The sequence below is a fragment of the Streptomyces shinuiensis genome, from assembly GCF_043660855.1.
Classification (GTDB): domain Bacteria; phylum Actinomycetota; class Actinomycetes; order Streptomycetales; family Streptomycetaceae; genus Streptomyces.
In genome coordinates this window covers 1-55,985 of the sequence record NZ_JBIHML010000002.1, presented here as the reverse complement: position 1 = coordinate 55,985, position 55,985 = coordinate 1, and the positions used below count along the sequence as shown (strand labels likewise).

Here is a 55,985-nt window from a genome sequence, read left to right as displayed (position 1 = left end):
ACTGGGCCGCCAGTACCCGATCATCCTCACCGACTCCGGCACTGGCCTGCTCTACAGCGCCATGCGCGGTGTCCTGGACCTGGCCGACCAGCTGATCGTCGTCGCCACCCCGTCGGTCGACGGAGCCTCCAGCGCCAGCACCACCCTGGACTGGCTCAACGCTCACGGCTACAACGACCTGGTCAGCAGGGGCCTGACGGTGGTCTCCGGCGTACGGGAGAAGGGCCGGATGATCAAGGTGGAGGACATCGTCGCCCACTTCTCATCCCGGTGCCGCGGGGTCGTCTCGGTTCCCTTCGACGAGCACCTGGCGGTTGGCGCCGACGTGGACCTGGACCTGATGCGGCCCAAGACCCGCGAGGCCTACCTGAACCTGTGCGCCCTCGTCGCCGAGGGCTTCGCCATCCGCAGAACCTCAGCACCTGCCGCCGCCCCTGCCCTGGTGGCCGATCCCTTCCCCACCCAGCAGGCAGAGCACCACGGCTACCACATGACGCCCGAGTACCCGCAGCACAGCTTTTTCCCCCCACAACCACGCTGACCGCCCTGCACACAGGCCACGGCCAGAGACGGAAGGCGTCCAAGCCGTCTCCCGCCTCACGGAAAAGCCCGGCGATTCGCGGCCAGCAGGCCCTTGTGGGGGCGCAGGCTGCTCGGAGCCACCGTCACTCCTGAGGAGTACCCGCTTGCCCCCACCACCGCACCCCGCCTCTGCGTAGCACGAGCTTCAGCCGCTGTCCTCGGGCTGGCCGCCTCCTGAGTCTGGCCGCCTGCGCGAGCGACGCCTTCCGGAACGACCGCGCACCGGACTCCCACAAGCCTTTCGCCACTGCGAGCCCCGTCCCTCGGGGCGTTGTCACGGTCAGCGAGGCCAACAAGATCCTTGACAACTACCAGCACGTAAACAACCGTGCGAACGCGACCCGCGACGCCAAGCTCTTGGCCACTGTGGAAGAAGGTCATCTCTGTCTTTCCGAACAAGGCCCTGCCTTCGGTGCAGACCTCCGGCGGCGTTGCCCGCACCGCACCAGTGAACCGTTTTCATCCTGTCCTGTAGGGATGATGCTGCAATTCAGCAGGGTGGTGTGACGAGGCGAGGCTCTTGGTCGTTGCGATGGTGCTCTCTACGCACCACGCTTTGTCCGAGGAGCCTCGCTTGGTCCCCTATCGAGCCACGCTCCACGTCCCGCATGAGCTGGTCGAGCACGTCTCATGGCTGATCCATGCCCGAAGGCGTGAACGCGGCACGCGGTGGCGCAAACTGGGCTGTTTCCACCAGGCTCTGCCGGCGCTGGTGCACCTGCGCAAGAACGAGACGCTGCCCCAGCTCGCGGCGGGGTTCGGGATCTCCACCGCAACCGCCCGGCGGTACGTGGACGAGACTCTCGAGGTCTTGGCCTCCTGGGCGCCCGGCCTGCAGGAGGCACTCGTCGGCCTGGGCGAAGGAGACGTCGTCATCGTCGACGGCACGCTCATCCCCATCGACCGCATCGCCGCGGACGAGCCGCACTACTCCCACAAACACCGCAAGCACGACCTGACCGCGGCCCGCGCTCACTGGGGGTCGCCCCCTCTGGGGATATCGTCCAAGCCTGCCTCACCCGGCAAATCCTCGTCCTCGCGGACCGCGCCTACCAGGGCGCCGGCGCCACCTTCCGCACGCCGTACTACCACTACAGCGAACAACCGCAGCGGTACCAGCGGTTCAACCGCGACTACGCCCGACTCCGAGCCCCCGGCGAACGCGCCTTCGCTCAACTCAAGGCGTAGCGGCTACTGCGGCGATCCCGCTGTTCCACCCGCCGCATCGGCACAGCCGTCCAAGCCGTCCATGCCCTGCTGACCTGCACATATTCAGGATGAAAACGGTTCAATCAGCGCTGTGCGCTTTGCCACTCATCTGCGCGCAGAGGCGGGGCATCGAGGTGCGGCTTCTTGCGGCCGACCAGCATGGGCCAGAGCATGTCTACCGAGAACAGGCGAGTGGGGGGCCTCCGCAGGCTCATCACGTCCAGGAGGGCACCCAAAGCGCGAGGGTTCCTCGAGCCGGTTACCACGCAGCGATCGACGTATCGGGCCAGAAAGCGTTGTACAGGGGTGGGCGGATTGTCGGTGGCTCCCGGGTAAAAGGCGTCTTGCCCCACGGCCAATTCCCAGGCCGCGGCAACGGGGCGGGCGGCGGCCTTCTGGAGGCGTTGAGCGGTGCCGCGTGTGGTGACGGGATGAGAGCGCAGGACATTTCGGATGGCCACGGCGCACTGGGCCGCGACGGTCAGGCCGTGTCCGTAGACAGGGTTGTAGCCGGCTATCGCGTCGCCGACGACGATGAATCCGTCAGGCCAGGGCTTCACCTTCTCGTAGTAACGGCGTTGGTTGGTTGTGCTGCGGGTGGTGACGACGTCACTGACAGGCTCGGCGTTCTTCAGTAGATCACCGATGACGGGATCGCCGAGGTTGAGGGCGAAATCGACGAAGGCGTCGGGGTCGCCGGTCGGCTCGCCTCCTCGGGTGCCGGACAGGGTGACGATCCAGCGGCCGTTTTCGATGGGCAGGATGATGCCGCCCTGACCCGGAGATTTGGCCGGGTTGGCTTGGATATTGACGAGAGGGAAGGAACCCGTAACCGCGCGGGGTGCTTCGTACAGGCGGGTGGCGTAGGCGACGCCAGCGTTGACTTCCCGCTCGGTGACCTTGGGCAGGCCAAGGTCCTGGAGCCACTGGGGGGCGTGCGAGCCTCGACCGGACGCGTCGACGACAAGGTCGGCGGTCAGGGTCTCCTCATGGTCGCCCTTTCGAACGCAGAGGCCAGTCACACCTTCGGCGGTGCCCTCCAGACGGACAGCAGTGGTGTCCTGGAGAAGCGTGATCCTGTGGTCGGCCAGGACGCGGTCGCGCAGGGCAGCGTCGAGTAGGGCTCGGGAGCAGACCAGATTGGAGTGGTCGGTGCTGGTGAAGCGTCGGAACCACACCTCGTTGGGAGCCCTGCTGACCATGTCGCCCATGATGCGGACGAGACGGCCTCCCCGGGCCACCACGTCATCGACGACTCCGGGGAGGAGGTCGTTGAAGGCCTCGACCCCTCCGCTCCAGACAAGGTGTGCGTGGCGGGCCTGGGGGACACCGCGGCGGACCTCGGGGCCCTCCGGGAGAATGTCTCGGTCGATGACGAGGACGTCAGCCTGCTCGGTGAGCGATGAGGCGGCGAGGAAGCCGGCCGCGCTCGCACCTATGACGACAGCGGTCGGGCGCCGCCGGGTGAATCTGTCAGGCATGTGAGATCACGCTTCTTTTGCTGGGCGCAACTTGTTGGCGGATGCTGTCGACGATGTGAGGGCGGTACAGCGCTCGTGAGATGGCGGGGAGGTGGCCGGTGATCTCCTCGCCGATCTGGGCGGGTTCGTCCCTGGATGTGCGCGGACTGCTGTCCTGGTACGCGCTGAGGGCTTCACGAATGGCGACGGCGCCGGCGTAGCCACGGGCGCGGCTTTCGCCGTACCGGGAGGATGCGACGGCGTAGGCCCGGTGGTAGGCGTCGTGGTCGTAGTAGGCGGCCAGCCGGAGCATGCAGTCCTCGATGCGTTGCTGACGCTGAAGCACGCGGAGGTCGAGCGGTGCGAAGCGGCCGACTTGGGCCTTGGCTGCGGAGGGAGCAACGTGGCGGATGGCTCGGGCGAGGGGCAGCAGAGCCCAGTAAGTGGCCTGTTCCCGGGGCCATTTCTGCAGGAATGGCCCGATCACGGGAAGAATAAAGCCGATACCTACGAACGTGGCGTCGAGGATCGCGAATGGCGGAGCGACATCCGTGCTGAGGAAGTCCCAGTCGGTGCCGTTCCAACGAGCTGCGACGGCGGTGAGCTTGGTCACGTCGAAGACGAGACCAAGTGCGTAGCCGGTCTGCAGCAGGAACAAACTGAACTTCAGCCAGCCGGAGCTGACTTCGGGGATCCACTTCCAGATCATCCCGGCAGCGACCAGCGCCGACACCATGTGGGCGATCAGATAGAGCAGGATATGCTCGCGCATCCACGGCGTATTGGCATAGTACGTGTCAAGGTCATAAACTCGTTCAACGGGAACATCCGCTAGCAGGAAAGTACTCCACAGCGCGACGACGATGCCGGTGTAGATCGCGATCACCCGGCGCACCTTGGTCCGGCGCCTTGCGGAGGGCGCCTCTCGCCAGGTGATGATCATGGTGATGCAGGAAGCGCAGAACGCGGTGAGCAGCGAGTACGTCCATGGTGCGGCGAAGTTCGGCACGCCGGAGATGTCGTTGATCTTCGCCAGGCTCGTGGGTGCGACAGAGAAGAAGACAGCACAGGCCCACATGAGAAACAGCCAGGTGGCGCGCTTGTCGGGGTCCCGCCAGGAACGGACAACGGTCGGCACCTTTAAGATGAGCGCCACTGTCAGGAGCAGAGCGGGCAGCGCATAAGATATGTGCAGGTCGGACAGGTTCATAGCTGTCAGCCCCCGCGGTTGGTCAAGGTGGAGGCGATCCGGCCCTCCACGGTAGATGCACTGAGCGAGCCCAGTGCGTAGGGTCCGGTGATCCATGTGCGGACCTCAGCTCCGAATCGCAGACCGAACGTCTCGGCGTCGGCCTCGTGGTCGTCGGAGGAGTCGGCGCGCGCTGCGACGGTAAGGAAGACCTTGTGGGGGACCTCTCTGGAGTCCATGACCTGTTGCACGGCGCGCTGAAGGAGTTCAGGCGCTTCCCCTGCGGGGAGGGTACGTCCGGCCGCCGAAAGTCCGCCCACGTGATGTCCACAGTGGCCCTGCTGCTCGTGCCACAGCTCGTGTCCCAGGATGACGAGCTGCTGTACAGGCGTTGCTCGTTCCTCAACCACGATCAGTGAGTTGTCGCCGCAGTCAAGACGCATTCCGGTGACCGGAGTATCGGCTGGGAAGGCCCGGAAGAGAAGCTTGATCGGGCGCCCGGTCTGCACGCTCATGGCCCTGCAAAACGCTTCCATGACGACCCGCGGTTCCGCCGGCCGATCGATGCTCTTGTCGGCCTCCCGACTGAGGGCAACCAGGAGCCGCTTCATGGATTTGATGTTCATTGGCCGTCCTCGCTCGTCGGGAAGATGGAGCGGAAGACGCCTGCAAGGATGCGGTCGAGCTGTTCAGCGTTCAGCGGCCCGTGTCCATGCAACCGGAAGTCGGTGCCGACGACACCGTAGCGCTTCATCAGCGCCTCCATGGGGTCCTGCGCTTCGCTGCCTTCAAGGCGGCGAAGTTCCACCAGGAGCACCCGGTTGAGGGCTGCGGGAGCAGACGCGGTGAAGAACTGTTCCCCGCCCTCAACTTGGAAAAATTGTCCCAATCCATGCAAATAGGCGACATTGGGCACTTTCTTGCCGGTGAGGAGCTGACGCGCCCACATCTCTGAGATGTCGATGCCCTGTTGTGCGAAGTGCCGGACGACAGCGGAAATCAGGTCAACCAACCTGCTTCCGGTGCGCGTCATGTAGTCATTCGCGAGCCTCACGATGCGAGTGCATACGCGCGCTTCTACCGTATCGGGTGGCGCACTGTCGCCCTTCAGGAGGGCCTCGACCACCTCCTCCGGCAAGGCCGTTCGCTCTGACAGCTGGCGGGCGTTAAGCGGTTCCAAGCCCTGCTCGCTGGTCCGCGCGTTGAGGCGCTGCAGAGTCTCGGGGAGTTTTGGTTCCACCAAGGCGCTCCCGGGTGTGTGGTGGGCATCCGTTGACGTGAACACTACGCGGTTCCGGATCGCTACTCAACGATCGTTTCCTGACTGGGAAGCGATCGTTGACATGTTCGCCGCCACGTAGCAGGATCCAGGTGTCAGAACCGGTGCGTCTGAACACCCGGTGTGATAATCGCTGGGTGGAGGCGTTCTCCGGGGTGCGGATGCCGCAAGCCGATGGATCGAACATAAGTTCGTATCGCAGAGCTGATAGGACGAAGTCGTGACGATCTCCGATGTGACATCTCGCAGACCGCCCACTGCCCACGACTCGGAATTGTCCGAAATGTTCCAGTAGTCGGTTGGGGTGCCCTCAAGTACCAGGGAGGGCACTGACCACATCATCAAGGGGGAGCGCACATGCGCGCGGGTACCTACTTTGACGCTGGCGAGCAGGAGTCTGCGCAGTCGGTAGCAGCGGAAATGCAAGCCAAGAGACTGCAGGATTTCCTCAAGGGCAGACGCGATCACCTGGGCCTCAGCCAGGAGGCTATTGCCGAGCGGCTGGACATCAGCGCCCGGGCCTACGGGAACTGGGAGCGGGGCCGGGTCAAGGAGTGGACGGATGCAAAACTCTACGCTTTGGCGGAAGCTCTGGAAATGTCTGAGTTTCAGACAGCCCGGCTCTTTCAGTACGCCGCTGGCCGAGTCCCGCAGCCGGAGGTGCGCACCAGACTCCGACGCACTGAGTCATCCGCGCAGGATTCATCGGCCTTCCTGGGTGACTACACCGTCATGATGAACGCGCTCGCGCTGCCTACCTTCGTCATTGATCCGGCGTGGGACATCACGATGGCGAACAAGGCATACCGCGACCTATTCCGCAACGTGCGGTCCCACCCGACCGCGATGCCGTCGCGGAATTTCCTGAGGTTCGGGCTCTTCCACCCCGATGCCCCGGCCATCCTCGCCGACCACCTCAAGTGGCAGCTCGCCATGCTTGCGCAGCTCTCGTCCAGCCTCGAGCAGCACAGTGAGGACAACGGGCTCCAGGCCATCCGCCGAGATGTGTACCTGCACCCCGTGCTCCGCGATGCCTACCTCACCGACATGCCTAACTGGGTCTTGGGCACCGGCGCCGATCTTGTCCATCACGAAGGCGCTGTCCGCGAACTGCGTCATCCCGACCCGCGCCTGGGCCTCCAAGGATGCCGACTGGTCGAGGAGACCCCGCGGTCATTGAAGAGTCTCGGACTCATGCGCCTCACCCTGGTGCTCGTCGACATCGATGAGCAGATCGTGCCTGGGAGTTGCGGCACGTACGACTACCACGCCGCCTGACACGCTGCGTGCGAAGTTCGTTGCGGAAGCACGGCGGCAATCACTCGCCATGTACACCGGATGAACGCCGAGCAGTCGCAGTTCAGCAGCGAGTGCCGCCCCCGCGCTCCCGAGCACGGACGGCGATGCGAAGCAGCCCGCTGCCAGGGCTTGATCAAGTTCCCTGAGAAGCCATCCGCTTACCGATCAACGGGCTGGTCTGGTCGAACGAGGGTCTTGACCGGGTGATCGCGGCGGGGTCGGCGCATGACGGCAGGGCCTCTTGGTAGTTCGGGGTTCTCGAAGCCAACGAGCACGAGGAGGCCCTGTTGCCGCAGTCTTTCGCGCTCGCGTCGGAAGAGTCCAGCGCACCGTCTCCGTCGTGTGACTGCCTCGCGCACAGGTTCGGCAACGCGGCGGACAGGCCGGACCGTGTGCGGTGTTACGGCTCGGACCTGACGGACACGGAGTGACAGGTCATCCGGCCGTTACTGCCGGTTCCGGCGTGGTTTCAGGGACGGAGAGGCCGGCCGGAGGGCTACCGCCATCGCGTGATGCTGGACGCAGTGCGCTACGTGGTCGACAACGGGGTGAAGTGGGCCAACCTGCCTGCGGATTTCCCGCCGTACCGGCGGCTGCACGCCTTCGCTCGCCGCTGGCAGGTGACGGGCCTGCTCGCCGAGTTCCACGACCGGCTGCGCGACCGCGTGCGGGAGAAGGCGGGCCGCGCGGTGGACCCGACGGCTGCGATTGTGGACTCGCAGTCGGTGCGGGCAGCGGCGAACATCCCGCGCTCAACATCCGGCTGGGACGGCGGGAAGAAGGTGGGCGGCCGCAAGCGGCACCTGGTGGTGGACTGCCTTGGCCTGGTCCTGGCCGTCGCGGTGACCGCGGCCAGTGTGCAGGACCGCGACGCCGCCGTCGGGCTGCTGCAGCGGCTGCGCGAGATGTACTTCTCCATCCGCCTGGTGTGGGCGGACGGCGGCTATGCCGGGCGGCTGGTCGACTGGGCTGCCGAGAAGTGCCGGCTCACCGTGGAGATCGTCAGATGCTCCGACGACATGGCGGGGTTCGTGGTGCTGCCGCGCAGGTGGGTGGTGGAGAGGACGCTGAGCTGGCTGATGCGTTCGCGTCGTCTGGTGCGTGACTACGAGACGCTGCCCGTCATGCACGAGGCCATGGTGCGGTGGTCCATGACCATGCTCATGAGCGGCCGCCTGGCCGGGCGCCGCCCAGCTGCGTTCAACCGGACGGCGCCACGAGCGCGGTGAACATCCCCGGCCGCACCTGCACGGCCCATCCTCGCTCCACTAGGCGTTTCGCCTTCGACCGCACACGCTCGACCTTCGCCGGTACCGCCTCAAGCCCGAGGGCCGCAGCCAGCTGCTGGCACCGCATGCCCTCCACGCCCGCTTCCGACTCCAGCACCGACACGATCCGCTGGTAGTCCGGCGGCAGGACCGACACCGCCATGCCGTCGGTCCGGTGCGGCGCCACCGACCCCGCCACCGCCGTCCGCGCCGGTTCCGCGGCAGGTGGCTCGGCCAGTACCTCGGCAACCGTCACACGGGCATCCACCAGACGCTGAAGCGCGCGTTCCGCCTCACCGAGCGCGGCCTGCACCCGCTCCGCCTCCTCACGCAACCGCGCGACCTCCTCCCGGACCTTCTTCTCCTGGGCCTCCAGCAGACCGAGAACCGACGGCATGAGCAACCTCCACCAGCGACACGAGCGGACCAAACGCCCCATGCCTCCCGTCGCAGTCGCGACTTCATGCCCACCCAGGCCGAACCAACGGATCACGTTCGGAAAGCGGATCAGAGAAAACCTCAACGCATCTCAGCTCACAAGGCGCATGGCACCGCTGCCCAGCTCGCAGCGGGCGCTTAGTCGTGCGGCGCAGGCCAACGCGGCCGCGGCGTACTCGCGACGGTTACGTTCCATCTGCGGGCGCAGCCCCATGACCACGAGCGAGCCGTACACGGTCGAGCCGCGCCACAGCGGCACACCGAGCATCTTCCAGTCCGGCAGGGGTGACTGGGTCAGCACGTACCCCTCGGAGCGGATCTCCCGCATCAGGTGGCTCTGCGGAGCTCCATCGAGGTGCGAGAGGATCGCCAGCCCTGCCGCGTCCGCGGTCAGAGGCGCGTACCGCAGGGCCACCTTGGTGTCGACGTCGGCGTGGTTGAAGGCCGCTTGGAAGTCGCTGCGGCGTCCGTAGGTGTGGTCGAGCATTAGCCGCCCCGGGGTGTCGTCGATCAGGACGGCGCTGAACGCCATTGCGACCTGGGCGGTCTGCCGCTGCAGCACGGTGGTCTCACGGTCAAGGGCGCTGTCGTGCGGCAGATTGAGGTGGACGCTCGCGTCCGGGCGGTGGTTGGCCACGTCGGTGGCGATGCCGTAACGGCCTGGTGCGCGGTAGATCAGGTGCTTGGCCTCCACACCAGCGCGCAGGATGCGGTGGACGGTCGACTTGGTGGCTCCGGATTCGTCGATGATGCGCCGTAGCGGGTGCAGTCCGGGGCCCATGCTGTTCAAGGTCTGGAGTACGAGGTAGACCCGGGCGTGGGCGGTCATGCCGTCGTCCACCGTGCCGGCGGCCTCGACAAGCTCGGCGTCGATCACTGACTGTCCCTCCTGGTTGGCACAAGCGGGGTTTGATCCCGCCTCACGGGGCCCGCCAACCACATCTCTACCGTGCAGATCCGGTCTTGTGGAGGAACCGCCTCTTCTAGGAAGAGGGTCTTCCAGTGGCCTCCCAAGCCCGCGGCCGACCTCGGGAGTTGCCTGCGGCGGTGTTATAAAGCAGCAGGTCAAAGCCAGTTTCGCAGCGGCACGCGACCGCGCGCAGTGCAGCGGAACGCGAGAGCACCACCTGGTGGTGCCGAGTGCCACCCCATGGGCCATCGTCCCATTGATATCCCGCGTGACCTGTGGAAATACCGCTATCTCCCATGGCGTGGACCGTGTCCCGCCAGCAGCAATCGGAAATTCGATTCACGTCCCGCTATGCGACACAACGAGCCGCATGTCGACCGTCGCCAGGGAATCGGCGCGAGGAGCCATTGCCCCGCCCTGACCGCCCGGCGAGAGTGACCACACCCTCTGGCAACGCCAGCGAGCGCACTACTTCCTACCTTCTGGAGCACCGCCCGTGAACACCCATGCGCCCCACCGGGACGACGGCCCCGCCGGGCACCTCGTCGTCCTGGGCAGCGGGCCGCAGGCGGAGTGGGAGTACGCCATGCAACGCCTCGCCGCCCTGGGGTCGCTGCTCCTCATCGATGCGGAGCCGCCCACCTGGCAGCAGCCCCTCCTCGCCGAGGCCCGGACCGCCAACCTCATGGACCCGTCCCAAGTCCTCAGCACAGTGCAGAAGTTCGCCAGCACCCAGTCCCTCGCCGGCGCGCTCACCTTCCACCCCGCCCAGGCCCGTACCGTCGAACTGCTCCGCCGCGAGCTCGCCCTGCCCGCGCCGCCCACCGCGACGATCGAAGCAACCACCATGCGCCACCGCATGGCCCAACTCCTCACCGATGCAGGCATAGACAACAGCACAGCCCTCCACGCGGACACCTATGACCAGGCCCTGGAAGCAGCCCACCAGGTCGGCTTCCCACTGGTCTGCAAGCCCGCCTCGCCCCGCAGACGGTACGCCGCGCGCCAGGTGAGAGGCCTGCCCGAACTGGCGGAAGCCTTCTCGGCGGCCACCGCCGCCACCTGGCACGGCACCGGAACGGTCATCGAGCCTCTGCTCGATGGCATCGAGGCGACCGCGTACACCGCCGACTCCCCATCCGGACACAGGGTCGTCGCGATCTCCCACGCAACCTTCGACCCGCAGGCCGAACCTGCCCTGGTTCCGGTGGAAGTGGTCGTCGACGCCGACGACGTCTGCGCACCCGCCGTTGAGGACACCGTAAGCCGCGCGCTGGCCGCCCTGGGACACCGCTCGGGACCGGCTCAGATCCGCATGCGGATCACCTCTACCGGCCCACGCGTCATCAGCGTCGCAACCCACCTCACCGATCCCCTGCTCGGCATGCTCATCCAGCAGGTGACCGGGGTCGACCTCATCTCCCGGGCCGGCCACCACGCCCGCGGCCGGGCCCTGCACGGCGAGGAGAGCCGTCTGGGGGCAACCGCCGTGCGTTTCCTCCAGGGGCCCGGCAGCGCCGCGCTGCTGTCGCCGAGCGCGGCGACACACCCCCACATCACCCCGTACGCAACCCTCCACCCGTATCCGGCCGAGCACTCAGTGGGCCCCCTGCAGCGCACCGGACACGTCCTCGTCTCCGGCGCCGACTACCCGCAGTGCACCGCCCGTTTGCGCACCGCCGCCGCCGAGATCCGCTCAGCACGCCTTTCCGTATAACCTACCGACCCGACAAGGAGCCCGAACGTGTGCTCGCGTGCATTCTTCACCGCCGAACTCCCCGCCTCCCCGCCCACAAGCCGGGGCTCGTCACTGGCGCAACGCCCAGCCTCACCCGCGCAGGCAACCCCCATGCCCGGCCAGGTCCCCGGAGCACCCCGCCGGGCTGCTGACGGCGGAGGACCCCACTGCACCGCGAAACACCCTGAGCGAGAAGATGGCGGCTGCTCACGTACATCCCAGAAGGGGTTTCACCATGCGCAGCGCCGTGAACGAGGCACTGGCGGACATTTGGGTTGAGCTGGCCAGGAACTTCCTGGGCAGCCCTGCGACGGGCACGACCTCTACGTCCTGGCCTGACGTTCTTAAGCAGTTGGAAGCCACCGGCCGCTCCGTCGTCCCGCGCAGCATCCCCAAGCAGCCGACACGCGAAGTCCTCACCTTCCGGCTACAAGGCACCTTCGGATCAGCGCACCCGGGATCATCCTGGCGGGCCTGAACGCGGCCCACACCGACGGCGAGCACGGCGCCGCCCTCCTGTACTTCCACCCCGCCACCGTGGCCCAGGCGCTCGCCCTGGGCGAGGCCCGCCACGAGAGGCGGTAGCCGCCAACCCAGCGCCCGAACAGGCGAGCACCCCCGGCCAGCCCTTTACATGCCCGGAGCCGCCTTTAGGCCGCGCAGGCCTGCCGAGCCGACTAGGCGGGGGCCACCTCACCGGTCTCACGCAGCCGGGCGAGCACCTTCTCGGCGAGTCCGGCCCCATTGTCCCGGTCGTACTGACCGACTTCGACCGTGTCCTTGCCGAAGACCAGATCCAGCGAGTGGCCGCGCAGGTAGCGACCCCTGCGCACGCCGCCGCCCGGCTCGATGTAGGCACGGCCCGGCACGGGAAGATCTGTGAACGCCCGGGGTTCCACCGCGTCCAGAGACCGCTGCGCCTCCTGAACCGACAGCTTCGTGTGGACGAGCGAGCCATGGGCGCCCATCCCGAGCGGCCCCGTGTGATTGAACAGCGCCGCCAACATGGCCGCCCAGTCCAGTCCTTCGACGTTCAGCTTCGCCATGGACGACAGCCTCCCACCCAGGGCGGCCGCGAAGGACTGACTCCCTTGCGATGGGCCGGTATCCCGCCACGGGGTACGGCGCCGCAACTGGCCGTGCCGGACCCCGGTCAGTAGCCCTCCCGGGGGCTACCGGCGGTTGCGGCAGTCCAGCACCGTGTCCTGAGCCCCCGCTTCCCCGTTTCTAAGCCGAGGACTACTGTGCCCACCCTTGCCCCGATGACCACCGCACCCCATCAGCCCGTCCTGCCGCACACCGGGACCGGGACCATCACCCGCCCCGCGACGCTCGACGACTTCGACGCTGTGAACGCACTGCACGACCGCTGCTCGCTCGCGACGCGCTTCGCCCGCTACCAGGCCGCCCGGCACTCACTGCGCCTCGCCGAGTTCCACCATCTGACCCGCCCCGACCGCAGCCTCACCTGGGTCACCTACCCGGAGGATGATCCGCAGCAGCTTATCGCGACCACCAATCTGGTCCGCACGACCGATCCCAACACCGCCGAGCTCGGCATCATGATTGAGGACCCGTGGCAGAGCCGGGGCCTGGGCACCACGTTGGCGCAGTACGCCCAGGCGCAGGCCCGCGCCCTCGGCTGCACCTCCATGACCGTCATGATCGGCTCGGACAACGCGCGCATGCTCAAGATCATGAAGACGCTCGGTGCGACCCGGCCGGCGATTCACAGCTCCACCGTCGACCTCACGGTCCCCGTCGGGTAGCACGATGGACCTGACCGAACAGGCAGAACTGCACCACCTGACGCGACCGGACGGCGCGCGCCTGGCCGTCTACCGGCGCGAGCCGAGCGTCCCGTCCGAGGTGACGCTGGTACTGGCGCACGGCTGGTCAGCCTCCGCCGCCGTGTGGGACGACGTGATTCGGCACCTTCCTGCCGACGACCGGACGCGCATCCTCACCTTCGACCAGCGCGGACACGGAGCCTCCACCCCAGGCCATGCCCCGGCGGACATGCGCGTCCTGGCCGATGACCTGCAGGCCGTGCTGAGCGCCTTCAGCCCGGATACCCCGGCGATCGTGGCCGCGCACTCGATGGGGGCGATGGCCGTGCTGACGGGCGCTGCGACGCGCGGACGCACCGCCGCCGCGCGGCTGGTCGGCCTGCTGCTGGTGAGTGCCAGCAGCGGCCAGATGGACCTGCGCCTGGCCGGACACCCGCCGCTCACCCGCGTCGTTGGCAGCGCGCGCACCGCCATCGCGCAGGCCTGCACCCGGGCGCCACGCTCCACCCGCTACCTGCGCGACCTCCTGGCCCCCTCGGTGGCACCGCGGCCGACCACCGACGTGGCGGCCGCCTGGTTCCGGGCCATCCTGGAATTCGATGTGGCGGGCCACCTTACCGCCCTGCGGAACATCCCCGTCCATCTGGTCACGGGAGCGCAGGACCGGATCATCCCGCCCGTGCACACATGCCGCCTCGCTGCCGAGCTCGCCCACGCGCGGGTGCATGTGCTCGAGGGTGCCACCCACCGGGTTCCCAGCGAGCAACCAGCGCTGCTGGCCATGTTGTTGACAGACCTGGTGGAGGCTGCTCGCGGCCAACGGCCGACGTCGCCGAGCGCCACCGACACCATCCTGCGGGCCGCCACCCGGCTGTTGTTCACCAAGCGCGGGGCGCTCGGCGCCGGAGGACGCCTCCCCTGGAACGAGCACTGGCTCGCTCGACGCAGCGCGACCGCGACACGCGTGGGCCGGGAGGAGATGATCTACACGAGGCAGTAGTGTCATGTCCCGGCACTCGGGGAGGGAGTTGAGCCACATGATGCGCATCTCAACGTCCGGGACGCGACGACGATGGATGCTGGGCACCGCGGTGTGCGGCGTACTGATCACGGGGTGCAGCAGCGGGGGAGGAGACGGCGGCGACGCGAAGCCGAAGGCCAAGCCAGCAGCTGAGGCCAAACCGCTCGACGAAGGCGCCCTCCGCCCCCTGCTGCTCACCCAGGCGGACCTCGGGTCCGGCTACGTCCAGGTCCAAGAGGAGCCCGGCGGTGAGAAGTTCGACGACATCTCGGTGCAGGGCTGCCCTGCATTGGAGAAGCTGAGCCAGAGCGGCGAGGAGGACATGTTCGCCGCGAAAGCGCAGGCCAGCTTCACCTACGACCGGGACGCCACGCTGGGCGAGGAAGTGCATAGCGATCGCCCCTCGGTGCTCTCCAGCAAGCTGCGGGAGCTGTTCGGCGCCTACACGTCATGCCCCACCTACACGATGACGTCGGGCACCACCCCCATCGAGGTGAAGGTGTCCAAGTCGGTCACTCCGGAACTGGGCGATGAACAGTTCGCCTACACCTCGACCATGGAACTGCCCTCCGGAGCGCAGGTGCTCAAGACTATGGTGGTCCGCAAGGGCAATGTCGCGGTCATGCTCGTGGGCGCCCCCGCCTTAGTGGACCGTCACATCAAGACTGCCGTCGGCAAGCTCCCCGCAGGCAGCTGACCGAGACCGGCGCCGCGGCACCGGTCACCGGGCAGGCGCGCTACGCGGCGCTGGGGAACTCCTCCAAGAGCTTGGCGCGCTGGGCATGCCCCAGGCCCTGAACACGGCGCCCCTCGGGGATGCCCAGGGCGTTCATCGACCGGGTGGCGCGGACCTGGCCGATACCGGGCAGCGCGGTCAGGAGCTGTCGCACCGGCATGCGGCCGACCACGCTGTCCGCCCGGTCCAGCACCTGGGCGAGCGTCAGGGTCCCGGCCTTGAGGCTCGCCCGCACGGCGCTGCGTGCCTGCCGGGCGAGGATGGCCTTCTGGCGCGCTGCGTCGCGGTCGTCATCGGTGAGGGTGGGAAGGGGCATGGTGTCCTACCTTTCTCGGTGAGATCTCGCGGTCGCGGACCTCGGCAGAATGGGGCGAACCGCCGGTCGTGGTTCCCGGACGGGGCCGCGACGGGGCGGGGTCTTTTACGAGGGCCGCGCCGTTCCGGGCGAGACGAGCACCAGGCCGTAGCCGCGCTCCGCCAGCGGAGGGCGAAGTGCCGCCCGTTGCCACGGCGGCCGACACGGTCACGCCGCCCGGCGGTAGCGGGGGAGGAGGTCCTCGCGCAGCGAGGCGAAGACGCCGATCGCCGCCTCCAGCACGCCGGGGGTGTGCGCGTCCGTACAGGCGATCCTCAGCTGGCAGCCCTCGCCGGCGGGCGGCAGCACGGCGTTGGTGTACACCCCGTGCTCGACCAGGAGGCGCTGTGCCGACAGCATCGAGAGCTGATCGGGGAACCGCACCGGGATGACTGGGCTGGCGCTTCCGGCCACGTCGTAGCCCAGTGCGTCCAGAGCGCGACGCAGGTACTCGGCCGCCGCCAGCGCGTCCGGCTCCGCTTCCGCGTGTCGGCGGATCTCGCGCAGCGCCGCGTGCGCGGCAGCGGTGTCGGCCGGACTCAGCCCGGCCGAGAAGAGCTGCGGCCGCGAGGTGTGCCGCAGGAAGTCGACCGTCTTGGCGTCGGCCAGTACCGCGCCGCCCTGCGACGCCAACGCCTTGCTGAACGTCAGGGTCATCAGCGGCACCCGGCCCCGCATGCCGACCTGCTCGATTACCCCGCGGCCCCGCCCGAGCACCCCCACCCCGTGGGCGTCGTCGACCAGCAAGGTGGCGCCGAACTCCTCGCACACCGAGACGAGTTCGGCCACCGGCGCCAGGTCACCCTCCATGGAGAACACGCCGTCCGTGGCGACCAAGGAAGGGGCCGTCGGCGAGGCCGCCAGCTGACGGGCCAGATCGTTGGGGTCGTTGTGAGCAAACTGCCGCACCACCGCGCCGGAGACCTCGGCCAGCCGGGCGCCGTCGATCAGCGAGGCATGGGCCTTCTCATCCAGGAACACCTGGTCGCCGCTACCGGCCAGAGCGGACACGACCCCCAAGTTGGCCATGTAGCCCGTGCTGAAGATCAGGGCCGCCTCGTAGCCGAAGAAGTCGGCGAGGTCCGCCTCAAGGTTCTCGTGCAGATCCAGATTCCCGTTCAGCAGCCGGGATCCGGCCGCGGACGTCCCGTACAGGGCGATCGCGTCCTGCGCGGCACCGATCACCTGCGCATTCACGCTCAGCGCACGGTAGTTGTTGCTGCCGAGCATGCAGACCTCGGCACCGTCCAGCACTGCCTGACCGCCTTCGGACGGGCCCTGAAAGGCCGGGTAGAACGGATAGAGCCCAACATCGCGTGCCTCATCAGCCCGGGTAAAGGCACGGCACTTCTCCAGCAGGTCCATCAGAAGGGTCCGATCTCTATCGCGGGTCGACCGAGTTCCGCACCACCCTCACCGCACCGCGCGCCGGACAGGCTCGCCAGAGGAGAACGTCCCACGCCCTGGCCTTGCGATCTGCCCCCGCGTTCCACCCTGCGGGACAGAGCCACCGGACCGCGGACGTGATTGACCCACGTGCCCCGTGGCCGACAGCCGGAAAACGGTGCCGCCCCGCTGCGCACTCACGGCACGGTCCGTGCCACGGAACCGGCATAAAGATCATCTCCCGCCAGGTGGCGCCATGCGCAGCCGCCCGCCCCGATCCCTTCACGACCACCGCATCCTCAGAACGAACCCGCCCGGCCCCGCTGCGCGGCAGACACAAGCGCACATCTGCGCCTCTCACCCGTCCAGGATTCGCTCTAGGTCAAGGAGCAGCGGTGGCCCGCGACAACCGCCCCACCCTCCAGGTCCGCCCTGCTCCGCTTCGGCTTCCCGCCGCATACTGGACGCTGGTGGCCGGCTTCACCATCTGCCGCAGCGGCTGCGTCGTCGTGCCGTTCCTCTCCCTGTACCTGGTGCGTCAGCAGCACTTCAGCGCGGCGGACGCGGCCCAGGTCAGTGCCGCCTTCGGGGCGGGCTGGGCCATCGGACCCGCCATCGCGGGATGGCTCGCCGACCGCATCGGCCGACGCCAAACCCTCCTGGTGACCCTGTCCGCTGTGACCATGGTGTACCTCCTGCTTCCCGCCCTGCACACGCTCCCCGTACTGACCGCCGCCGCGTTCGCCGTCGGCCTCCTCTTCGACGCACCCCGCCCGGCCGTCCTGGCGCTTGTCGCCGACTTGGTCCCTGTAGGCCCGCATTTGGAATGGCCCGTTCCGTCGTGACGACCAGGACCTTCCCAACTGTCTCACTTGGGGGACATGGTCTTCTGTCTCACGATCTTGTCCCCTGAGTTTGTCTCGTGGCCCCTTTCCAGGTTGCGAGGAGCGGTGCAGGACGCTTGGGCGGGGGCATTTGACTGGAGGGGAGCTGGTGGTCGCAGACCTCGTTCGCGGCGCTGGTCGCGGTCGAGTGCCACCGGAGCACTTGCCGCCTTCAGCGTGCCTACGGTAGAGGGCACCCGTAGGGTTGATGTGGCGCCGAGGTGCCACATGGAGAGGGGTGGCTCGTGACCTTTCAAGCGCAAGTGCTCTCTGTGCTGATTGCTTCACCAGGGGATACGGCTTCCGAGCGCGATGTGGTCGAAGCTACGATTCGCAGCTGGAACAGTGACTATGGCCCGGATCGAAAAGTCGTTCTTCTTCCGCTGCGCTGGGAACTTGATGCCACTGCACGTGTGGGGGCGGGGGACGGCCAACTCCAAATCAACAGACAGCTTACGGAACGAGCTGACATCATCATCGGGGTATTCCATAGCAGGCTTGGGCAGCCGACTAAGCGAGGTCTTTCGGGGACGGTCGAGGAAATTCAGCACGGTCTTGACACTGAGAAACCGACGCACGTCTTCTTTGCCGATATGCCGCATCCATCGGATGTCGATGGCGCGCAGCTAGCTGCTCTGCGCGAGTTTAAGCAGTCTCTATTTACTCAGGGGCTCGTCCTCGACTATGTGTCCTTGGATGACTTGTCCACGCGGGTGAGGTCTGCTTTGGAGGCGGACGTCAGGGAGCTAGCGGAGCCATCTCAGGAAGCCGCGCACACGGCCCGCGCCGTGATTCGCGTACAGAACCAGAAGACCGGGAAGGGGGGACAGCAAAACCTGAGAGTGGAGAACATCGGAGAGACTGCCGCAGACAATGTACGTGTCACAATTGAGGCGACGAGTGAAGGAAAGCCGCCTGAACATCTCTATCCCCTGACGGCTGACCGCATCACTCCGCACAATCACGTGGACTTTTTGCTCCTCACTGTGGATCAGGTGGCACCGACCTGGAAAGTTTCCTATCGGTGGGAAGATGACGGTGAGGAATACGAGGACTTTCAGACTCTCAATGCTTTCTAGCCGAGCGAGGTGGGTGCAGGGGAACTTCAGGCCTCTGCCGTCTCCCCCCGGCAGTGCCCATCCTTCTGCGAGCTTGACCGCAGGCTGTGCCTTCTCAGACGGGGCTACGTCTCACCGCGCTGTCCCTTGGGCCGGACAAACGCCATCGTCAATGAAAAAGGGACACAGGAAATGCGGACCTACAGTCCCCGAGGACGCCCGAGGACGGGCGTACGCCCGCCTCTACTGGGCCTCCAACATCGGCGCAGGCGTGGCCGGCTCTGTCGGAACGCTCATCGCCGACCGGCACATGACCGCCCTCTTCTACGTCGCCGCCGCCTCTACTGAGGTTGAACTCGTGGTGTCGTAGGGGTTCATCCGGGTCGGATGGTCAGGCCGGTCTCGGCCAGGCAGCCGTCGATGAGGTCGCTGCGGTACTGGATGTGCCGCAGGCCCCGCCGGATGCGCTGGATGAGGTGTTCGGGGGTGGTGAAGGCGGTGTTGGACAGCCATCCGCGCCGCAGCAGGGACCAGATGCCCTCGACCGGGTTGAGGTCGGGCGCGTAGGGCGGCAGGTAGAAGATGGTCAGCCACTCGTGCCTCTCGGCGAACTCGCGCAGCCCGGCGGCTTTGTGCACGTTCAGGTTGTCCCAGACGAGGACGATGGGGCCGCCGAGCTGCTGGTGGGCGGCGATCAGCAGGTCGCGGTAGTCGGTCCAGGCGAAGCTCTTGCGCCCGTCGCGGCGGCCGTCGTCGCGACGGGGCCGGTAGATCAGCCGGGACCGGTGGCCCGGTTTGTAGCAGGTCAGGGCCGCTATCGAGACCCGGCGGCGGGAGCGGCCGCGGACCCGCACCACCGGGGTGTGCCCGCGCCGGGAACCAGGTTCTGGCGTGCGGCGGCGTCATGGAGAATCCGGCTTCGTCCTCGAAGATCAGCCAGGCTCCACGGGCCGCCGCGAGCCTTCCGCGCGGGGCCACGTCTCCTTCACCCATCCCGTGACGGCGTCGTCGTCGCGCTCGAGTGCGCGGCGGGCCGGGACCTGGCAGGACCAGCCGCCTCGGACCAGGAGCTTGCGCACGCCCTGGAGGGTGTAGGTGAGGTGGAAGCGCCGACCGATGACCGTCTTCACACGGTTCAGGGTCCAGCGCTGGTCCTCCCAGCCGTGCGCGGCCGGCCCCTTGGCCAGCTCTTTCTCCAGAGTGGCGAACTGCTCCTGGCTCAGCCGCGGCAGCGAGGCCGGCCCCTGCGAGCGCAGGGCCCGCGGACCACCCTCGTCCCAGGCCCGGCGCCAGCGCTGCACCGAGCGGACGCTGACCCGCAGGTCCCTGGCGATCACCGAACTCGCCTCACCCCGGGCGAACCGCTCGGCCGCCTTCAGCCGTAGCTCCTCGCGGAACTGTTGTCGTTCGGCGGTCAGACCGCCGCCTTGTGGATACCGCATCCCACCGGCATACCGCAGGGATCAAGGACCGTCAGCCCCTACGACACCACGAGTTCAACCTCAGTAACCTGGCCTTCGCGGTCACCGTGCTGATCCGCAGGATCGGAACAGGCTCACGCCCGACAACACCCAGGAGGCACTCCGACTCCCCGGCCACGGGGCTACCAGGCCCTGTTCCGCGACGGGCGGTTCCTCGTCCTCACCGGCCTCACGCTCCTGTATCTCTGCTCGTACCAGCAGGTCTTGTTCGGACTGCCCGTGGCCATGGACCACGACGGGCTGAAGCCCTCGGCCTACGGGATCATCAGCCTCATCAACGCGGTCGGAGTCGTCGCCTTCCAGCCGCTCCTACAACCCTGGAACGACCGCCGTACCCCCCTGGTGGTGTGCGCCACCGGCGCGATCACCCTCGGCCTGGGCATGGGCGGAAACCTCGGCGCCCGACAGTCCCTCATCGGCTACGGCCTTGCCGCTGCCGTCTGGACCCTGGGCGAGGTGCTGTTCTTCAGCAGCATCATGATGGTGGTCGAACGTCTTGCGCCCGCCGATGCCCGGGGCCGCTACACCGGCATCTGGGCATCCACGATGGGCATCTCCGCTCTGATAGCCCCCCTCATCAGCTCCGCCGCCCTCAATGCTGGCGGGCCGGAGCTCATGTGGGCGACGAGTCTTGCCCTGGGGGCCCTCGCCGCCGCCGGCCTTCTCGCACTGAAGCGGCGCATCGACACTGCCCCCACCGTGCCCGGGCCCGACGCCGTGGACCTGGGCCTCGCGCCCGGCCGGACGTGACGGTTGCCCGGCTAAGGCGGGCGCTCCCTAGCGTCCCTCGCGCGCCTGCCGGACCGACCGGCAGTACCGACTGCGAGGAACACATGCCTGCCATCACCCGCATCGACCAGATCCCGCCGTCCCACACGATCTTCCCGGCCAGCAGCCACCCCGACCTGCAGCAACCCGGAGTCGTGCACCACGGCTGGAACACCGGCCGCCAGCTTCTGCTGCACGTCGTGGGAAGCCCCCTGGCCAACCCGATGACCAGCTGGCCCCACCCGCTCCGGCAGCAAGCGATCATGCGCCTGCGCGCCCTCACCGAGCACCTTGACGACGTGGCCGGACCGCTGACGCTCGCCCTCCACGTCAGTGCCGTCCAACAGCCTCCTGCGGACGCGGACACCACCACCCTGACCCCGCTGGTCGGTGAGGCTCTCGCCGACCTGGGCGACTGGGGTGTTCGTGCACCGCTGCCCGAACAGCTGGACCTGATCACCCGAGCCGTCCAGGTGATGCAGCCCTGCATGCCCCACTGACCGCCCTCCTAGGCGTTTCGGGGTGCTGTTCCGCACGGCGGAACAGCACCCCCAACCACGGAGCCGAGCGGTGAGACGCTCACCCCTCAGCGCCGTCGCGACCCCGCGAACTCTGGTTGCCTCCCCGCATGAACGCGACATGGCGCGGCACACTCCAGCCACCGGCCGGACCCGTGCCCGACGCACCCGCCCGATTCGACCAGGTGCTCGCGCACGCCCGCGCCGACAACCGGGCGGCCCTGGCCACGTATCTGCCCGCCGGCTACCCCACCCAGGCCCAGAGCCTGCGGATCCTGCACCGCCTCGCTGAAACCACCGACGTGATCGAGCTCGGCTGGCCCTACAGCGAGCCCAGCCTCGACGGCCCAGTAATCCAGCGGGCCGCCGCGCAGTCACTCGCCGCCGGATTCCGCGTCGGGCACCTCCTGGAGAGCATCCGGTCCCTGGACACGTCCCCGGCGAGCGTCCTCGTGATGGCCTACTATCCCCCGCTGTTCAAGTACGGCCTCGAACGGGCCGCGCATGATCTGGCGCAAGCAGGTGCCGCCGGAGTGATCCTGCCCGACCTACCGATCGAAGAGGCCGACGGTTGGCTCACCGCGGCCCGAAGCGCCGGACTGCACACCGTATTCGTCGTCGCCCCATCGACAGCCGACGCCCGCCTCACCCGCATCTGCAGCGCCGCCGGCGGGATGCTCTATGCCCCCGCCGTCCCGGGAGTCACCGGCTCCACCGGCCCCCTGCACCACGCGCTTCCCACCTTCGTGAAGCGCCTGCGGGCCGCCAGCGACTTGCCCATCGGGGTCGGCATCGGCATCTCCACCCCCGCGCAGGCCCAGGAGGTCAGCCGCATCGCCGACGTCACCATCGTGGGATCCGCCCTCATTCGCACCATGGAAGCGGCGCATGGGTCCCGGCAGCAAGCCGACGCCGTGGCCAGCCTCGCGCGTACCCTCACCGCCGGGCTCCATCGCCCAGACACCCCGCGGGCCGCAGCGTGAGGCGACCGCCGAGCAGAGACACGCCGCGATCGCCCCTCCGGTCTCGTGACCACGGCGTTCAGAGGTACTTCCCCTGTAGGCACCCGGAGAAGCCGCCGACGAAGGCGATCTCTTGACAGCCGCACCTGGACTGCCTATCCCCCTAGCCGGTGTACGCCGCCGCCCCCACCGAGGAGGCCATGCCCATGCTCTATGACGACCGAGGTGCCTTCGCCCAGCGCCTGATTCGTGAGATCACCCTGGGGCTGCTGGACTCTGCGATATCCGCATCCTCGCTCGCCGTGGCGACCACAAGCGGCACCGCCGCCTATCGAAGCGTGTCGGCACACCACGGCCACTATGTCCGCCTCGCTGCGGCCCTGGCTGCTGGCTTCACCGGCGGAGTGATCACCGAGGGCCTGCTCGACGTCGTCACCGCCGGAGCGCGGCGGCGCCTGAACGGCAGAGATCCCAGCGGGCCCCAGGCACACCGGGCCGCGATGATCGAGGACTCGGGGCTGGCTCATCGCAAGACTGGGAAGAAGAATGCCGCTGCTGGTCACCAGGCATCGTTGGTCGACGACGGGCAGCCGCCGCTGGTCGCAGCGCCACGAAAGTCCGAGGACGGGGGAGTGCCATCGGAAGGCGAGAGGACGGCTGGCGTCCCCGGCAAGTCCCCGTTCGTTCCGGGTGATGAGGAGGAAGGCGTCGTTGCGTCCCCCTCGTCTGCGGGGGATCACGAAGTGGTGCTGCAAGGTTTGTTCACCAAGGCTGACGCTGTCCGGTACGCGATCAAGGTGCTGGACAGCACTCATACCCCGAAGATCGTGAAGTGGCTCAAGGGGCATGGACGGGATGTGAACCGCGGCCAGGCGCACAAGATCACCAAGGCGGAAGCTGCCAAGCGCCAGAAGTCCCGCACGCGGATGGTCAGGACCGCACCCCCTCCCCGCTGACGGCTTGTCTCTGATGACGAGCTGCACCCTGGACTTCGAGCCACACAGCCGCGCCATGACGTACCCGGATGAATGGCGATGGGCCATCTTCGTCGTGGGGCGTCCTCTGGCCCCAGAGGGAGGGACGGACGCAGCGACAGCAGAGCCACCGCTTGGGAACGCAGGCCCCCCGGCTCTCTCCTGCGGGACTGGAGGGTTGCCCGGTCACTGCCCCGTCGCGACGCTGTTCTGCACACGATCGCGGTCGGCGCTAGAGCCGGTCCTGTCCTCCAGGAAGGTCCGTCGTGAACCTCTTTCCCCTCGTCCATCGCACGGCCGACCCCGCGCCCACGGAGACATCCGCAGCCGCAGTCAGCTACCTCATGCGGTATGTGAACCGCGACGCGGTCTCCGCTTGCTCCGGACCCGGCCCCGCCTTCGCGCCGATCGGGCAACTCTTCTATCTCGACTGCGGGATCAAACTGCGTGAGGTCGACGGCTGGGTCCAACTGCGCCTGCGCTACCGCTCGGCGTCCGGTCTGGCGGAAGGCGCCACGGCCTGGCTTCCCGAGGCATGGACGAGCCCTTGCACGCCACCGGGACACTGACCCGCCCATTGAGCACCGCGTACGTGGCCGGGCACGCCTGCTTCCTGCCCTGGCAGCCCACACCAGCTCCCGTACAAGTACGGCATGCCGGCGCCCTGTGGCAGTGTCGGTGTCCTGTGTGAAGTCCGGCGTCCGCCCGTGGCCGCCGATCACCCGCCGTCTACGAGGAGATCCCGGTGCCTGAAGCTCACCCCGCCCATGCGGACCTGCCCGCTCTGTACCGCGCGGAGGCCGGTGTGTTCCGCGGGCGATGGACGATGTCGGTCATCGGCCCGGATCTGGACGTGACCGTCGGCCCGAACGTCGACCTCGGCCCCGCTGAGGAACTCACCGATGCACGGCCCGGCGACCCGGGGCGCTACCTGGTCTCTGTCAGCGGCAGGGTTCCGATCCTGCCGCGGGAACGGGCTGTACAGATCCTTGAGTCGCATGGCTACGTCGTCGAAGCAGCCGCCCGCGACGACGTCCGAACCGACCGAGGGTGGAGCCAGATCTCGACATCGCAGTGGACGGCTCCCTGCCAGCCCATGCACGTACACACGGCGTGATCACCCCGAACCCACGGAAGCACGATCTGCCCGCCCCCGGAAGGACTGGATGAACCGAACGACTCGGATGAAAAGGGCGGACAACCAGCGGAGCCAGCCGGTCGATGACCATCCCAGCGCCTACGCCCCCATCGCACTGCTCATCGGCCGCCGCCTGAAGGGCGAGGAGATCTGGGCAACCATCGAGGTGGCTGATGACCAACTGCTCTGCGCCCACGGATGCGTGAACGAGCGGCGCGCGCCCTGACCGGAAGGGCGAACCGCGGCTCGACGCCCGTGACCGCCGTTGCGGTGTGCTCGTCGGAGACTGCTCGAAGCATTCGGTGGCGGACCCCCGCCTCCGCGGATCCATGAGGTGTCGCACCCGCACCTCAAGGGAGCCGTACACGAGCCCAGGGCCCTGGCGCCCGCCTGTAGAAGGTCAGGGACAGGCCGGCTCCTACGGCGGAGGCGTCTTTTCGGCCTAGGTGGAGGCAACCGCGATCTCGATCTGCTGACGGATGTAGGCGGACAGCTTGCGCATGGCTTCAGGGTCATCCGGCAGGCTGCCCTGACACGCCTGAATCTCGAAGCCGTCCCGGCGAAGATCCAACCGGATGCCCTCCGCTTCTATCCGCCGCAGCATCTCGGCATGGGGTTCGTCGGCGAGTACGTATGCAGCCGGAATGCCTCCCAGGCGGCTTGTGACGGCCTCCAGCTCGCCGGGGCCCAGCTCAACGGTGCGCCCAGCACGCAGCTCACCGAAGAAGACCGGTTCGGGCCCCACCGCCTCATCGAAGGAGAACCCGGCAGCCCACAGCGCGGCTCGAAGGCGCTCCACCCGGACGAGGATCTGGGCGTCCCCCAAGACGGGCGGTGCAGCGGCCAGCGCGACCCGCTCCGGCTCATGAACGGCGGTACGGCGCTGACGACGGCTGCGGAACGTGGTGAACATCCCCCGATCATGCCGATGCAATCCAGCCGAATCCATTGCCTGGCCCTGTGACCTGCTGTGATGCGTCCCACGCGTGCGCTGTCCCTGGCGTGGAACCACCTGGGCTCGGTGGCACTCCGTCGCGTTTGCCGGGCTAACCCCCGCGCCTCCTACCTTCGCCGTCGTCGCCCCGCTCCTTCAGCGAGGTCACGCCGAAGGTGGCAGAACACGCCGTCCTCACCAGCAACCCGACCATCCCCTTCCAAGGAGAATTGTCATGCCCTCGACATCAATCGTGGTGGCGGACCCCCGCTTCCTCAAGGCCCGCGAAGCCGTCACGCACGCACTCGCCTCGCAGAGCGGCACCACACAGGACATCAGCGCCGACGTCGCACTCAAGACCGCCCTCGACGCCTACGCGATTCCCTCCGAGTTCTGGCACACCGGTGGCGGCTGCACCGCCCGGTACGTGGCCTTCGGGCCCGACAGCCAGATGTCCGAACACCAACTGCACATCGCCATCACGGACGACGCCTCGGTGGACCACCCCGTCGCGCACCACAGCGGATGGCTCGCCATGTGGTGCGGCCCGGAACTCGACGGCTACGCCGACAACGAGCTCTACAACAGCGAGTTCTCCCTGACCAACCCCACCCTCGCCGACATGGCGCACGACAGCGCCAGCTGCGCGCGCGCCATCCGGGACTGGTTCGACGGCTCCACCACCCAGTGGATCCGCAACGAGGTGAGCCTCGAGGGCATCGCGGGCCCGTACCACTGCCAGACCCGGCCGGAGCACTGGGACGGATACTGCGCCCCGCGCTTCACCCGCGCCGTGATGCGGCAGATCTGCGCGGACACCCAGACCGCGCACCGCGCGGGCCGCTGGAACGCACCGGCTCACTTCGAGGGCGACGCCGTGGTGATCGTGACGCCACACGGCCGCGCCGAGGCCCTCCCGGACCAGGACGGCTACTACCGGCCCGGAGCCTTCCACTGGCCCTGGACCGAGCACACCGACCGCGACACCTCCCAGGTCAGCGAGCTCGTACGGACCATCCGGTGGAACTACGAACGCGAAGCCGACTCCTGGACCGTCCTCGCCGCCGACCACGGATGGCGGGTGAAGGTCATCGGCATCCTCCCCACCCCTTCTCACCAGAAGGCCCCGCACGTCGCTGACGCCCTCTACAACACGCTCTACACGGCGGGCCTGTCCTCCTACCAGGTCACCGCCAACGGCCCGGGCGAGGCCGCGGCCGCCGTCCGCGCACACTTCGCGACCACCCGCGCGAGCCGCGACCCGGACGCCACCGTCGTGATCTTCGACCTGCCCGGCGTCCACCTGCCCACGCCCCACCCGTAACACCCGGCAACGCCTCGTGGCCGGGCCGAACAGGCCCGGCCCTCGACCGTCCCACCGCATCCACCACCAAGGAGCCCAACGTGAGCACCAAGAACGCCCTGCGCACCATCGACGTGATCCGCCGCGCCGGCAAGGCCGCCGACGCCTACCGCACGGCCCAGCACGCCGTCCGAGAAGCACACGACGACCACGGCGCCGCCCAGGCGCAGCTCCACCACTGGCACGACCGCATCCCCGCGACGGGCGGAACCGACCGCGCCTCCTCGCTCCTCGCTGCCGTCCAGGAGCACCAGGAGGCCGAGCAGAAGGTCCGCAAGGCCGAGGCCCGGCTGCAGCGCGCTGCGGCCACCCTCCAGGCGCACCGGCCGGCGCTCAACCGGTACCCGACCGAACGCCTCCGGCGACGCGCCACCACCGTGCTCCTGGACCGCCTGGCCGACCACCCCGTCGACCTCATCCAAGCCGCCGACTTGATCATCATCCAGACGAGTAGCGGTAAGGACTCACTGGTGGCAATGCACCGTACGGTGGCCGCGGCCAAGGCCGTCGGCTGCCTGCACAAGGTGCGCGTCATGCACTGCGACCTCGGCGCCGAGTGGCCAGGGGTTCCCGAACTGGCCCGGCGCCAAGCCGAGCGCTACGGCATCCCGTTCCTCCTCGTGACCCCCGACGGCGGCTTCCTGGGCATGGTCGAGAACCGCCAGATGTGGCCCGACGCCAAACGTCGGCTGTGCACCTCCAGGCTGAAGCGGGACCCCACCGGTCCCGTCATCACCACCTGGGTGAGAGAGCTCGGCCTCGACCGCCAGGCCATCGTGCTCAACGTGATGGGGGTCCGCGGAGCCGAATCCGCCTCGCGCGCCCTCAAAGCACGCCTGGCGCTCGACACCCGCACCACGAGCGCCAACCGGCTCGTGCTGACCTGGAACATCATCCACGGGCTGTCCGAGCAGGAGGTCTGGCAGGACATCGCCAGCAACGGCCTGGAGTACCACCCCATCTACGACACCGGACTCGAGCGCTTGTCCTGCGTCTACTGCGTCCTTGCCGGACCGGACTGGCTCATCCTCGCCACCCGCGTCTGCTTCGCCCTCGAGCTCCCGCACCCGAAGATCTTCGCCGAGCTCGAACGACGAATCGGCCACAGCTTCAAGCAGGACTTCACCCTGAACGGCATCGTCGCCGCGGCCCGCATGCTCGACGCACTTGACGGGCCCATCACCTGGCGTCGCGGCGACGCCGTACGCCGTCACCTCGGGCCGGCCGCAGCCGACCAGTTCCTCGCCCTCACCCGCTAGCCTGTCCAACCACCCTGCCCCACCGCCACCTCACGAAATGAGCCCACGATGACCAGCACCCTGACCGAAACCCCGACCGCGCTGCAGGAGAATGACTACCTCCCGGGCCACAGTCCCATCATGGAGCCGCCCGAGGGCCCGGATAGCGCCCTCGCGTGCACCTGCGGCGGCCTGCTCGTACCCAAGCCGGACACTCAGCCCGCCCAGAAGGTCGTCTTCGACCTGCACCTGGAAGAGGTTCGGGGCGAATCGCACTTCGACTAGGAACCCGGCCTGCCTGCCTTTACACGCCCCCCGGTGATGCACCCCTTTCGGATGCACCACCAGGGGGCGTCTGCGTGCAGGGGAGCAGCGCCAACCACCGAGCCTCGGGATCAGAGCACATCCGCACATCAGTCGCTTCAGTCGCTGTGGGCACCGTCCGACACGGGTGCGGCGTGCGCGACGGCGCAATCCCGGGAGGCGGAACAGCAACCGCGATCGCCAATCCAGGGTGCGGGACAGAACGCCGCCCCCGGCTGAGACGAGCCCGCAGACCCAGCAAGCTCGCCGTGCTCTCACCCACACCGCAACGTGAACGGCCAACTATCCCAGGGATCCGCCCAGATGACGTGCCACCGGACCGATCCACCCGGACCCGCCAACACGGCGTGTTCCCGCGGCTGATGTACGGCGTTCCGCAAGAGCACAAGTCAGGCGCGGGTTGCGGCGCTAACCCCCGGGCCCGCCACGGTCAGCTCACTCGCCCAACCCGGCCTGTCTGACGGCCGGCTGGCGGCCGACAGGAAGCACCAGCCACTTCATCGGAACAGGAGCACAGCGATGCCTGCTGCCCGCAAGACCACCAACAGCGAGCCCGGCACCACCGTCCAGCCCACTCCCCGGTCACGGCGCAACCGCCGCCTTGCGATCGGCGGAGCCATCGCGGCCACCCTCACCCTCGCCCTGGCCGGGTGTGGCGACAAGTTCGCCGAGCCTTTCAAGGACGCGCCGCGCTCCGGGAATGAGAACGGTGCGCCGATGGACCTGATCAGGATGGCCGACGGCTTCTCGAACGTCGGAGCGAAGTGTGACGGGCCCAACCGGGTCTACGTCGTCTATCACGGGGACAACAAGTACGGGTCGCTCGCCGTGGTAGCGAACGACCCGAGGTGCACCAAGTGACCCGCCGTTCACGAAGGCGCCGCCGCGATCGTTCCTGGATCGCTGACCTCGTCGAAGGCGTGGTCGAGGCCATCGTCAGCATCTGGAAGAGCTGACACACCGCGCAGTGCCCCGGTCGCCGGTACCCCCTGGCGACCGGGGCACCACCATGCCCGGGCCCGGCCAGCCCGCAGCGCAGCGGGCTGGGGTCCTCTTGTCGTCCTTCCCGATCCGTTGCCCGAGCAGTGGGACGAGCTCTTCGTCAGCGCGCCTCCACTGACCTGGGACGAGTTGGAAAAGCTCCTTGCGGCCGCCCAGAGTGCGCGGGTCGCGTGGGCCGAGCCCCTTCTGGTCTGGCCCGACGCAGCCGACGCCCGATACGCGCTGATCACCTACGACCTCCCCGACGGATCACGTCGCGCCTCGCTGTCCGAGGACATCGACTTCTTCGCACTGCCCACAGAGCGGCCCACCTAGGGAGACGTGATCGTCTGGAGCCTGGCCGACATCCGCGAGGCCGGTGAACGACTGGCCCACACCGACCTGGCTCTCCAGCGCCTGGCGGCCGAGGCGGCGGCAACCATCACCTCCTGGGAGAACGAACGAGCACGCCTCCTCGCGGACCAAGGACTGGAGCCGGACGAGCAGCCGGAGGACGCCTCCTTCCTCGACGATGCCATTCGCCCGTACGAGAAGGACGCCATGAATGTCCTGCAGGCCCTCGTGCACCTGTCTGCCGGCCGCTGTCCGGTGTGCCGGCTGACCGAGTGCGACACCAAGGGCGAGCAGCCGATCGCCCTGTGCCGCTGCGGCCAGCACTTCCACACCGCTCACGCTCCCTCGGGCGAGTGCACCAGGTTCCGAGCCGTCACTCGCTGATCACCTGACGCCTGGCCATCCGCACTCCCAGCGCCGACCCGCACCCTGGACCCACCCCTGCGAGCCCGGAGGCGGTGATAGGTCCTCGGCCCGCTTGCCACCAGCTCGGCGGCAAGCGGGCCGCAGCCGTTCCTGCCGGTGCAAGACGAGCAGTTGCGTGCCTTGGCCCGGGCCCGCCCACCGTACGGACAGCCGTCCGAGCTGAGCCCAGACAGGCTCGCTCACGGCACCCCGGCCCGCCACCCGCGCCCGGGGATCACCCCTTGAGGAGCTGAGAAACTCATGACGAAAACCCCGGCTGGTCGGCACACCACCGCCACGTCGGCCCGCGTCGGCCGCCTGATGCGGAACACGGGCGCCATCGCCCGCGCGGCCTGGCAGGGCTGCCCCGAGGAAGAACTCCCGCCCCTGCGGAAACTGCGGCGGCCGGGCTGGCTGGGCCAGGTGCGCATCTCAGGTGAGCACACGGACCCCTGCGAAGTGCAGGCCGGAACCGAGACGGTCACAGACTGGCGTACCGCCTACACCGCCCACGGGGGCAAGGACCCAGTCGCGAACGAGTACTACGGACTCCCCGAAGACCTCTTCGACCCCGACGACGACGGCGCCCTGGACCGCGCGGTGGACGCCATCGCCCACCTGCCGGTAGTGCTGCTCAGCGGCCTGTACCACGGCATGGAAGACGGGCTCGCCCGGACCAAGGCAGCGCACGCGGGCGGCACGGACGGCTGGGACCTCATCGAGGCGTACGTCCGGCTCGGTCTGGTGCCCCCTGCCAACGTCCTGTACCTGCCGCACCTCCCGGACCCGGACCGCGCCGAGCGGCTGACCGCCTATCTGATCGCGGCGTACCTGCACGGGGCGTGCCGCCAGGCGGCCGGACAACTGCGCTACGACGCCCGCATGGCGCGGCGGCTCCTCTCCCTGCCCCGCACCCCGGCCGCGTAGCCCACACCGCAGCGCACCGCCACCAGGAGACTCCGCTCCCGCGCTCGCCCGCGCGGGAGCGGACCCACCCCCGAATGCCACCCCTGGAGGCCTCACATGCCCACCACCCCTCCGTCCGCGCTCACCACCCCGAGCAGCGCGGCGCCCACGCAGACCACCCCGGCCCACACCGCGAGGGAGTGACCATGTCCAACAAGATGGAGCGCGACACCTTCGGTGAGCTGCTGTTCCGAGAGTTCGGCGCCTACGCGGCGGCTCTAGACGAGCACGGCGAGGACTGGGCGCAGACCTGGCCCTCGGCCACGTGGCCGCCCCACACCCCGCTGGCCGCCCTGCAAGGCCGGTTCGCCGTCGCCCGCGAGGCCGCGGCAGCAGTCGGCGTCGAGCCCAGCGACGCCGCCATCACCGAGGAGCACCAGGTGCGCCTGGAGTACCGGGCGATGTTCCGCGACGGACCACCCGCCCTCATCAGCTGATCCGCCCACCCCCCGGCGCGCGCCTACTCCAGCCCCGGCCTGCCCCTCCACATGGCAGCCCGGGGCCCGCGCGTTACCCGCCAATGCCGGGTGAGGACCTGGGCAGTTGCGCTGCTTGACCCCACCCCCCGCACGGTCCGGACGATCACACACCACCCCGCGGATCACCGCCCGGGGTGCCCACCGGACCCGAGGAGCAGCAGCATGCAAGTAGCCCACGACGTACGACAAATCCTCGCCCGCGCCTCCTGCGAGGGAGTCACCGTGCGCCTGCCCCCGGACGTGGATCCATCCTGGCCCGGGTTGGGAGAGCGAACCGCCCGGGTCCTCACCGCCGCCGGCGCACTCTTCAGCCACCGGCGACAGGCCTTCGTTTTCGCCGACCTGTTCCCCCTTCGGGCAGGCCCAGCCGCTGATCGACGACATGATCGCCAACAGGAAGACGGCGCCTCGGCCCTACCGCGGTGAGGCGCCCTGCCCGCCAGCCGTCGCGGAGCAGATGTGCGACGAGCTGGGCCTCCACCCCGACTGGACGGTCCTTGAGCCCTCAGCCGGACACGGCAACCTCGCCGCCGAAGCCGCCGATCGCGGCTGCGCCGTGGACTGCGCCAATAACCCCCATCTCCACCTCGACTCGGTCCAACTGGGCGCTGGAACGGTGACCGTCCATCTGCACGGCACGCACTCCCTCGAACACCTCGCACACTGGGAGGACGTCCTGGGCAACTGCGCCCGCAGCAGCGACAGCTTCCCCAGCTTGCATGACTCGCGCCTCCACTACACCGAGCGCCGCACCGCAGTAGTCGCGGGCATCGCGTTCGAAGCCGCTGCCTTCCACGACGGCCCCGGCGCGTACGACCCACACCAGATGGTCCGCTCCGCGATTCCCCCGGCGCCTCTCGCTGCCCGGACCGATACCGCCCAGGTTCCGGTCCGATCGAGCGGCGCCGCCCGCCGCTGTGCCGTGGCTCTCGATGTCACGGCGGCCCTGGCGGCCACGGCTGTCACCGCAGCCGCCATCAGCCAGCGAGCGAAGGCGCCCGGCTTGTCGCGCCCGTTGGTGAACTGCTGATCCGGAATGCCCTGGGGATGAGCGACAGCGATCTGCGAGTCCTCGCACGGCCCGTCGGCTGAACACGACGACGGGCCATGCGGCCCACCAGCTCGCCCCATGCGAAGGGTGGCGGGCTGGTGGGCACCTGCGCAGGCCGACGCCGAGGCAGTGGGAAGCCAGGCAGTTGCGCGGGTAGCAGCGAGCGGCACCACGGTGCTCCGCACGGAGCCGGGATCGTCGGCGCCGCACCCAGCAACCGACCCCTGGAGCTGAACTGCCATGGCCGCGTCCACGGTCCGCCCTCGCGTGATCATCGTGTCGTGCGGGGGACGCAAGAACACGACCGAACAGCCGGTACCCGCAGGCGAGATGTACTGCGGCAGCTACCACGTGGCCCTGCGCCGCGCGGCCGACGCACTCACCGTCCAGGACGGTACCGCTCGCGTGTTGATCCTTTCTGCCCTCCACGGTTTCGTCGACCTGGACGAGGCCATCGCGCCCTACGACCTCCGCATGGGCGACGACGGTTCGGTGACCGGCGAGAAGCTCCGCCAGCAGGCCGCTGACCTGGGCGTTCTTCACGCCGACGTCACTGTCCTGGGCCCCCGTGCGTACGTAGAGGTCTGTCGTGCCGTGTGGCCGAAGCTGACCGATTCGCTCGCGGGAACACGTGGCATCGGTGAGCAGCTCGCCAAGCTGGCTGACATCTACGCCCCCGGCCGCCGCTCCCAGACGCCGACATCCTCCGCCCGCCCGGACGACACCACGAGTCGCGGAAGCACCATCGAGGAGATCGAGCGCCGGGCGGACGCACGCCAGAACATCGAAGAGCAACGAGTAGCCCGCAAGCGGGCGCGCTACGCCACCTACTCCCGGCTCGTTATCGAGCACGCCGGCCGGGCACAGGGCATCCTCACCTTTCCTGGCGACGCAGCCAAGAGTGCCGCCCGCGCTGGAGCTGCCTGCCGCTTCGCCGCCCTCTACCGCGTCCAGGTGCACGGGCGTCCCGACGACGCTCGCACCGTGGACGTGCACGGCACACCCCGGGACGTCGCACGCTTCCTGTCCGCGCTCCCGCGGGCACTGGAGACGACCGAGACCCGAGCCTCCGAGGCAGCCCGCCTGTACGGACGCTGGGAGCGCCACTCCGCCGCTCGCCCCCACCTGGCGGACATGCCCACCGCCCAACGCCGAGCTCGGGCCCGCGACTTCCGCGCCGCAGCCTTTCAGGTGGTGATCGACATTCTCCTCGACCGTCCAGACACCGTTCCCGAAGCCATCGACGGCATCCCGCCGTGGGACCAGGTCTACTCCCTGGCCGCAGGTATCGCGCACTACTACTGGGCCGATCTCGCTGCACTCGCCGATCCCGACGAAACCGCGCGCATCCTCGCGACCGCAGAGCGCCGTTGCGGTACGACCCCGGCGACGCCGTAACCAACCACGCCGGGCGGGATCGGTGCGGGGATGTTGCCCGGCTAGCTGCCTGCTTCAGCACGGTCCTCCCTACCACCGGGCCGTGACGCCCCGGGCACCCGACGACGACGCACCCCTTGGAAGGACCGCCATGGGATCGAACTCTTCCCACGCCGCTACAACGGAGCTGGCCGCCCACGGCCGAGCGCTCCTCACCGATTTCCTCCGCCGGTGCACGACCGCTCTGGCTGGCCAGGACGGCGCGGAAGCCCGCGTCCTCAGCCTCCTGCGGGACCAGCTGGAGGCCACTCTGCGAGAGCAGCGGGTCCCTCCGGTCCTCTCCTGGACCGGGCACGTCACCCACCCCGGTACACAACCCGACCCCACGGTCGTCCACCTCACTGATTCCGCGGCATGCGAATACGCGCTCCACCTCGACGACAACCCGCGCGAGATCCTCGGCCTGATGCTGATCGAGCCGCCGGACCCAGACGAGGTCGCCGCCGAGAACGCCGACTGTGATGAGCCGGATGGCCCCCTACTCGAGGACGAGACAGCCGCCGCCCTCTTCACCTACCTCGTCAACGAATCCGAGGACTGGCAGTCCGGGACGGCCCACCAGGTGGCGGCCCTTACCGAGCCGGAGGCCCTCGACTACCTCCTGGCACGCGGCCCCCTGCGCCCGCACGAGAACCGCGCACTGATCACTGCTATCCGGCTCCTGCACCCCGAGCGCTTCGGCCACGCCTGAGCCGCCCCCGACCCCACCCATTCCCGACGCGACACAGGCCCGCGCACCACCGCGCGGGCCGACGCCGCTCACCCACACCACAGGACTCCACCCCGATGACCGACACCTCGACCAACGTCACCCCCTCGCCCTACCAGGCCGAGCTGCTGATGGCCGCACTGAAAGACCGCGCGCACCGCCTACCCACCGATGCCAAGGCAACCACCCTCGATCTCATGCTCCGCCGGCAATGGATCCGCGAGCACCGGGCCGACGGCCGCCTCCTGGGAGCCGACACCGACTCCACGGGCCCCACCCACTTCCGGCTCTCCCACGCAGGTGTCCGCACGGCGAAGAGGCACCAGCAGATCCAGCTCACCAGGACCCACACGATCGGAACGATCGCCGCCTACCAACCGGCGCACGCCAAGCGCTACCAGGGCATCGTTACCGTACAGAGCCGTCCCGACAACGACGGCAACGTGAAGGTCCTCAGCGGCCAGTTCCGCAAGCTCATCACCGTCGCGCTCACCGACCTCAGGCCCGCGCCACCTGCGGCTCTGGCGCCTGGAGAGCTCACCGACACCTGGGCCGTCATGGACGAGCACGGCACCTGGCTGCTGATCGTAGTGGGCACCACCTACAACGCCGCCCGCCGCGCCGCCCGCCGTCGCTCGCGCGCCGGAGGCAAAATCCCGATCCCTGCGCGGTGTCGGTGTCGACTTCGAGATTCCGCCCACCTTCGCCGAACTGCACGCCGCTGTCGCCCAAAGCGCCTAGCCGGCCGTCCAGCGGTGCCCGCGCAACTGGCCCGCGTGGAGGGGCGTGCAGATCTCTCCGGACCATAGGCCAGGACAGTTGCAGACCTAACGCGGCGGCGAGCCACCGTACAACACGCCAACCGGACCCAACGCCCGGCCACAGCAACCACGTTGTCACCCACCAAGAGGGGAACTAGCGACATGAACAAGGCCCAGCTGATCGATGCCATCTCCGACAAGATGGGCGGCCGCCAGCAGGCCACCGACGCCGTCGAACACGTCCTCGACGCGATCGTTCGAGCCGTCGTCCAGGGCGACCGCGTCTCGATCACCGGCTTCGGCTCCTTCGAGAAGGTCGACCGCCCGGCCCGCTACGCCCGGAACCCGCAGACGGGCGAGCGCGTACGGGTCAAGAAGACCTCGGTACCCCGCTTCCGCGCGGGACAGGGCTTCAAGGACCTCGTCTCGGGCTCGAAGAAGCTCAAGAAGAACACCCTCGCGGTGAAGAAGGCCCCCAAGGGCAGCTTGACCCGCGCCGCCTAACCCTCCGCGCCACAAGGCCCCGGCACCCCGGTCCTCGAACCGGGGCGCCGGGCCTTCGCCGTCCACGCGAACCCCATGGACCAGCCGATAGAGAGTGCGCTATGCCAGGCCATCGCTCGGGGCTGACACGGTTGCCCCGCTCTCGTCCACGCTCCGCGTCCCCGACCAGACGAAGGAGCATCCCCATGCCCGCTACCGCACCGAGGACCGGCGACGCGACCGTGTCCGAATGGAACATCGGCCTGGGCGAGACCATCGACCGCGCCGAACTGCATCAGCGTTACGGCGGGCGTATCCATCCTCGCATCAGTCCCTCACGTGCCTCCCAGAACGTCTTCCTCTTCACCACAAACATCTCCATTTTCGACGCGCCCGCTGCGCTCTTCGACGGATGGACCGGCGAGCACGTGCACTTCACAGGCGAGGGAGGAACGGCGGGGACCGACCAGGTACTCACCCACGGGAACAAGTCGGTCCTGCACCACCATGCCGAAGGCCGCGCCCTGCGCCTCTTCCACCAGCGGCCCGACACCACGAAGGTGACCTACCTCGGACATCTCCACCTGGACAGCGACCGCCCCTTCGTCTGGGCCGACGCGCCCAGTGACCCCCGCAGGCCGCTCGAGATTGCCCGACGCCTGGTCTTCCGGCTCCGACCTGTGCTCAGCCCTCCGCCCAGCTTCCTGCCCGCCACGCCCCCGGCAACCTGGACACCGCAGATCTGCACGGACTCCAGCCCAGCGCTCCTCCCCGACCCGAGCCCGCCCCAGCGCGCCGCTGCAAGGCTCCTGGCCTCCTACAGCCGATACCTGCGCGCGGCGCACGCCACCGACCTGGTCCACTACCGGGTCCGGCCGGCGGGGACGCTCACCGAGGTCTCCACCCACCACGATCCCTGCCGCAACGAACTCGTCGCCGTCCGCCCCACCCTGGCGCGCACCGTCATCTGGGCCGCCCTCGGCGAGTTCCAGGACGTCGCCCGCTTCATGGACCAGCGTCCCGACCGGGCGCTGCTCCTGCCCGCCGCGCCCGACCACGACCTGGCCGAGCTGCTGCACCACGCCCGCGCCGCCGCCATCTGGCCCGTCGACCGCCACGGCTTCGCCCGCACCCAGCCGCCGAACCGCGACGAGCACCACTAGCCAGCCCACACCGTCCGGCACGGCCATCCCGCACACCAACCAACAGGGCCCGCCCCGAGCCGTCACCCCGGCCGGAAGCGGGCCCTGACCCGCTTTCCGGATCGCTGCGCAACGGGCCCACTTCCCTGCACCAGCAGGGAGTTGCGCGGCTTGCCACGACCCGAGCGAGGGTGAGCGCGCTGGGCCAGCCCGCCGCGCCGCGAGGCACATCCCTTCCATCCCAGTGGAGGGCCGGTCCAGCTCGTTGCGCAGCCCACCCCACCGCCAAACCACCGCCGACACAGGGCCCCGGTCCGCAGTCCGGCGTCCGCGAAGGGCTCGGGCGCTGGCATGGCACCGAGACAGCACCGTGGCCCGCGGTCGGGCCGTCTCATCGACTGCCTCCTACACCGCACACCACCCATCCGAACTCCCTGGACTCGTGGAGTGCCTCATGGCCACCGACTGGCTGCTCTCGCAGAACGACCGAATGAAAAAGCAGGGCATCTTCAACTGGACACTGCCCGCCTGGGTGGTGCAGCTCACGGATACCGCCCCGGATGGCACCACCACCGTGCGCAGGGTCAATGTCTGCCCATCGGCCGGGGTCTGCGCCAAGCACTGCTATGCGCTCGGCTCCGACTCCGGGTACATCCGCTTCCCGGCCGCCCGCGCCCGCCACCTGCGCAACCTCCGCATGGTGCTGGACACCCCGCTCCGGTGGCAGAAGCGCATGGCCGCCGAACTGCGCCACCCTCGCTACCAGCCTGACCCCGAAAAGGGCAAGCTGGGCCATATCAGAATCCATGACGCCGGCGACTTCTTCGACGACGCCTACACCCTCATGTGGCTCGAGATCATGAGAGGCGCACCCGAGGGTCTGACCTTCTACGCGTACACCAAGGAAGTCAGTCGGTTCCGGCGCCTCGTCGAACCGAACTCACCCGCCAACTTCAAGTACGTCTTCTCCCGCGGCGGCAAGGAAGACGCACTCATCGACCCCACCCGCGACCGTGACGCGGACGTGTTCCTCACCCTGGAGGACCTGGAAGCCGCAGGGTACTCCTCGCAGGCCGCCTCCGACCTCCTGGCCGTACACGGCCCGCCCCGTGTCGGGATGACCGTCAACCGCCACCGCAAGGGCATGACCGCGTCCTTCGGAGAGCTGCAGCGGCAGCGAGACGCCGAAGCCGTCAAGCGGCGCGCACGCCAGCAGAGCAAGGCCCGCTCCTCCAACTGACCGAGCAACGCCCCCAGCCCGCCCCGTGCCGTCAACCCGGCCCCGGGCGGGCTCACTGCGCTCCCCGCCGAAGAGCGTCGACCACCAGGTTGCCGGGCTAACCACACGCGCGGCCAGCGTCGGCCGAACCCGACGCGGCCCGCCGCCGCGCCCGACCACCTGGAGACCCGCATGCGGTTCCTGATCACTGACGACTCCCGGCGAATCCTGACCGCCCTCGACGTCCCCGACACCCCCGAAGGCGAGAGCACCACCATCGGCATCGAACGAGCCGACCGGCCCGACCTGCTGTACGTAGGCGCCGACCTACACAACGACGGCACGGTCGTCGTCGGCCACTGGCCCGACGGCGAGGACTGGGACCGCCTGGTGCGCACCGCCGGCGTACCCGATGCCTGCGGCAACTCCACCCCGGCCCACCCCGCAGAGCCGACCTACACCCGCGCACAGGTCATCGCGGCCCTCGCCAGCGCCCACACGCGTCTGGCGCCGAACGAGGACCCGTCCCTGACCGAAGCACTGATCCGGGCCACCCTCGGCTCCCTCCCCGCACAGACCGGGTAACCGAGCCGAGCCCGCCACGGGCCCGCTCCCACGCCGCGACCGGCGCCGGAGCGGGCCCTTCGGCATCCGGCCACAGCGGCAGAGCAACAGCGTCCGGTCCCGCCAGGCAGATTGCGCGGCTAACCCTCGCTGGCCCCACCGTCACTCCAGCCAGGCCGCCACAGGAGGAACCCCTCCACCAGCAACGGGCCCGACTCCATCGCCGCCCATGGGCCGCAGCAGACCACCTCTCAAGCGCTGCTGCCACCTCATCGCGCGGCACGTCTATCCACGGAGGAACCCATGCCCGAACCACCCGCACTCGCAACCGCGTCCACCCCCGCCCTGACCTCCTTCCAAGCCGTCCTCACACTGCCCGGCGACGACGGCGACGACTGGGACCCCATCGACACTCTCCGCTGCACCCGATGTGGCCTCCTGATCCGAGCCGGAGCCGCCGCCACCCTCACCGACCTGAACACTGTCGCGTTGGAGCACACATGCCTGAGCACCTGACCGAGGCCACGATCCTGCCCGCGCAGGTCACCACGGCACGCAACGAACTACGTGAAGCAACCGGCCAGACCGCCGAGATCCAGCGGACCTCCCCGCTGCACTACCGGCTGGTCCTGACCAGCGAGCGAGTCGAACTCACCCTCACCTGGCGCCGCAACTACCGCGGCTCCTGGAAGTGGAACAACTCGACCCTCACCGTCGACGGAACAGCTCGCGAACTCGCCCGCGATCTGGACGACTTCACGCGCATCTGGAAGGACCCCGACGTACTGTCGAGGCCCGGCGCTCGTTCCGAGGTCCCCTCCCTCACGCCGGTGGCCGACGAAGCGCAGCTGCCCGGCATGGTGCGCCGATCACTTGACAGGATGCGCAGCCACGCCGAGCGTAAGGCCAACGACGGAAGCGTCCAGGTCATCGCGGCGGCGACCGACACCGGATACACCATCGAACTCGCCAGCCCCCGCGGCACGCTCCACCTGCGCTACGCGCCGCGCCGTCGCCCCGCCGGAGCCTGGGACCTGGACGAGCGCAACGGGTTCCAGGTGTTCGACGCGAACGGCATGGACACGACCAAGAAGTTCGCCGGAAACCTGATGGCTGCGCTCGCCGACCTGTTCGGACTCGGCGCAGCACCCGCCGTGCCCGGCCAGACCGGGCAGGCCCGCCAGGCCAGCGTCAACAACTCCGTACGCGTCCGCCGTCACTCGGTCATCCGGGTCTGACCCGCCCCCGGCACCGCTCCTCCGACCTGGGCCCGCTCCCGCCGTGACCGGCTGGGGGCGGGCCTCGCCAGTGCCCGTCCCGAGAAGTGCCGGATGCCGAGTGCGCAGCAGGGGCCCGCCGAGGGAGCCGTCCATAGGCGCGGTTGCCCAGCTAGGCCCCCGCCGGGCGATCGTCCTCACCGCCGGACAGCACCAGGCAGAACCAGGTCCTGGAGGAAGAACCGGCGCCCCCCATCACCGTGAAGATAAGGATCACCGCGTCCATGTTCCGCACACGAACTGCCCCGTCCCTGCCCGTGCTCGCGCTCGCCGGGGCCATTCTGTTCATCGCCATCCTGCTCGTGCTCGTCGCGCTGCTCGCCGGTTCCGGCAACGGCACCGGCCACTCCCCGGTGCGCTGCACCACGGCCCCCACGCTCGGCGCCCCGGCAGGTGCACACCCGTGCGCCGCGCACACGACGGGGAGCGTCCCTGGCCGAGGGAGCACTACGGGAGCGCGCCAGCCCGCAGGCCCGGGACGGAAGGGCCCCGCTCCGAAGCCCAAGGCCCCGGCCGCTCCGAAGGCGCCCGCCGCGCCCAAGCCCCTCCGCTGACCCCTCCCGCTCAACCAAGCACCCCAAGGCCCGCCCCGCCGACCCCGGCCGGGCGGGCTCACGCACGTTCAGCGAGGCACTGTCTCCCGCCTCGGATTGCGGAGCTAACTCCCGGTGCGGCGACCGTCCACCGTGGCCGGGCGATCCCGGCCGGTGAACGAACCCACCCACGCAACGGAGAACCATGGGCGACAACCACTCTCTTGACCACGCGATCGCGGCCGTCCGCGCAGCACTGGCCACCGCGCACGACCTCCGCCAGCTGAACGTTCGGCGCACCGCCGACCCGGACACCTACATCACGGTCACCCACTGCCCCGACCCGGCCGCCAACCACAACCAGGCGGACCAGCACGCCGCCTACACCGCGACGCTGCACGAGGCGGGCTGGGACCAGGCGCTCAGCCTGGGGCCACTGGTCCTGATCCCGGGCATCCCCCCGAGCGACACCGCGCCGGACACCTACACCGCAGCCTGGGCGACCACCCTCGATGGCCTCACGGACCCCGTGGACGCCGCCTACGAAGCGCGGGGACAGCAGCACGACTACGAACTCACCGAAGCCGTATTCACCGTCACCGACGCAACCGGGCGCCCCCACGTCATCATCACCGACGACGACCTCGAACCCGAGCCCGAGCACGCCGGACGCGTCGAGACCCACATCCCCGCCTACAGCCACGCCCACACCGCATAGCCACACCCCGCGCCACCGGGCCGTCCTCCGCCGCCAGGCGAAGGACGGCCCGGTGGCGTCCCGGCCCAACCCTCACGTGCGGGGCTAACGACGGCCCAAGCCAAGGGCACGGCAGCACCCATGCGTACCTGCCGGGCGCAACGCCCCGGCGACAGGAGCATTTCGGCCGGAGCGCGCCATCTCATCTCCTCGATCCCGCAGGGCGGACCCGCCAGGCAATTCCCCGAGGAATCGCTCCCGCAGCATGAAACCGCACAGCACCTCACCACCCAACCGCCCTCGGACCTGCGCAGACTGCCCGAGCTGCGAGGCACGGAGGCCGGCGGTAGAGGAGCCACCGGCGTGGTTGCGGCGCTAACCCTCCCCGCCGCCACGGTCCTCCCGGCCCGCCACCCAGGGCCACCGCAACCGCCCGCCTCGCCCAGAGGCCGGGCTCCGGCGCGCAGGCCGTTCACGGCCCCCAGCGCGCCCCATCTGTCAGGGAGGCCCCGAAATGACCAACTTCGAAACCGTCAAGCGCGACGCCCAGCAGCTTCCGGCTCAGGCCGAGTCCCCGCTGCCGGACCGCATGGTGCTTTCCGGCGCTGCCCAGTCCGGCTCCGAGGCACTGGCCACCTTCACCGGTGACGACCAGCAGCCCGGCCCCGTGCTGGCCACCGTCACCGCCCAGGACGCCACCGTGTGGACCGCCGTCGACGCCAGTCTGTCGGTGCCGACAGTCCGCGTGTACTGCGCCGACCCGAGCAGCCCGTACGCCGAGGCCGCCCGCAACACCCGCATCCAGCACCACGGCAACGAGCTGACCATCACCGTTCCCCGCGTCACAACGCCGTCGCGGACCATCCGCCACGGCAGCACCTACATCTCCGGCTCGGGCAACGCCTACTCCTTCACCTCCGTCGGTGACATGCACATCAACTCCTCCGGCGTCACCATCACGTCGTCCACCGGCGGCACCGTCATCAACGGCCATCAAGGCATCGAGATCGAGCTCCTGCTGCCCGCTGGGTCCGGACTGCGCAGCACCACCAGTTCCGGTAGTGTGCACAGCTACGGCCACCTGGCAGGAGCCCGCATCGACGCCTCATCTGGATCGGTGAGCCTGGAGAGCGTAGGGCGTGCGGAGATCCAGGCCGCCTCCGGATCGGTGCGGATCGGCGCGGTCACCGAGTGGATCAGCGTCAACGCCGCGTCCGGCTCGGTCAGGGTCGCCCGGCACTGCGGGCAGCGGGCTCGTGTACGAGCCGCATCAGGGTCCGTCACGCTCACCATCGCCGCCGAGGCGACCGGCGCCGTCGATGTTCACTCCGCCTCCGGGTCTGTCACTCTGCACGGTTCGCACCGACGCGACATGACCATCAACGCCACGGCCTCCTCCGGAAGGGTCCGGCGCCCTTGACCATCGCGCGCCCCACCAGGTCGCAGTTCTGGGATCGACGCAGCACAGCTACCGTGGAGCGACACCGCGACCACCGTCCACCAACCCTCAGCACCACGCGGAGAGTCATGATGAACGAGCCCGAGCCGGAGATCTGCGACGAGTGCAAGGAGGCCATCCCGCCTGCTGACGGTGGAGGAATGGCCAACCGGCATCACGCCAAGTCCTGCTCGCTCTACGACCCCACCTCTGCCTGATGAACCGCGCTCTGTCGCAGCCCACCACCCATCGCCGTCGAATCAGCCACCGCTGACGCCGGTCTAGCAAACCGCGAAACGGCGCGACACCGCCGGACTCAACACCGCCTCTCCGGGCCCGTCCCCGCCGCACGCCGGTGGGGACGGGCCCGGTTCGCTTCCGCCACGGACATCTTGCCCGGCTAAGACCCCTGCCCGTCACGGTCACCCAGGCACTCCCGATTGCCCCGCCCGGACAGGGCGCGACGCGCGCCCCTCTCCGTCCGCGCGAGCCTCCACACGGGCCCCACCAGGTGGAACAGCCACCAGTGGGCTCGTCATGTCCCTGGAAGGACGATCCCCATGGACCAACAGAAGCCCGTCCTCGAAGAGGTTCCCGTTGGAATGCACTTCGACTACCCCGCCGACCAGCCAGTGACCACCTATGAGCAGGACCGGCGCGAACTGCTCGGCCGGTACACCAGTTTCGCGCAGGGGCGCGGGCGGCTGCTCAAGAGCTACCTCATCCGGCCCGCAGGCTCGACGGACCAACTGGTGGTCGAGCTGTTCGACGCCACCCACGCCCAACTCGTGGTCACCTGTGCCACGTTGCAGCGCGGTGGACCGGGCGTGTGGTACGCGATGGGAACTCTCGCCGACCTGGCGCGCTTCCTCCCCTCGCCCGCGCGGAACGTCCTGGTGCTGCCCACCGAGCCGGACAGCGACCTCGATGGCCTGTGCACGATCCGGTCGATCATGCCGGTGTGGCCCGGCACCGACGGCTTCACCAGCCACCTGGAGAACGAGCCGCCCTCCGACCCCATCGGTGAGCCGCCACTCTGACCAACTGCTCCGGCCCGCTCCTGCCCCATCCGTTGGAGCGGGCCCGCCGTACGCAGTCCCCCGCCCGCCGGCGCTTGCCCGGCTAGCCCACGGGCCGACCACCTTCATCCTGCCGAGGCACGCGCCCGTGCGGCGCCCTCTTCCCCAGGCCCGGCACCCGCACCGTCCCTCCCCGAAGTAGGAGACATGAGCGACACCACCGAGCGCACTCCGCTGTTTCACGGCACCTGCGTCCAGATTCAGCTGGGCCGCAACCGCTACGAAACCCGCGCCGTCGATCCCGGCCGCGATGACGCCGACGGCCAGGACCTGGCGGCCGCCCAGTACTACCCCTCCAGCAGCGACGGAGAGGGGATCACCGAGTGGATCGTCTCCGGCACGAGCAGTGACCACTACAGCGAGCCCATCGACAGCCAGGACCAGGCACTGAAGCTTCTGCACGACGTCACCCGTGCCGAACGTGTTCTGCTCCGCCGCTACCCCAAGATCTACCCCGCCGTCCCGCCTGTCGCGCATGAGCAGATCCGGCGCGACTTCCCCGAGATGCGCCGCCTCAACCAAGGCAGCTGAGCCAGGCAACGAGCTCTTCCGCAGGGGGCGTCCCGCCGCGAAGCCCGCGGCCGGACGCCCCCGCCGTCGTTCCCCGGCCTTCCCCGACAGCCACTGCCGCAGGCCCGAACGGAAACTCCCGGCCGTACCCGATCCGCAACGCCCACGGCTGTGCCGCACCCAGCGCATCGGGTTGCGCAGGTTGCCCCAGCACCGGTCACCAATCCCGGGCCAACCACGCCCCTTCTGAAGGACCACCCGCCGTGACCGACACCAAGATCACTCGCACCACTACACACCAGAGCACCAGCCCTCGGCGGGACGACGCCGACCGAGGCCCGGACCTCGACAATGCCGACCGAGAAGCCGTGCGCAGGCCCGCCCGGAGCGCCGGAGGCAATCCCGGCGGCAAGCAGCCGCACACGGACGGCGAATCAGACACCTACCGGGGACCGACCAGCTCCCAGGTATGGGAGATCGCTGATCTCCTGGTCGGAGCAGGTGTCACCCTCCCGCTGGACATCCTCGCTGCCATCGCCGACGCCCGGTCCTCCTGGCAGGACGACCTCGGCGGCAAGGCCGCCGCCTCCCAGTACCGACACTGCGCCCACCACCTACGGCAGGCCGCAGAAGCCCTCGACCGCGCCGAGCACTCGACCGACGAAGAGGAACGAGACGCGGCCGCCGCCCTGGCCAGCGCCTACGTCGAAGCCGCCGCGACGCACGCTCGGGAAGCCGACCTGACCATCTGACCCGACCACCCGCCGCCCCGCCCTGACCCCAGGGCGGGGCCGCGCCACGTCTCCGGACTAGGGCTCCACGGCCCCGCCCGCCTCTTCGCGGCACCTGTTGCGGGGCTTGCCCCGCCGCCCACCACGGTCCGGCCACCGGCCCGCCGCTGCCCCACGGCTGCGCGCCGGTGGCCCACATCCCACCATCATGTGAGGACAAGACCGTGCCCAACAGCACCCTCAAGTACGACCCGACAACGCCCGAAGGCCAGGCCATCAGCCGTCTCTTCCGCGAAGTCAAGAGCATCGAGGACGGCGACGGCGGCTGGAACGGCGGCGACACCGTCGACCTGGTCGGTGACTTCTTCATCCGCCTCGGCATCGACATCAACCGCGGCGACTACCAGGTCGACGCCGTGCCACCGCAGGCTGTCTCGCCCGAGGCCGCACCCGACACCGTCGCCGAACTCCTCGCGGCGCATGAAGAGTTCACCACCAGCGGCTACCCCACGGGAAACGAAGGCTTCTTCTACGCCGAGTCCGGCGATGACGGCTTCACCGACTTCACGCTCCTGACCTTCCCTACCGCCTCAGCCGCCCGCGTCCGCAGGGCCATGAGCGTGCTGCGCGCCGCCGGATACACCGCCACAGGGCAGGCCCCCACCAGCCCCGAAGCCGCAGTCCGCACGGTCCGGGTCGAGGACGGAATGCTCCGCGCCCTGCCGGACGACGCCACGACCGCCGAACGCGTGACCCGCATGCTGCAGGATGCCGGATTCTCGCAGCATCCGGACACCGGCGATCGGGCCCAGGTCGTCAGCTACAGCACCCCCACGCCCGTGATCTGGCGCCCCAACTGGGTGCAGATCGACGTCACCGCTCCCCGGGCCACGGGCCGCGACGCCCGTGAAGAGGTCGCCCGAGCCATCGCAACCACCCTGACCGACGCCGGCTGGACTGTCGACGTACGCGGCACTGAGACGCTCCACACCACCCCGCCGACCGCCGAGCCCACCCCTACACCCGACCCGCAGGCCACGCCCGAACCCGTCGGTGATCCGGAACTCGTCCCGGCCGACGTCATCGCCAGCGTCCACAACGTCCTCGAATACAACTGGACCACGGAACAACTCGACTACGACCAGCAGGACCCCGAGGGCCAGAAGAACCACATCGCCAACGACCTGAACCGGATCGCCAGGCACTGGGACCTCTACCGAGTCTGAGCCCCGCCGAGCGACCCGCACCGGCAACCGCCGGGCCGCGGGCGCACCCCCAGGTGCGCCCGCGGCCCGGCGTCATGCCCTGCGCGTACGAGCTGTCCCCCCACAGCCAGCCAGCGCCCCGGTGCCCAGCACTTGGTGCTCTTGCCGAGCTAAACCGGCCATTCGGCCACCATCCCCTCGCCCCGCCAAGACGCAGGGCTGCCACGAGAAGGGACACCCGACCATGACCGCGCCCGACCTCAATGCCGGAGATCTCCCGCACCTGACCGCGGACCGCCCCTGCTACCGCTCGGCAACTCACCGCACCACCCGCGAGCTGTTCGGCCACGACGAACAGTTCTTTACCGTCCCCGGCACATTCCCCGGTGGCCTGCCCGACCACATCGGCTTCACCGACGCCGTCTACGCCGTACTCCACGCTCCCAACCCAGCGACCGGCGAGGCCGAGTTCATCGTCCGTGACGTCAACGGTCAGCGCCTCACCCTGGGAACTCCCGCCCCCGACCAGGACACCGCCATCCGCAGTGCCCTGTCCGCCCTGGCCGAAGACCGCCGCGCCCTCGCGCAGCGGGTCGAGCACAACCGAGTCCACATCCTCGGCCTGGCCGCGGCGCCGCCCGTGCGCATCGGTCACACCGAAGCAGGCACCTGCGTTGTCCACGCCAGCTGCTCCTGTCCGCAGGTCGAGGGGCTCGCCGCGCACTACGAGCACGTATCCCTGGCAGCAGACGGGTGGCTCGACGAAGCCCCCACCTCCCCCTGGAGGTTCTGCCCCACCTCCCCGACCCAGGTCATCACCAAGATGGGTACCGGCCGCCTGACCAGCACCTCTCGCAACGACAAGGGCCAGGCCGTCGTGCAGGTCCAGCACACCGACGGGCGCCACGAGGCCATCGCCCTTGCCCACGTGAGCGACATGACCTGACCCCCGCCCCCTCCGAGTCCGGCAGCCGGCCCACGAGCGTCCCTCGCATTCGCGGGCACGCGCTCAACCGCCCCGCCACCCCAGGTGGCGGGGCCTTCCCGCCCCCTGCGCCGCCCGCTGTCTACCGCCGAGCTGACACCAGCCGGTTCGCCCGGCAACGGTCCATCCGCGCTGGTGAAAGGGAGGTTGTGGGGCTTGGTGTCTCAGCGCCGAATGTGCCGTCACCGCCCGGCCGAACCAGGCCGCGCTCCCCAAACCCCGCATTCGGAAGGGAATTGCTGCGATGACGGCCCTGTTCGACGGCCCCACCTCAGTGCACTTCTTCACCGGCGGCTGCGGTGACATGCGTGGCTTCACCGACGCCGGATTCCTGTCCCTGTACGCAGCCAATCACCACCCGGCCAGCGTGGAGACGGCACGCATCAACTGGCCCGGCCTCTTCGTGAACCCGGCCGACGTACAGACCATCGACATGCGCTGCGTACCCTCAGCCCAGGTACTGGTCGCGTCGCCGATCTGCACGGAAGCATCCCCGGCAGGCGGCAAGGCCGCCCCGCGCAAGGCCGTGGAACTGGACGAGAACGGCCGCCCGAAGCCAGGTCCGGACTGGCCGCAGACCCGCATCACCATGTGGGAGCCTGTCCGCTACGCCGAGGTCCACCGCCCCATGGCCTACGTCGGCGAGAACGTCGCCCAGTTCGGCACCTCCCCACTGTTCAAGGCATGGCTGACCGTCTGGGAAGCCCTCGGCTACACCCCGGTCATTGCGTCGGTGAATGCCGCCCACCTCAAGGTCGACGGGATTCCTCCACTGCCTCAGTCTCGGGACCGGGTGGTGTGGTGCTTCCTTCGCAACGACATTGCCAAGGCCAACGGACTCCCCGACCTCCGGCCGACCTGCGACGCCATGTGCCCCACCTGCGGACCCGTCGAAGGCGTCCAGCGCTGGAAGAAGAACCCCGAATTCCCAGTCGGCGAATACGGCCGCAAGAGGCAGTACACCTACGCCTGCCCCAACGTGCGCTGCGGAGCGCATGTCGAGCCCATCACCCGAGGCATCGGCGAGGTCATCGACCCCACCGTGCCCGGCTCCAGGTTCGGCGACGGCTACTACGACCACTTCACCGGCAGCCGCAAGCCCTACGTAGCGGCCACGCGAAACCGGGTCGCCATCGGCCTGGAGAAGTACCGCGGCAAGCCGTTCATCGTCACCCTGCGCAATCACTGCGACGCCAGCTCGCTCGATGACCCGATCGGCACGCTCACCGCCAAGGGCGGCGGCCACCACTACCTCGTACGCCCCACCGCGGACCTGAGCATCGACGAGTGCGAGTACCGACCGCTCACCAACCGCGAGAAGGCCAGGGCGCAGGGCTTCCCCGACCACCACATCTTCGCCGGGGAGGAGGACGACCTCCGCCTGCAGGTCGGCAACGCCGTCCCCGTCAACGTCGCAGCCTGGCTCGCCCGGCGCGTCAGGGCCGTCCTGCCCCGCTGATCCACCCTCGGGAAGAACTCCCCACGCCACGCCGCCCCCGCGCCCACCGGCCTGGAGGCGACGCCAGTCTGCCTGCCGCTCCACGTCCAACCACCACTGCGCCGGACCCAACCCCCAGTGCCCTCCTGCTCGCCCACCGGGGTTGCGGTCCTAACCCCGCCGGACCGCACCGTGTGGTCAGCCGAAACCGCACCGACCCCCTCGGTGCCCGATGGCAATCGGCACCCGCCGGGCCGCGCACCTCCGCGCCCCGATGCGCCCACCGCGCGGCCCAGCCTCCCGGCCAACCCCCGGCCAGCGACCCCGCCCACGCCGCGCAGCTACCCATTCCACCCAGCCACCCGCGCAGGGTGCCGGGCCGTGGCGCGGCCACCGGCGGTGTCCACACGCGAACGGAGAGAAGGACCCGTGAAGCACACCAGCCAGACGATCGCCACCCGCGTCTGCATCGACGACATTCTCGGCCCGCTCGACTGCACTCTGGACCCGTCCAACTTGTGGAACGGCTTCATGAGCCCCCACTTCGCCCTTGAAGCGGTCCACGAACTGTCCGCTCAGACACTCCGCCTCGCCGAAGAGGACGGATACGACTGCGTCGACACCATCCACGTCATCGAAGGGCGCGCGGACAGCCAAGACACCGTCCACCTCATCGAGGGAGGCGGTCGCCGCCACTACGACGAGGAAGGCGACGCAGAGGAAGACCTGGCCATCGCCGTCCGCATCCCCTGGCGGTCCCTGAGCCGGGGCGCGACCGCCACGATCGCCCCCGCCACCCCGCAGGCCCGCAAGGCGGCCCGCAAGCGCAAGATCACCGGACGCGGCGCCGCCCGTGTCGTCGTCGTACACATCCGCTGGCAGTACCTGGACGAAGGCAGCGACACGGCGGCCAACGTCGTCCAGCCCGACGACGAGGGCCTGTACCCGATCGGCGGCTGGGAGTGGACCTGGAGCCTCGCCTCCTGGTGGTGCGCCTGCGGCGAATCCTCCGACTGGCACGAGATCCAGTGCCCGTGCGGCCTCACCCGCGACGCCCAGCCGAACGCCCCGCTCGGGACTGCGGGCGTCGAGGTCGGCAAGATCCTCCGAGCCGTAACGCCCCAGGCGACCTCGGCCCTGGTCGACATCACCGGCCTCGCCCGCGTGTGCGCCGTATTCGCCGGGGATCGCGAAATCGACACGGCCGACGACACCGGCCCCTTCGACACCGAGACCCTCGGCTGGGCCGACGAAGTGCTGCGCATGGCCATGGACGAAGCCGTCCCCGAGGACATCGCCGCGTCCGGCTGGGAGCTCGCCCCCGACGAGAGGTCCGCCGCCCTGTACCGGATCACCTTCCCGACTCCGCTCGCAGACTGATCAGCCGAGCCCCGCTCCGAGCAAACCGCCCGGAGCGGGCCCGGTCGCCCCGCCGGCCGCCACCCGGGATTGCGGGTCTAGGTACGACGGTCTCGAGAGTGACCTCCGGCCGGAAAACCTCCGCGCACGACGCAGACCGGACTCGGTACCCAGGCCGGGCCGCGCCTCACGGAAGGACACTCCCACGGCGCCCGCCCTCTGCCGCACCACGGACCCGGCCCCGCCCCCTGGCGACCGTGGAAGCTGTCGGCAGACAGGGGAGGGGAGTTGCCGGATTAACCCCGGCCCGGGACACGGTAGCCCCCGCCCCGGGGCGGAGCCCTTCCCTCACGTCCGCCGCCCCGGCTTCCCGAAAGGAGCCCCGCCGCCATGGCCCCGCACCACCCCGCACCACCCCGCCCCGTTCCGGCCCGCACCCGCCAGGTACCCGCCTCCGCCCTGATCTGCGGGCCGGAGCCGGGATGGGTGCACGACGCGGCCGAACGGGAACAGTTCACCGCCCAGGTCCGGGCCGCGGCCGCGGACAAGCCCGGCCACGCCGCCTACGCCGAAGCCCTCATCACCCACTACGCCGCCGGCGGCACCTTCACCGGAGAACCCACCGCAGACGGCATCCGCGGACTGTCCCAGCGCGCGGCCACCGCCCTGTCCCGCGACATCGCCGCGATCCACGCCCCTGCCACCGGTAACGCCCTGCGGGACAACCACAGAGCCTACCGCGCCGCCTACCACCACCTGAGAGAGGCCGACCGGCTCCGCCGCCGCCGCGCCGAGGGCCAGCGCCGCCGCTGGGAAGAGGACAACCCGCTGGCCGCCCTCCTCACCCTCTGACCCGCCCACGCCCGACCCCGTCCCGGCCGTCCGTTCCATGCGGGCGGCCGGAGTCGTTGTGCCCGCGTCTCCCGACGCCGGGGGCCGGGGGAGTGGTACCCCCTCTTCTTCCCACTGTCTGCTCCGGCCCCGGTCCGCGCTTCCGCCCGCCTGTGTGGGCTCGCCGCTCGTGTGGGGGTTGCGTGGCTTGCCGCCGTTCCGGCCAGCGTGGCGTCCCGCACAGCACGCCATCCCGCACCGCTGTTCACCAGCCGTGCAGCCACGCCTTGAAAGGACGCCCGCCATGGCCACCGACCCCACCCAGTTCCAGCTCCGCCAGGCCCAGGAAGCAATCGAGCGCCTGACCTGCCGTCTCGCCGAGCTCGGCATACCCGCAGCAGCGATCCAGGCCATGACCGACGGCACCGACCCCGGCCCGTGCCACAACGTACGCGGCGGCGCCATCTGCCAGCTCGACCTCGGCCACCCGCACCAGAACCACCTGGCCGTCTACCCTCCCAACCCGGGCACGAAGACCCAGACCGAACAGGCCAGGACCTGGTCCGACAACGACTCCGAGAAGCACTTCTCCTACGACAGGCTGTTCACCCTGCCCGCCCCGGCGACGCCCGCCATGCGCGCGCACGCCGAGCTCGTCAACGAGCCGAGGGTGTTTACCTGCCAGCCCGTCACCGACACCCTGCTGTATGTCCACATCAGGCTCGGCAGGAACGACACCGGCCTGGCCTCATGGCTGCGCCGCATCGGCCTCAAGCGCGAGCAGGCCACCCGCACCGAACACGGCGACTACCTCGCCCGCGGCCACCTGAACGAGGCCCGCGTCGCACTGATCGCGCACGCCCACTCCTACCGCTGACCCCGCCCCACGACGCGCGGTCGAGCTCCCCAGGCTGCCGGGCCCCCACTTTCCGGGACGGCCCGGCAGCGCGCCTCCTCACATGTGCTGCGCTCCCCTCCTACCGCTCTCCAACGGCCGGGGGAAAGACCCGGGCTTGCGCCACTTGCCCCCGCGCCGGGCAGCGTCCCGGCTACCGGAACGGACGCCCCGCACACCGGATGTCACCGCCCCGGCCCGCCACGTCGCTCCTCGCCCTTCCCACCCCACCACCGTGAAACACCCCCGCCGCGCCCCTGGCGTGGGCCCAGACACGGAAGGAACCCCGTGACCGCCCTCACCGCCGTCTACGCACATACCCACCTGGACGACCTCACCCTGCGCCAGACCCACCGCGCCCTGCGCACCGCCCGCTACTGGCGGGAGGAAGCATCCGCGCCCCTGTCCTACTACCGGCCCAGCCAGTGCCGCGCCTGGGCCCGCCAAGCCCTGGCCGACGCCGCCCGGCTGCGCCGCCAGCTCACCGCGCTACGCGCCCTGCCCGGCCGCTACGTCACCCGCGAGCAGTGGGCGCGGATCACCGCCCACGCCGCCGGTCACCACAGGCAGCGGCAGTGACGGCATCCCGCCACGCTATCCCGCCCGCCTGTGGCTCCGGCCCGGGAGTCCGGGCCGGAGCCACAGGCGGGCGGGGCCCTGACCACCATCCCCGCGCCCGGCACCCCGCCCGGACTGCGTGCCGCACGGAAGGACACCAACCACATGTTGACCCCACCACCGGACATGTACCCCGGCTGCACCTGGGCCGACCGGCCCGTGACCGCCACTACCGCCTTCGGCATCGGAACGGCCGCGGCCGTCGAGCCCCGGACGGGACTGACCACCCGCTACACCGTCCACGCCTATGATCCGCGCGCTGGAACCGCGCTCGTCGACCCTGACCAGCGGGAGGACCGCGCCGGCGTGGTGCGCTCCGTTCCAGATGCGGAGCGCGCCCGCCGCCAAGTTGCGGTCAGCGACCTGGACGACCTGCGTCTCGTCCACCGCCGGACCCGCGACGACATCACCTGGCTGCACACCAACCATTGCCGCCACACCATCAAAGCGGCCTTCACCGCCGGGGGAGATCGGGGCGTCCCCGAACACCGCCGGGTGTACCGGATGTGGATGCAGACGACCGAGGAGCGCACCTACCGGTTCCTCGTTCGTGCGCCGTCCCAGGAGGCCGCGTACGGCCTGGCTCGCTCCTGGTGGCAAGGCACTCCGAGCCCCACCGGATACGTCGGTGGCCACCTGGAGGACGGCGAGCTCATCGACCTTCTGACCTGCGAGGGCGCCCGCGACATGCCGGTCTGGCCCTACGCCGACGCGATCGCCGACCCGGTCTACTGAGGTTGAACTCGTGGAGTCGTAGGGGCTGACGGTCCTTGATCCCTGCGGTATGCCGGTGGGATGCGATATCCACAAGGCGGCGGTCTGACCGCCGAACGACAGCAGTTCCGCGAGGAGCTACGGCTGAAGGCGGCCGAGCGGTTCGCCCGGGGTGAGGCGAGTTCGGTGATCGCCCGTGACCTGCGGGTCAGCGTCCGCTCGGTACAGCGCTGGCGCCGGGCCTGGGACGAGGGTGGTCCGCGGGCCCTGCGCTCGCAGGGCCCGGCCTCGCTGCCGCGGCTGAGCCAGGAGCAGTTCGCCACTCTGGAGAAAGAACTGGCCAAGGGGCCAGCCGCGCACGGCTGGGAGGACCAGCGCTGGACCCTGAACCGTGTCAAGACGGTCATCGGCCGGCGCTTCCACCTCACCTACACCCTCCAGGGCGTGCGCAAGCTCCTGGTCCGAGGCGGCTGGTCCTGCCAGGTCCCGGCCCGCCGCGCACTCGAGCGCGACGACGACGCCGTCACCGGATGGATCAAGGAGACGTGGCCCCGCGCGGAAGACTCGCGGCGGCCCGTGGAGCCTGGCTGATCTTCGAGGACGAAGCCGGATTCTCCATGACGCCGCCGCACGCCAGAACCTGGTCCCGGCGCGGCCACACCCCGGTGGTGCGGGTCCGCGGCCGCTCCCGCCGCCGGGTCTCGATCGCGGCCCTGACCTGCTACAAACCCGGCCACCGGTCCCGACTGATCTACCGGCCCCGTCGCGACGACGGCCGCCGCGACGGGCGCAAGAGCTTCGCCTGGACCGACTACCGCGACCTGCTGATCGCCGCTCACCAGCAGCTCGGCGGCCCCATCGTCCTCGTCTGGGACAACCTGAACGTGCACAAAGCCGCCGGGCTGCGCGAGTTCGCCGAGAGGCACGAGTGGCTGACCATCTTCTACCTGCCGCCCTACGCGCCCGACCTCAACCCGGTCGAGGGCATCTGGTCCCTGCTGCGGCGCGGATGGCTGTCCAACACCGCCTTCACCACCCCCGAACACCTCGTCCGGCGCGTCCGGCGGGGCCTGCGGCACATCCAGTACCGCAGCGACCTCATCGACGGCTGCCTGGCCGAGACCGGCCTGACCATCCGACCCGGATGAACCCCTACGACATCACGAGTTCAACCTCAGTAACACTCGCTGCCCCGCCCCATCCCGCCCCGGCTGTCTGCTCCACGACGGCCGGGGCGGTTGCCTCCAAGCCCACCACACCTGACCCGACTACTGCAGTTGCCCGGCTAACGCACCACGCCACGACGGTCCCCTTGCCGCGGCTGATCGCCGCCTCTCCTCACCCAAGTTCCCGAAAGGGCCCGTCCGTTTATGATCAAGTACACGTTGCGCGTTCGCAACTTCGCAGTCCAGGCCGCGAATCTCACCTCCGAGCCGGATCTCACCGGCTCCGCCCAGACCCCGACGGTTGACGATCCGCGCAACCCCACCCGCGTCACCGTCTACACCACCACCGGAGCGGCCGCCGCGCTGCGCATCGCCCAGCGCCACCTCAACCTCGTCCACGCCAGACTCGCCTACAACAACCCTGGCTCCGTCACCTGCACGGCCACCGACACCGTGTACGCCGAAGCGCGCTCCCGCGCCGAAGCCCTCACCCCCGAGCAACGCCGGGACGAGAGCTTCCACGCCCTCCACAGCGACGACGACGCCCTGCGGATGGACGCCCTGAACGACGTCATGGAAGAGCTCGGAGAACTCGACGCCTAAGCCCGTCTCCTCCGAGAACAGAACATCGCCCCCGGCGCCCTCGTGGCGCCGGGGGCTCGTGTCGTGTCCGCCTGCGGCACTAGACCCCGCGAGCGCTCCGGAGGCGCTGAGGCTGATGAAGTGCCGACTCCTGCTTGCGGGTCTTGCTGGCCGCCGTAGCACGGTACGGACAACCACCCCCGAGAAGCGGAGACCACCCAGCGCCCCGTCCTTCGGGCGTGACTCCTCCCGGCCGCCACCTGCACGTATTTCTCCCGTGCGCTGCGCGCGACCGCTTTCGCCCGTGCCGCCTTCGGCACGCACCCGCATCCATTCCTCTCCCCGGAGTGACCTATGAGTTCCTCATGGCGGAACGTCCCCATACCGGCCTCTGTCGCTCGCCTGCCCCGCAACAGTGCCGGACGTCCCGTCCCCGCGAACGTCGCCTGGTACGAACCCGACGACGACGGATCGATCCTGGTCGACCGCGACCCTGAACTCGGCGGACATGTCGCCTGCCCGTGCACGCCGGGTCGCGGTACACCGAGGTTCGGTGAACAGTGCCCCGCCCGGCAGCGGCAGTTCATGCTCCAGCGGCAGTGCGGACTGTGCACTGAGACAATCGCGCCCTCAGCACAGTTGGCGTTCATCGGCGAGATCAACGCTCAGTACTACCTGGAGCCCCCACTCCACCAGGTCTGTGCGGCCTACGCCCTGCGGGTCTGCCCCGTGCTGCACGCGGCTGGCGAACACATCGAAGTGGCACTCACCGCCTCGTACACGCTGGCCGAAGACAGGATCACAGGAGTTGCAGCCGACGGAGCATTGCGACGCAGTGTCTTTCCGCTCGGCTCCCCTGCTGCCTACCACCTGGCGGTTCTGGAGTTCTATCTCGCCTTCCCAGACACCCCCGAGCGACATGCCGCGCCGACATGGCTGGCCCTCTACGCCCCGAAGTAGCTCCCCCAGCCCTTACCACCTAACCATCCGCCCCGTCTCCCGTGCGCCGGGCAGCGGGGCGGCCCCATACCCGACCACAGGCGATCGCCCTCCGGAGGATGGGGGCCGCGGTGC

The 55,985-nt window shown here is 69.4% G+C and carries 61 protein-coding genes and 4 pseudogenes (1 of these 65 running past the window's edge); 54 read left to right on the top strand and 11 right to left on the bottom strand.

Going from position 1 to position 55,985, the window contains the following annotated elements; all coding sequences use genetic code 11:
* From ACGRHY_RS27135 to ACGRHY_RS27130, 3 genes and pseudogenes are all read left to right on the top strand, one after another.
* A pseudogene (locus ACGRHY_RS27135) lies at positions 1–535 on the top strand (MinD/ParA family ATP-binding protein) (its annotated part extends 911 nt beyond the left edge of the window); the annotation flags it as partial.
* A 176-nt stretch (positions 536–711) separates the two neighbouring features.
* On the top strand, positions 712–1,089 hold the full coding sequence (locus ACGRHY_RS30305; RefSeq protein ID WP_491630979.1) for a DUF8094 domain-containing protein: 378 nt from the start codon (positions 712–714) through the stop codon (positions 1,087–1,089).
* A gap of 25 nt (positions 1,090–1,114) precedes the next feature.
* Positions 1,115–1,863, top strand: a pseudogene (locus ACGRHY_RS27130) (transposase family protein).
* An 11-nt stretch (positions 1,864–1,874) separates the two neighbouring features.
* On the opposite strand, the gene ACGRHY_RS27125 reads toward ACGRHY_RS27130, so the two are convergent.
* The 4 genes from ACGRHY_RS27125 to ACGRHY_RS27110 are packed head-to-tail and all read right to left on the bottom strand — an operon-like array spanning position 1,875 to position 5,680.
* Entirely contained in the window at positions 1,875–3,272 is a 1,398-nt protein-coding gene (locus ACGRHY_RS27125) for an FAD-dependent monooxygenase (protein WP_394638281.1), read from the bottom strand.
* Complete coding sequence (locus ACGRHY_RS27120; protein WP_394638280.1) at positions 3,265–4,461, bottom strand: MAB_1171c family putative transporter; 1,197 nt, start codon at positions 4,459–4,461, stop codon at positions 3,265–3,267. Before ACGRHY_RS27120 ends, ACGRHY_RS27125 begins: the two co-directional genes overlap by 8 nt.
* Before the next feature lie 5 nt (positions 4,462–4,466).
* Entirely contained in the window at positions 4,467–5,066 is a 600-nt protein-coding gene (locus ACGRHY_RS27115; protein WP_394638279.1) for a toxin, read from the bottom strand.
* Entirely contained in the window at positions 5,063–5,680 is a 618-nt protein-coding gene (locus ACGRHY_RS27110) for a hypothetical protein (RefSeq protein ID WP_394638278.1), read from the bottom strand. The genes ACGRHY_RS27115 and ACGRHY_RS27110 overlap by 4 nt, the downstream gene beginning before the upstream one ends.
* A 396-nt stretch (positions 5,681–6,076) precedes the next feature.
* Here ACGRHY_RS27110 and ACGRHY_RS27105 point away from each other — a divergent pair, with 396 nt between their 5' ends.
* Together ACGRHY_RS27105 and ACGRHY_RS27100 are read left to right on the top strand one after the other, a co-directional pair.
* Positions 6,077–6,997, top strand: coding sequence for a helix-turn-helix domain-containing protein (locus ACGRHY_RS27105; protein ID WP_394638277.1), 921 nt, complete (start codon positions 6,077–6,079; stop codon positions 6,995–6,997).
* 458 nt (positions 6,998–7,455) lie between these two features.
* Positions 7,456–8,247 carry an IS5 family transposase gene (locus ACGRHY_RS27100; RefSeq protein WP_394638339.1) on the top strand — a complete coding sequence of 264 codons (792 nt, stop codon included), beginning with the start codon at positions 7,456–7,458 and terminating at the stop codon, positions 8,245–8,247.
* Here the strand turns inward: ACGRHY_RS27100 and ACGRHY_RS27095 are convergent.
* Positions 8,219–8,683, bottom strand: a complete 465-nt coding sequence (locus tag ACGRHY_RS27095; protein WP_394638276.1) for a hypothetical protein — start codon at positions 8,681–8,683, stop codon at positions 8,219–8,221. The genes ACGRHY_RS27100 and ACGRHY_RS27095 overlap by 29 nt on opposite strands.
* A gap of 132 nt (positions 8,684–8,815) precedes the next feature.
* Complete coding sequence (locus ACGRHY_RS27090) at positions 8,816–9,601, bottom strand: helix-turn-helix domain-containing protein (RefSeq protein WP_394638275.1); 786 nt, start codon at positions 9,599–9,601, stop codon at positions 8,816–8,818.
* 529 nt (positions 9,602–10,130) lie between these two features.
* Here ACGRHY_RS27090 and ACGRHY_RS27085 point away from each other — a divergent pair.
* Positions 10,131–11,351, top strand: coding sequence for an ATP-grasp domain-containing protein (locus tag ACGRHY_RS27085; RefSeq protein ID WP_394638274.1), 1,221 nt, complete (start codon positions 10,131–10,133; stop codon positions 11,349–11,351).
* 698 nt (positions 11,352–12,049) lie between these two features.
* Here ACGRHY_RS27085 and ACGRHY_RS27080 read toward each other — a convergent pair.
* Positions 12,050–12,418 carry a hypothetical protein gene (locus ACGRHY_RS27080; protein ID WP_394638273.1) on the bottom strand — a complete coding sequence of 123 codons (369 nt, stop codon included), beginning with the start codon at positions 12,416–12,418 and terminating at the stop codon, positions 12,050–12,052.
* A 216-nt stretch (positions 12,419–12,634) separates the two neighbouring features.
* Here ACGRHY_RS27080 and ACGRHY_RS27075 point away from each other — a divergent pair, with 216 nt between their 5' ends.
* The 3 genes from ACGRHY_RS27075 to ACGRHY_RS27065 are packed head-to-tail and all read left to right on the top strand — an operon-like array spanning position 12,635 to position 14,880.
* Positions 12,635–13,141: a GNAT family N-acetyltransferase gene (locus ACGRHY_RS27075; protein WP_394638272.1), complete on the top strand. Its 507-nt coding sequence runs from the start codon at positions 12,635–12,637 to the stop codon at positions 13,139–13,141.
* A 4-nt stretch (positions 13,142–13,145) separates the two neighbouring features.
* A complete protein-coding gene (locus tag ACGRHY_RS27070; RefSeq protein ID WP_394638271.1) occupies positions 13,146–14,162 on the top strand; it encodes an alpha/beta fold hydrolase in 1,017 nt (338 codons plus the stop codon).
* Positions 14,163–14,199: 37 nt separating this feature from the next.
* Positions 14,200–14,880 (top strand): hypothetical protein, encoded by a 681-nt coding sequence (locus ACGRHY_RS27065; protein ID WP_394638270.1) that lies wholly within the window; start codon positions 14,200–14,202, stop codon positions 14,878–14,880.
* A gap of 40 nt (positions 14,881–14,920) precedes the next feature.
* On the opposite strand, the gene mihF is transcribed toward ACGRHY_RS27065, so the two are convergent.
* Together mihF and ACGRHY_RS27055 are read right to left on the bottom strand one after the other, a co-directional pair.
* Entirely contained in the window at positions 14,921–15,235 is a 315-nt protein-coding gene (gene mihF, locus ACGRHY_RS27060) for an integration host factor, actinobacterial type (RefSeq protein WP_394638269.1), read from the bottom strand.
* Positions 15,236–15,442: 207 nt separating this feature from the next.
* Positions 15,443–16,639, bottom strand: a complete 1,197-nt coding sequence (locus tag ACGRHY_RS27055) for an aminotransferase class I/II-fold pyridoxal phosphate-dependent enzyme (RefSeq protein ID WP_394638268.1) — start codon at positions 16,637–16,639, stop codon at positions 15,443–15,445.
* A gap of 416 nt (positions 16,640–17,055) precedes the next feature.
* On the opposite strand from ACGRHY_RS27055, the gene ACGRHY_RS27050 reads away from it, so the two are divergent.
* From ACGRHY_RS27050 to ACGRHY_RS27040, 3 genes are all read left to right on the top strand, one after another.
* The gene (locus ACGRHY_RS27050) at positions 17,056–17,505 is read left to right on the top strand and encodes an MFS transporter (RefSeq protein ID WP_394638267.1); all 450 of its coding nucleotides are present in this window, start codon (positions 17,056–17,058) and stop codon (positions 17,503–17,505) included.
* Positions 17,506–17,789: 284 nt separating this feature from the next.
* Positions 17,790–18,623, top strand: coding sequence for a DUF4062 domain-containing protein (locus ACGRHY_RS27045; protein ID WP_394638266.1), 834 nt, complete (start codon positions 17,790–17,792; stop codon positions 18,621–18,623).
* Between the two features lie 151 nt (positions 18,624–18,774).
* Positions 18,775–18,972 carry a hypothetical protein gene (locus ACGRHY_RS27040; protein ID WP_394638265.1) on the top strand — a complete coding sequence of 66 codons (198 nt, stop codon included), beginning with the start codon at positions 18,775–18,777 and terminating at the stop codon, positions 18,970–18,972.
* 4 nt (positions 18,973–18,976) lie between these two features.
* On the opposite strand, the pseudogene ACGRHY_RS30300 reads toward ACGRHY_RS27040, so the two are convergent.
* Positions 18,977–20,044 (bottom strand): annotated as a pseudogene (locus ACGRHY_RS30300) (IS630 family transposase).
* 171 nt (positions 20,045–20,215) lie between these two features.
* Here ACGRHY_RS30300 and ACGRHY_RS27025 point away from each other — a divergent pair.
* The 7 genes from ACGRHY_RS27025 (at position 20,216) to ACGRHY_RS26995 (ending at position 24,669) form a co-directional block, all read left to right on the top strand.
* Positions 20,216–20,833, top strand: coding sequence for an MFS transporter (locus ACGRHY_RS27025; protein WP_394638338.1), 618 nt, complete (start codon positions 20,216–20,218; stop codon positions 20,831–20,833).
* Positions 20,834–20,916: 83 nt separating this feature from the next.
* A complete protein-coding gene (locus ACGRHY_RS27020; protein WP_394638264.1) occupies positions 20,917–21,351 on the top strand; it encodes a hypothetical protein in 435 nt (144 codons plus the stop codon).
* A 128-nt stretch (positions 21,352–21,479) separates the two neighbouring features.
* Positions 21,480–22,352 (top strand): tryptophan synthase subunit alpha, encoded by an 873-nt coding sequence (gene trpA, locus ACGRHY_RS27015; RefSeq protein WP_394638263.1) that lies wholly within the window; start codon positions 21,480–21,482, stop codon positions 22,350–22,352.
* A gap of 185 nt (positions 22,353–22,537) precedes the next feature.
* The gene (locus ACGRHY_RS27010; RefSeq protein ID WP_394638262.1) at positions 22,538–23,287 is read left to right on the top strand and encodes a hypothetical protein; all 750 of its coding nucleotides are present in this window, start codon (positions 22,538–22,540) and stop codon (positions 23,285–23,287) included.
* Positions 23,288–23,571: 284 nt separating this feature from the next.
* Complete coding sequence (locus ACGRHY_RS27005; RefSeq protein WP_394638261.1) at positions 23,572–23,874, top strand: hypothetical protein; 303 nt, start codon at positions 23,572–23,574, stop codon at positions 23,872–23,874.
* Positions 23,875–24,050: 176 nt separating this feature from the next.
* Positions 24,051–24,422 (top strand): hypothetical protein, encoded by a 372-nt coding sequence (locus tag ACGRHY_RS27000; RefSeq protein WP_394638260.1) that lies wholly within the window; start codon positions 24,051–24,053, stop codon positions 24,420–24,422.
* 49 nt (positions 24,423–24,471) lie between these two features.
* Positions 24,472–24,669, top strand: coding sequence for a hypothetical protein (locus ACGRHY_RS26995; protein ID WP_394638259.1), 198 nt, complete (start codon positions 24,472–24,474; stop codon positions 24,667–24,669).
* Between the two features lie 216 nt (positions 24,670–24,885).
* Here ACGRHY_RS26995 and ACGRHY_RS26990 read toward each other — a convergent pair whose 3' ends face one another.
* The gene (locus ACGRHY_RS26990) at positions 24,886–25,356 is read right to left on the bottom strand and encodes a hypothetical protein (RefSeq protein ID WP_394638258.1); all 471 of its coding nucleotides are present in this window, start codon (positions 25,354–25,356) and stop codon (positions 24,886–24,888) included.
* Positions 25,357–25,612: 256 nt separating this feature from the next.
* On the opposite strand from ACGRHY_RS26990, the gene ACGRHY_RS26985 reads away from it, so the two are divergent.
* The 35 genes and pseudogenes from ACGRHY_RS26985 to ACGRHY_RS26810 all read left to right on the top strand — a co-directional run bounded on the left by ACGRHY_RS26985 (position 25,613) and on the right by ACGRHY_RS26810 (position 55,871).
* On the top strand, positions 25,613–26,701 hold the full coding sequence (locus ACGRHY_RS26985; protein WP_394638257.1) for a hypothetical protein: 1,089 nt from the start codon (positions 25,613–25,615) through the stop codon (positions 26,699–26,701).
* Between the two features lie 80 nt (positions 26,702–26,781).
* Entirely contained in the window at positions 26,782–27,999 is a 1,218-nt protein-coding gene (locus ACGRHY_RS26980) for a phosphoadenosine phosphosulfate reductase domain-containing protein (protein ID WP_394638256.1), read from the top strand.
* Between the two features lie 48 nt (positions 28,000–28,047).
* Entirely contained in the window at positions 28,048–28,263 is a 216-nt protein-coding gene (locus ACGRHY_RS26975; RefSeq protein ID WP_394638255.1) for a hypothetical protein, read from the top strand.
* Positions 28,264–28,821: 558 nt separating this feature from the next.
* Entirely contained in the window at positions 28,822–29,163 is a 342-nt protein-coding gene (locus tag ACGRHY_RS26970) for a hypothetical protein (RefSeq protein WP_394638254.1), read from the top strand.
* 213 nt (positions 29,164–29,376) lie between these two features.
* Complete coding sequence (locus tag ACGRHY_RS26965) at positions 29,377–29,619, top strand: hypothetical protein (RefSeq protein ID WP_394638253.1); 243 nt, start codon at positions 29,377–29,379, stop codon at positions 29,617–29,619.
* Positions 29,620–29,625: 6 nt separating this feature from the next.
* Positions 29,626–30,021, top strand: coding sequence for a hypothetical protein (locus ACGRHY_RS26960; RefSeq protein ID WP_394638252.1), 396 nt, complete (start codon positions 29,626–29,628; stop codon positions 30,019–30,021).
* Between the two features lie 282 nt (positions 30,022–30,303).
* A complete protein-coding gene (locus ACGRHY_RS26955) occupies positions 30,304–30,969 on the top strand; it encodes a hypothetical protein (protein ID WP_394638251.1) in 666 nt (221 codons plus the stop codon).
* Positions 30,970–31,154: 185 nt separating this feature from the next.
* Positions 31,155–31,445 (top strand): hypothetical protein, encoded by a 291-nt coding sequence (locus ACGRHY_RS26950; RefSeq protein ID WP_394638250.1) that lies wholly within the window; start codon positions 31,155–31,157, stop codon positions 31,443–31,445.
* Positions 31,446–31,869: 424 nt separating this feature from the next.
* Complete coding sequence (locus ACGRHY_RS26945; RefSeq protein ID WP_394638249.1) at positions 31,870–32,517, top strand: hypothetical protein; 648 nt, start codon at positions 31,870–31,872, stop codon at positions 32,515–32,517.
* Between the two features lie 288 nt (positions 32,518–32,805).
* Positions 32,806–33,936 carry a DUF6884 domain-containing protein gene (locus ACGRHY_RS26940; RefSeq protein WP_394638248.1) on the top strand — a complete coding sequence of 377 codons (1,131 nt, stop codon included), beginning with the start codon at positions 32,806–32,808 and terminating at the stop codon, positions 33,934–33,936.
* A 130-nt stretch (positions 33,937–34,066) separates the two neighbouring features.
* A complete protein-coding gene (locus ACGRHY_RS26935) occupies positions 34,067–34,666 on the top strand; it encodes a hypothetical protein (protein WP_394638247.1) in 600 nt (199 codons plus the stop codon).
* Between the two features lie 95 nt (positions 34,667–34,761).
* Positions 34,762–35,493, top strand: a complete 732-nt coding sequence (locus ACGRHY_RS26930) for a hypothetical protein (RefSeq protein ID WP_394638246.1) — start codon at positions 34,762–34,764, stop codon at positions 35,491–35,493.
* Positions 35,494–35,607: 114 nt separating this feature from the next.
* Positions 35,608–35,937: pseudogene (locus tag ACGRHY_RS26925) on the top strand (HU family DNA-binding protein); the annotation flags it as partial.
* A 197-nt stretch (positions 35,938–36,134) separates the two neighbouring features.
* Positions 36,135–37,091 carry an SRA domain-containing endonuclease gene (locus ACGRHY_RS26920; RefSeq protein ID WP_394638245.1) on the top strand — a complete coding sequence of 319 codons (957 nt, stop codon included), beginning with the start codon at positions 36,135–36,137 and terminating at the stop codon, positions 37,089–37,091.
* 433 nt (positions 37,092–37,524) lie between these two features.
* The gene (locus tag ACGRHY_RS26915) at positions 37,525–38,310 is read left to right on the top strand and encodes a GP88 family protein (protein ID WP_394638244.1); all 786 of its coding nucleotides are present in this window, start codon (positions 37,525–37,527) and stop codon (positions 38,308–38,310) included.
* A gap of 171 nt (positions 38,311–38,481) precedes the next feature.
* Positions 38,482–38,874, top strand: a complete 393-nt coding sequence (locus ACGRHY_RS26910; RefSeq protein ID WP_394638243.1) for a hypothetical protein — start codon at positions 38,482–38,484, stop codon at positions 38,872–38,874.
* Between the two features lie 282 nt (positions 38,875–39,156).
* Positions 39,157–39,369: a hypothetical protein gene (locus ACGRHY_RS26905; RefSeq protein ID WP_394638242.1), complete on the top strand. Its 213-nt coding sequence runs from the start codon at positions 39,157–39,159 to the stop codon at positions 39,367–39,369.
* On the top strand, positions 39,354–40,091 hold the full coding sequence (locus ACGRHY_RS26900; protein WP_394638241.1) for a hypothetical protein: 738 nt from the start codon (positions 39,354–39,356) through the stop codon (positions 40,089–40,091). Before ACGRHY_RS26905 ends, ACGRHY_RS26900 begins: the two co-directional genes overlap by 16 nt.
* A gap of 777 nt (positions 40,092–40,868) precedes the next feature.
* Complete coding sequence (locus ACGRHY_RS26895) at positions 40,869–41,381, top strand: hypothetical protein (protein WP_394638240.1); 513 nt, start codon at positions 40,869–40,871, stop codon at positions 41,379–41,381.
* Between the two features lie 493 nt (positions 41,382–41,874).
* Positions 41,875–42,780 carry a DUF4097 family beta strand repeat-containing protein gene (locus tag ACGRHY_RS26890; protein ID WP_394638239.1) on the top strand — a complete coding sequence of 302 codons (906 nt, stop codon included), beginning with the start codon at positions 41,875–41,877 and terminating at the stop codon, positions 42,778–42,780.
* A gap of 107 nt (positions 42,781–42,887) precedes the next feature.
* Entirely contained in the window at positions 42,888–43,016 is a 129-nt protein-coding gene (locus ACGRHY_RS26885; RefSeq protein ID WP_394638238.1) for a hypothetical protein, read from the top strand.
* Between the two features lie 342 nt (positions 43,017–43,358).
* Positions 43,359–43,838, top strand: coding sequence for a hypothetical protein (locus ACGRHY_RS26880; RefSeq protein ID WP_394638237.1), 480 nt, complete (start codon positions 43,359–43,361; stop codon positions 43,836–43,838).
* 186 nt (positions 43,839–44,024) lie between these two features.
* Positions 44,025–44,408, top strand: coding sequence for a hypothetical protein (locus ACGRHY_RS26875; protein ID WP_394638236.1), 384 nt, complete (start codon positions 44,025–44,027; stop codon positions 44,406–44,408).
* A gap of 242 nt (positions 44,409–44,650) precedes the next feature.
* Positions 44,651–45,139, top strand: coding sequence for a hypothetical protein (locus ACGRHY_RS26870; RefSeq protein ID WP_394638235.1), 489 nt, complete (start codon positions 44,651–44,653; stop codon positions 45,137–45,139).
* Positions 45,140–45,342: 203 nt separating this feature from the next.
* On the top strand, positions 45,343–46,344 hold the full coding sequence (locus ACGRHY_RS26865) for a hypothetical protein (RefSeq protein WP_394638234.1): 1,002 nt from the start codon (positions 45,343–45,345) through the stop codon (positions 46,342–46,344).
* Positions 46,345–46,567: 223 nt separating this feature from the next.
* The gene (locus tag ACGRHY_RS26860; protein WP_394638233.1) at positions 46,568–47,269 is read left to right on the top strand and encodes a hypothetical protein; all 702 of its coding nucleotides are present in this window, start codon (positions 46,568–46,570) and stop codon (positions 47,267–47,269) included.
* Positions 47,270–47,552: 283 nt separating this feature from the next.
* Positions 47,553–48,767 (top strand): DNA cytosine methyltransferase, encoded by a 1,215-nt coding sequence (locus ACGRHY_RS26855; RefSeq protein WP_394638232.1) that lies wholly within the window; start codon positions 47,553–47,555, stop codon positions 48,765–48,767.
* Positions 48,768–49,175: 408 nt separating this feature from the next.
* On the top strand, positions 49,176–50,126 hold the full coding sequence (locus tag ACGRHY_RS26850) for a hypothetical protein (protein ID WP_394638231.1): 951 nt from the start codon (positions 49,176–49,178) through the stop codon (positions 50,124–50,126).
* 369 nt (positions 50,127–50,495) lie between these two features.
* Positions 50,496–50,957: a hypothetical protein gene (locus tag ACGRHY_RS26845; protein WP_394638230.1), complete on the top strand. Its 462-nt coding sequence runs from the start codon at positions 50,496–50,498 to the stop codon at positions 50,955–50,957.
* Positions 50,958–51,240: 283 nt separating this feature from the next.
* A complete protein-coding gene (locus tag ACGRHY_RS26840; RefSeq protein ID WP_394638229.1) occupies positions 51,241–51,813 on the top strand; it encodes a hypothetical protein in 573 nt (190 codons plus the stop codon).
* A 306-nt stretch (positions 51,814–52,119) separates the two neighbouring features.
* The gene (locus ACGRHY_RS26835) at positions 52,120–52,410 is read left to right on the top strand and encodes a hypothetical protein (RefSeq protein ID WP_394638228.1); all 291 of its coding nucleotides are present in this window, start codon (positions 52,120–52,122) and stop codon (positions 52,408–52,410) included.
* 144 nt (positions 52,411–52,554) lie between these two features.
* On the top strand, positions 52,555–53,184 hold the full coding sequence (locus ACGRHY_RS26830; protein ID WP_394638227.1) for a hypothetical protein: 630 nt from the start codon (positions 52,555–52,557) through the stop codon (positions 53,182–53,184).
* Positions 53,185–53,244: 60 nt separating this feature from the next.
* A protein-coding gene (locus ACGRHY_RS30295) for an IS630 family transposase (RefSeq protein WP_491630977.1) occupies positions 53,245–54,311 on the top strand; the annotation gives its coding sequence in 2 pieces (ribosomal slippage) (positions 53,245–53,688 and positions 53,691–54,311; 1,065 coding nt in all).
* Positions 54,312–54,533: 222 nt separating this feature from the next.
* Positions 54,534–54,932 (top strand): hypothetical protein, encoded by a 399-nt coding sequence (locus ACGRHY_RS26815; protein ID WP_394638225.1) that lies wholly within the window; start codon positions 54,534–54,536, stop codon positions 54,930–54,932.
* Positions 54,933–55,550: 618 nt separating this feature from the next.
* Positions 55,551–55,871 carry a hypothetical protein gene (locus tag ACGRHY_RS26810; RefSeq protein ID WP_394638224.1) on the top strand — a complete coding sequence of 107 codons (321 nt, stop codon included), beginning with the start codon at positions 55,551–55,553 and terminating at the stop codon, positions 55,869–55,871.
* Positions 55,872–55,985 lie beyond the last annotated feature (114 nt).

What these genes read in the sequence shown, in the direction of transcription:
- ACGRHY_RS26930 (WP_394638246.1), top strand. Translation starts at nt 34,762, where the DNA reads ATGACCGACACCTCGACCAACGTCACCCCCTCGCCCTACCAGGCCGAG.
- ACGRHY_RS27115 (WP_394638279.1), bottom strand. Translation starts at nt 5,066, where the DNA reads ATGAACATCAAATCCATGAAGCGGCTCCTGGTTGCCCTCAGTCGGGAG.
- ACGRHY_RS26905 (WP_394638242.1), top strand. Translation starts at nt 39,157, where the DNA reads ATGCCCGAACCACCCGCACTCGCAACCGCGTCCACCCCCGCCCTGACC.
- ACGRHY_RS26900 (WP_394638241.1), top strand. Translation starts at nt 39,354, where the DNA reads ATGCCTGAGCACCTGACCGAGGCCACGATCCTGCCCGCGCAGGTCACC.
- ACGRHY_RS26830 (WP_394638227.1), top strand. Translation starts at nt 52,555, where the DNA reads ATGTTGACCCCACCACCGGACATGTACCCCGGCTGCACCTGGGCCGAC.
- ACGRHY_RS26880 (WP_394638237.1), top strand. Translation starts at nt 43,359, where the DNA reads ATGGACCAACAGAAGCCCGTCCTCGAAGAGGTTCCCGTTGGAATGCAC.
- ACGRHY_RS27105 (WP_394638277.1), top strand. Translation starts at nt 6,077, where the DNA reads ATGCGCGCGGGTACCTACTTTGACGCTGGCGAGCAGGAGTCTGCGCAG.
- ACGRHY_RS27120 (WP_394638280.1), bottom strand. Translation starts at nt 4,461, where the DNA reads ATGAACCTGTCCGACCTGCACATATCTTATGCGCTGCCCGCTCTGCTC.
- ACGRHY_RS27065 (WP_394638270.1), top strand. Translation starts at nt 14,200, where the DNA reads ATGATGCGCATCTCAACGTCCGGGACGCGACGACGATGGATGCTGGGC.
- ACGRHY_RS26910 (WP_394638243.1), top strand. Translation starts at nt 38,482, where the DNA reads ATGCGGTTCCTGATCACTGACGACTCCCGGCGAATCCTGACCGCCCTC.
- ACGRHY_RS27020 (WP_394638264.1), top strand. Translation starts at nt 20,917, where the DNA reads ATGCCTGCCATCACCCGCATCGACCAGATCCCGCCGTCCCACACGATC.
- ACGRHY_RS26895 (WP_394638240.1), top strand. Translation starts at nt 40,869, where the DNA reads ATGGGCGACAACCACTCTCTTGACCACGCGATCGCGGCCGTCCGCGCA.
- ACGRHY_RS27055 (WP_394638268.1), bottom strand. Translation starts at nt 16,639, where the DNA reads ATGGACCTGCTGGAGAAGTGCCGTGCCTTTACCCGGGCTGATGAGGCA.
- ACGRHY_RS26985 (WP_394638257.1), top strand. Translation starts at nt 25,613, where the DNA reads ATGCCCTCGACATCAATCGTGGTGGCGGACCCCCGCTTCCTCAAGGCC.
- ACGRHY_RS26860 (WP_394638233.1), top strand. Translation starts at nt 46,568, where the DNA reads ATGACCGCGCCCGACCTCAATGCCGGAGATCTCCCGCACCTGACCGCG.
- ACGRHY_RS26890 (WP_394638239.1), top strand. Translation starts at nt 41,875, where the DNA reads ATGACCAACTTCGAAACCGTCAAGCGCGACGCCCAGCAGCTTCCGGCT.
- ACGRHY_RS26920 (WP_394638245.1), top strand. Translation starts at nt 36,135, where the DNA reads ATGCCCGCTACCGCACCGAGGACCGGCGACGCGACCGTGTCCGAATGG.
- ACGRHY_RS27095 (WP_394638276.1), bottom strand. Translation starts at nt 8,683, where the DNA reads ATGCCGTCGGTTCTCGGTCTGCTGGAGGCCCAGGAGAAGAAGGTCCGG.
- ACGRHY_RS26815 (WP_394638225.1), top strand. Translation starts at nt 54,534, where the DNA reads ATGATCAAGTACACGTTGCGCGTTCGCAACTTCGCAGTCCAGGCCGCG.
- ACGRHY_RS26885 (WP_394638238.1), top strand. Translation starts at nt 42,888, where the DNA reads ATGATGAACGAGCCCGAGCCGGAGATCTGCGACGAGTGCAAGGAGGCC.
- ACGRHY_RS26855 (WP_394638232.1), top strand. Translation starts at nt 47,553, where the DNA reads ATGACGGCCCTGTTCGACGGCCCCACCTCAGTGCACTTCTTCACCGGC.
- ACGRHY_RS26990 (WP_394638258.1), bottom strand. Translation starts at nt 25,356, where the DNA reads ATGTTCACCACGTTCCGCAGCCGTCGTCAGCGCCGTACCGCCGTTCAT.
- ACGRHY_RS26950 (WP_394638250.1), top strand. Translation starts at nt 31,155, where the DNA reads ATGTCCAACAAGATGGAGCGCGACACCTTCGGTGAGCTGCTGTTCCGA.
- ACGRHY_RS26915 (WP_394638244.1), top strand. Translation starts at nt 37,525, where the DNA reads ATGGCCACCGACTGGCTGCTCTCGCAGAACGACCGAATGAAAAAGCAG.
- ACGRHY_RS26935 (WP_394638247.1), top strand. Translation starts at nt 34,067, where the DNA reads ATGGGATCGAACTCTTCCCACGCCGCTACAACGGAGCTGGCCGCCCAC.
- ACGRHY_RS26970 (WP_394638254.1), top strand. Translation starts at nt 28,822, where the DNA reads ATGCCTGCTGCCCGCAAGACCACCAACAGCGAGCCCGGCACCACCGTC.
- ACGRHY_RS26945 (WP_394638249.1), top strand. Translation starts at nt 31,870, where the DNA reads ATGATCGCCAACAGGAAGACGGCGCCTCGGCCCTACCGCGGTGAGGCG.
- ACGRHY_RS27010 (WP_394638262.1), top strand. Translation starts at nt 22,538, where the DNA reads ATGCTCTATGACGACCGAGGTGCCTTCGCCCAGCGCCTGATTCGTGAG.
- ACGRHY_RS26955 (WP_394638251.1), top strand. Translation starts at nt 30,304, where the DNA reads ATGACGAAAACCCCGGCTGGTCGGCACACCACCGCCACGTCGGCCCGC.
- mihF (WP_394638269.1), bottom strand. Translation starts at nt 15,235, where the DNA reads ATGCCCCTTCCCACCCTCACCGATGACGACCGCGACGCAGCGCGCCAG.
- ACGRHY_RS26845 (WP_394638230.1), top strand. Translation starts at nt 50,496, where the DNA reads ATGGCCCCGCACCACCCCGCACCACCCCGCCCCGTTCCGGCCCGCACC.
- ACGRHY_RS26975 (WP_394638255.1), top strand. Translation starts at nt 28,048, where the DNA reads ATGACCAGCACCCTGACCGAAACCCCGACCGCGCTGCAGGAGAATGAC.
- ACGRHY_RS26875 (WP_394638236.1), top strand. Translation starts at nt 44,025, where the DNA reads ATGAGCGACACCACCGAGCGCACTCCGCTGTTTCACGGCACCTGCGTC.
- trpA (WP_394638263.1), top strand. Translation starts at nt 21,480, where the DNA reads ATGAACGCGACATGGCGCGGCACACTCCAGCCACCGGCCGGACCCGTG.
- ACGRHY_RS26995 (WP_394638259.1), top strand. Translation starts at nt 24,472, where the DNA reads ATGAACCGAACGACTCGGATGAAAAGGGCGGACAACCAGCGGAGCCAG.
- ACGRHY_RS27080 (WP_394638273.1), bottom strand. Translation starts at nt 12,418, where the DNA reads ATGGCGAAGCTGAACGTCGAAGGACTGGACTGGGCGGCCATGTTGGCG.
- ACGRHY_RS27070 (WP_394638271.1), top strand. Translation starts at nt 13,146, where the DNA reads ATGGACCTGACCGAACAGGCAGAACTGCACCACCTGACGCGACCGGAC.
- ACGRHY_RS27075 (WP_394638272.1), top strand. Translation starts at nt 12,635, where the DNA reads ATGACCACCGCACCCCATCAGCCCGTCCTGCCGCACACCGGGACCGGG.
- ACGRHY_RS27040 (WP_394638265.1), top strand. Translation starts at nt 18,775, where the DNA reads ATGAAAAAGGGACACAGGAAATGCGGACCTACAGTCCCCGAGGACGCC.
- ACGRHY_RS26840 (WP_394638229.1), top strand. Translation starts at nt 51,241, where the DNA reads ATGGCCACCGACCCCACCCAGTTCCAGCTCCGCCAGGCCCAGGAAGCA.
- ACGRHY_RS27125 (WP_394638281.1), bottom strand. Translation starts at nt 3,272, where the DNA reads ATGCCTGACAGATTCACCCGGCGGCGCCCGACCGCTGTCGTCATAGGT.